The following is a 57,671-nucleotide window of genomic DNA, read 5'->3' as shown; positions in this document are numbered from 1 at the left end:
GCCAAGCACCCCGAGGTGATGGCGGAAAAACCCTTGCGCGGGCCTAACCGGCATCCGGCGCAAGCGGGCTGGGAAACCCTGATGGAACAGCATTACCTCGACATGCAGGCCCTCGCCCAAACCCTGCTACGGGCGATGACCATTGCCCTGAACATCGAGCGCGACTTCTTCGACACACGTTTCAACGACCCCGTCAGCGTGCTGCGCATGATCCATTACCCACCGCGCCACACCGCCAGTTCCGCCGAGCAGCAAGGCGCCGGCGCGCACACCGACTACGGCTGCATCACCCTGCTCTACCAGGACAACGCCGGCGGTTTGCAGGTCAAGAATGTGCGTGGCGAATGGATCGACGCGCCGCCCATCGACGGCACGTTCGTGGTCAACCTCGGCGACATGATGGCGCGCTGGAGCAACGACCGTTATCGCTCGACACCGCATCGGGTGATCAGCCCGCTGGGGGTGGATCGCTATTCGATGCCGTTCTTCGCCGAGCCACACCCGGACACCCGCATCGAGTGCCTGCCCGGATGTCAGGACGCACAGCATCCGGCGAAATATCCGACGACCACCTGCGCCGAATTCCTGCTGTCGCGCTTCGCCGATACCTACGCCTACCGGCGCGCGCAACAAGCGGTCTGATGGATCGCTTGGTCAGGTTTTGCCAATTGTTTCGGCGAGCATCTGTAGAATGCCGTCATTGCACCTGATGAGAAAAGAATATGTACGACTGGCTCAACGCCTTGCCCAAGGCTGAACTGCACCTGCATCTGGAAGGCTCGCTGGAGCCCGAGCTGCTGTTCGCCCTGGCCGAACGCAACAAGATCGCCCTGCCGTGGAACGACGTAGAAACCCTGCGCAAGGCTTACGCTTTCAACAACCTGCAGGAATTCCTCGACCTGTATTACCAGGGCGCCGACGTGCTGCGCACCTCGCAGGATTTCTACGACCTGACCTGGGCCTACCTGCTGCGCTGCAAGGCACAGAACGTGATTCACACCGAACCGTTCTTTGACCCGCAGACCCACACCGACCGGGGCATCCCGTTCGAAGTGGTGCTCAACGGCATCGCGGCGGCATTGAAGGATGGCGAGCAGCAACTGGGCATCACCAGCGGTTTGATCCTCAGCTTCCTGCGCCACCTGAGCGAAGCAGAAGCCGAGAAAACCCTTGATCAGGCGCTGCCGTTCCGTGACGCGTTTGTGGCTGTCGGCCTCGACAGTTCCGAGATGGGCCATCCGCCGAGCAAGTTCCAGCGCGTGTTTGATCGTGCCCGTCACGAAGGCTTCCTGACCGTTGCCCACGCTGGCGAAGAAGGCCCGCCGGAGTACATCTGGGAAGCCATCGACCTGCTGAAAATCCAGCGTATCGACCATGGCGTACGCGCCACTGAAGACGAGCGTTTGATGCAGCGGATCATCGACGAGCAGATCCCGCTGACCGTGTGCCCGCTGTCGAACACCAAGCTCTGCGTGTTCGATCACATGTCGCAGCACAATATTCTCGACATGCTCGAGCGCGGCGTGAAGGTCACGGTGAACTCCGATGACCCGGCGTACTTTGGCGGTTATGTCACCGAGAACTTCCATGCACTGTACGAGCACTTGGGCATGACCCAGGATCAGGCCAAGCGCCTGGCGCAAAACAGCCTCGATGCACGCCTGGTAAAACCATAAGCAACACCGAAGTACCCATGTGGGAGCGAGCCTGCTCGCGAAGAGGGAGTGTCAGTTAACATTTTCGTTTAATGACACTCCGCTTTCGCGAGCAGGCTCGCTCCCACAGTGGGTTTTTTGTTTAGCCTGGGATTTGGCGTTCAGTCAGCTCTTCCAGGGTTTTGCCCCGTGTCTCCATCCCGAACAACCACACCACTGCCGCCGCAATCGCAAAGCACAGCGCGCCCAGCGCAAACACTCCGCCCTGCCCGGTAATCGGGAACACCAGCCCGGTCACCAATGGCCCGAGTAACGAACCCACGCGGCCAATCGCCGAGGCAAACCCCGAGCCGGTCGCCCGTGCCGAAGTCGGGTACAACTCTGGCGTGTAGGTGTAGAGCACCGCCCACATGCCGAACAGGAAAAACTGCATCAACAGCCCGGTGCCGATCAGCAACGCCACGTTGCCGCCAAACACCGCGCTCTGCCCATACAGAAACGCCATCACCCCGCCGCCCAGCAACGTGACAATGCACACCGGCTTACGCCCCCAGCGCTCCACAAGCCAGGCCGCCATCAGGAATCCGGGAATCCCGCCCAGCGAAATCAATACCGTGTAATACACCGACTGCGTCACGGCAAAACCCGACTGTTGCAGCAAGGCACTCAACCACGACGTCAGCCCATAGAAGCCGAGCAACGCAAAGAACCACAGACTCCAGATCATCGTCGTGCGCTGGCGGTATTGCGGCGACCAGATCTGCTTGAGCGCCGACAGGAAGTTGCCGGGTGGCGTCACGGTGCGCGGCAAGCGAATCGGTTCCGGCAGCGCCGCGCCACCGAGCGACGCGCGCACCCGCGCTTCGATACCGTTCAACACCTTGTCCGCTGCCTCGTCTCGCCCGGCCTGCTCCAGCCAGCGCGGAGACTCGGGAATGAAAAAGCGGATCGCCAGGACAAACACCGCCGGCACCGCCAACACCAAAAAGATGTCGCGCCAGCCAATCAACGGCAACAGGAAATACGAGAGCACCCCAGCCGCAACAAAACCCAGCGGCCAGAAGCCGTCCATCAACGCGATATAGCGGCCACGGCGCTGGGCCGGAATCAGCTCGGAGAGCATCGACTGCGCAATCGGGAACTCCATGCCCATGCCGATCCCCAGCAGGATGCGAAACAACGTCAGTGTCTCGACCGTCTGCGCCGTCGAGCACAGATAACTGGCTACGCCCCAAAGCACGATGCTCCACTGAAACACCGGTTTGCGCCCGAAACGGTCGGCGAGCATGCCCGACAGTGATGCCCCCAGCACCATGCCGAAAAAACTCGAACTGGCGAGCAACCCGGCCTGGGCACTGCTCAGGCCAAACTCGGACTTAATCGAGCCAAGCAAGAAGGTCATCATCGCCAGATCCATCGAATCGAAGAAAAAGGCCAAGGCAATGATGATGAAAATGATCCGGTGATAACCACTGATCGGCAGTCGTTCCAGCCGTTCTGCTGCACTGAAGCCTTTGGTTTGCATGCCGCCCCTCCCATCCGAAAAGTCCCCGGATCGAGTGTGCGCGATAGCGAATCGAGGTTCGTGCTGGATGCGACCTGTTCGCAGTCGTGGGCGACGTGACACTGCAGGACAAGTGCTCTACAACGCCGCTTCCAACTCGGTCTCCTTGGCAAAACGATGGATTTCGCGTTGCCCTGTAGCGGTCAGTTGCAACGCACGGGAGTCATGCGGCAAGGTCAACCAGCCGGACTGCATGAACAACTGCAGCAACGCCGCGCCGAGGGTGCCGCCCATGTGCGGACGTCGTTCGCTCCAGTCCGGACAGGCGCACGCCACTTGCACGTTGCGGTGGGCCAGGGCCTGGATGAACACTCCACGCTTGGCCAGTTGCGTCGAGCCCTTGAGCGTCACCACGACTCGCTGCTCGACCTGTTCGATCCAGCCGGCATCGAGCAGTCGCTGGTACAGATCGGCCGCCAGCGTGCCGCCCAGGTGGTCATCGCAGAAACGCGCACGCAACAGCGACGAAGGGGCTGCCTGTGGCCTGGCCATCGGCGCGGTTCGTTTGAACACTTCGGGAATATCGCGCGGCGCGCTGGCGATGGTGGCGCTGGCCAACGCCTCGATGGCAGCCCCGACCTCGGGAGCCGAGAGACGGAAAAACCGTTTGCGGCCACGGACTTCGACTTTCAACAGGCCGCCAGTGGACAACCGCGCCAGGTGAGCACTGGCAGAGGACGGCGACAACCCCGCCAGCAGCGCCAACTCCTCGGTTTGCCGGGCCGAGCCATCCATCAATGCCCACATCATCGCGCTGCGCTTGGGGTCAGCCAGCAACGTGGCGATCTGGCTGATGCAAGGTGCATGTTCCATATATTCACTCCCTGTTGAATCGTATCGTCTACTGCTCGCAGACATCTTGACCAGTAATGAGTCGTCGGCCAAGACGCGAAATACGCCATGTACCGGGGCCGGACAGGCCACTGACGCAATCTGCTCCGGCACTGGATCGCAGCAGTTGCACACCCGTCAATCAAACCCTGGCGACTCGGCGCAAAGGTCTCCGGGCCCGAGTGTCAGTGCGGGCATGAGGCGGCCGCTAGTATAAGCGCGTTAGTCGCCGCGTCCTGCGCCGGTGCCTGCACAGGTGGTGATTGTTGCTGAGAGAAATTTCTCTTTTTACCTGCGACTAATGACCAACTCTGGAGAAAACGGGAAATTGACTACTCAATTCAGCGCATCGACTGGCGAGCATTTCCCTTAAAAGGTTCACCGGCTTACTCAATTGTGCGCGATGGGCGCACAACAAATTCAGCGGAGCGCGCTCACAAAGCAGCTCTGGCAGCAGCACTTTGAGGCGCCCGGCAAGCACATCGGCGCCGACGTCGAGCCACGACTTGTAGGCAATCCCGGCCCCCGCCACCGCCCACAGACGCACCACGTCGGCGTCGTCGCTGAAACGGTCGCCGCTGACGGTCAGACCGACCTCGCGCTTGCCATCGTGAAAACTCCAGTGGTCGTGAACCCGGCTCCCGAGCATGTACAGCAGGCAATTGTGCTGAGCCAGTTGTTCGAGTTGCTGCGGTTCGCCGTGCCTGGCCAGGTACGCCGGGGATGCGCACAACACGCGCCGGTTCTGTGGAGCGATGGGCAAGGCGACCAGACTGGAGTCCTCCGGCTCGCCGTAGCGCAGGGCGATGTCCACCGGTTGGCGAAACAGGTCGGCGATGCGATCACCGAGTAGCAGCCGCACGGTCAACTTTGGATGCTCGCGCTGAAACTCGTCGAGCCACGGCAGTAACAGATTGCGTCCGAAATCCGAGGGCGCGGACAGTTGCAGGATCCCGCTGACCTGATCCTGCCCGCTGGCCAGCAGGCGTCGGCCTTCATCGAGATTGCTCAGCGCCGCCCGCGCATATTCGAGGAAGCCCTCGCCCTCGGCAGTCAGGCGCAGGCTGCGTGTCGAACGGGCCAGCAAGCGCGCGCCGAGTTGCTGTTCGATGCGCTTCAACGCCGCACTGGCCACCGCCGCGGACATGTCCATCACCCGCGCCGCCGCCGACAGGCTGCCCAGATCGGCCGCGCGGACAAACAATTGCAAGTCATCGAAACGCAGCATTCCCACCCTCGATTATCAAAAAAATATTGAAAGAGACTGCTGTTTTAGCCGGTTTTATCCGGCAGAGAAATAGCCAATCATCTCTCCCATCGAATTCATGCCTTGTTCATTCAGATTCTGGAGTCACCGATGAAAGCCATTGCCTATTACGCTTCTCTGCCGATCAGCGACGAAAAATCCCTGCAAGATATCGAGCTGCCAGCACCGGTCGCCGGCCCGCGCGACCTGCTGGTGGAAGTCAAAGCCATCTCGGTCAATCCGGTCGACACCAAGGTGCGGCAGAACGTAGCGCCGGAAAATGGCGCAGCGAAAGTGCTGGGCTGGGACGTCGCCGGTGTAGTCAAGGCTGTCGGCAGCGAAGTGACGCTGTTCAAGGCGGGCGATAAAGTTTTCTACGCGGGCTCCATCGCCCGTGCCGGTGGCAACAGCGAATTGCACGTGGTCGACGAGCGCATCGTCGGCCATATGCCGAAAACCCTGGGTTTCGCCGAAGCCGCCGCGCTGCCACTGACCGCAATCACCGCGTGGGAACTGCTCTTCGAACGCCTGCAAATCCGTGAAGGCAATACAGCTGAAGGCCAGAGCCTGCTGATCGTCGGTGCTGCCGGCGGTGTCGGTTCAATTCTCACGCAATTGGCCAAGCAGTTGACCGGTCTCAAGGTGATCGGTACCGCCTCCCGCGAGCAGACCCGTGACTGGGTCAGCGAGCTGGGCGCGGATCTGGTGATCGACCATAGCCAACCGCTGAGCGAAGAACTCAAGCGCGCCGGGGTCGACCACGTCACCCACGTCGCCAGCCTGACTCAGACTGACCAGCATCTTGATCAACTGGTTGAAGCGCTGGCGCCCCAAGGCAAACTGGCGCTGATCGACGATCCGAAGTCGCTGGACGTGACCAAACTCAAGCGCAAGAGCCTGTCGCTGCACTGGGAGTTCATGTACACCCGCTCCCTCTTCGAGACGGCAGACATGATTGAGCAACACAACCTGCTTAATCGTGTCGCTGAGCTGATTGATGCGGGGACGTTGAAGACCACGGTGGGTGAGCATTTCGGTGTGATCAATGCGGCCAATCTGCGTCGGGCGCATGAGTTGCTGGAAAGTGGCAAAGCCAAGGGGAAAATTGTTTTAGAAAGTTTCTAAGATCAAACGATCGCAGCCTCCGACAGCTTCTGCAGGGGATCGCAGGGGCTGCGGGGGCTTTTTGCCGTCAGTCAGATGGCTGATCCTTGTCACAATTGCGACCGTATTCAGGACTACAATCGAAACCTCTGCGATGCGTCTTTTACACATGGGAGGTCAGCAATGAAGATCCTGATAAAAGAAGTGGCAAAGTCTCAATGGCAGGTTCGCCTCGACCAACACGCCGTGACATTCCGCAGTGAAGCCGAAGCATTGGCCTTCACCCGCACCCTTGAAGCGCGACTTTGCGCGCCCCACCAGATTCCCGAGCTCAACCAGCAGCGCGCTGCCGGCTGAGGTTTTTCAGGCCTCGGCCTGAGCTTGCGCCAGCGCTCGGGCATTTTGCAGGCGTCGAGTCAGCACAGCGACGCTCACGACCAGCACACCGCACAGGCTGATGACCATGGCCATCGGTACGGCGGTGCCATCGTGCAAGATCCCCACCAATGCCGAAGCAGCGGCGGCAACGCTGAATTGCATGCAACCGAGCAACGCTGACGCGCTGCCGGCGCGCTCGCGTTGGCCATTCATCGCACAAGCCGCCGCATTGGGACTGATGCAGCCGAGGCTGGCGACACAGATGAACAGCGGAATCAGCAAAGGCCACAGTGCCTCGGTGTGCAGGCTGCTTACCGCGAGCAGCGTCAATCCGGCGCCCAGATAGACCCAGACCGCTCGCGCCAGCAGGAAGGCCGGGCCGCGCTTGGCCAACAGCCGCGCGTTGACCTGCGCTACCAGAATGAACCCCGCCGCGTTGGTTCCGAACAACCAGCCGAAATGCTCGGCCGGCACGCCGTACAGTTTGATGAAGATGAACGGGGAGCCGGCGATATAGGCGAACATCCCGGCGATTGCGATCCCGCCCGTCAGGGCATGGCCGAGGTAGATCGGGTCTTTCAACAGACGACCATACTGACGCAGTGCCCCTGACAGCGGCTGGCGCGGCATATGCGCCGGCATACTTTCCGGCAAACCAAGTGCAACCGCGAGGCCGGCCATTGCGCTGAACCCGGTCAGCACCAAAAAGATCGACTGCCAGCCTGTGGTGTTGACCAGCAGACCGCCCAGCATCGGCGCCAGAATCGGCGCCAGGCCCATCACCAGCATCAACTGCGAAAAGACTTTCGCCGAACCCACCGCGTCGCATTTATCGCTGACCACTGCCCGGGAAATCACCATCCCTGCGCAACCGCCCAACGCCTGGACGAAACGTGCGCCAATCAGCCATTCCAGGTTCGGTGCATAAGCACAGGCCAGCGACGCCAGGGTGAACAACGCCAGGCCGATCAGCAGCGGCACCCGCCGGCCGAAACGATCCGCCACCGGGCCATAAGCCAATTGGCCAATCGACAACCCGGCGAAATACGCCGCCAGCGTCATCTGCACGTGTTTCTCGTCGGTGCCGAACGCCAGCGCCATCGACGGAAAGGCGGGTAAATAGAAATCGATCGCCAAGGGCCCGAAGGCAGTCAAGGCACCGAGAATCAGAATGGTACGGAAGTTCATCAGGCATCCAGGTAGGCAAGTCGGCAGCCCGACAGTCTAGCTGCGCCCGGACGCCTTGAACATTCCGATAGCTCGCTAACTATAAAAACAGCAAAAGATCGCAGCCTTCGGCGGCTCCTACATCTTTCCGTGTAGGCGCTGTCGCAGGCTGCGATCTCTTGCTTCGGGGGCGATCAGGCAAGTTTGACGGCGTAACCTTCTTCGCTGATGACCTCGATCACCTGCTCGGCACTCAGCGCACTTTCGACGCCGACCTCTTTCGCCGCCAGATCGATGCGCACGCTAGCCGCCGGATCTTTAGCCTGCACCGCGTTAGTGATGGCCTTGACGCAGTGACCACAAGACATGCCCTGAACATTGAACACTTGCATGGAATGACTCCTTTGAGTGAGGTTGCCGGCAGTCTCGAGCTTGCCATCATGGCAAGGTCAAGTTCTGGAATTAACTGCCGGGCTGGCAATCGGCGCCGCGCTCGGCCAAGCTGCGTGCATCAATGACCTAAATTCAGGAGATTCAGCCATGCGCTGGTCAGCTTTCAGCCTGTTTGCCTGCCTCAGCCTCTTTGCCGCCATGCCTCAGGCCAATGCGACCGGCGAGGACTACGCCGTTCTGATCATCTCGCGCGAACGCCTCGAAGTGCCGACGTCCTGCGAGATTGGCGTGTATATCCAGGATCAGTTTGCCGGGCGTCTGCTGCAGGAGCAGTCGACCTCGTTCAACCTGCAGCACGGTACGTTTTCCATACGTCTGAAGCTTGAGCCTGGTCAGGTTCCGGGGTGTCAGCCGGGCATGCTGGCACCGCCGGCGCAGGAGATCTCGCTGAAGGCCGGCGATGTGCTGAAGTACCGGATCGCAACATCGGCCAAAGGCCTGTACCTGCGACCCGCTGCCCTCGAGTATTGAGTCACCCTCACTCTTGTAGGAGCAAAGCTTGCTCGCGAAGTCAGTGTTTCAGTCAGTTTCGTATGTCTGATAGCACGCCTTCGCGAGCAAGCTTTGCTCCTACAGAAGATCAAAGACGATGTACGCCGTTCGAGTAAAGATTGGCGCTTGACCTTGCCCGCATGGCAAGGTTGATCCTTGTAGGCATCTACTACAGGGAGTACGACCGATGTCCGATTCCATCACGTTCGATCTGCCGATTGCCGGCATGACCTGCGCCAGTTGCGCCGGGCGTGTCGAGCGCGCCTTGAGCAAAGTCAGCGGCGCCAGTGCCGTCAGCGTCAACCTCGCCACCGAGCAGGCCCGAGTGGAAGCGCCCGGCGACAGTCTTCCGGCCTTGATGGAAGCCGTAGAGCGCGCCGGTTACAGCGTGCCGCAGCAAACGCTCGAACTGAGCATCGACGGCATGACCTGCGCGTCCTGTGTGGGTCGCGTCGAGCGCGCTTTGAACAAAGTCCCCGGCGTTAAAAGCGTCAGCGTCAACCTGGCCAGCGAGCGTGCGCACCTCGAACTGCTCGGTCAGGTCGATGCGCAGGCGCTGCTCGATGCGGTGAGCAAGGCCGGCTATTCGGCCAGCGTCTGGCAAGCCGAACAGCCACACGCCGATAATCAGCAACAACGCCTGAAGCATGAGCGCTGGGCATTGATCTGCGCGATCGCCCTCGCGCTGCCGCTGGTAGCGCCGATGTTGCTGCAACCGTTCGGCATCCATTGGATGCTCCCGGCCTGGGCACAATTCGTCCTCGCCACGCCGGTGCAATTCATCTTCGGCGCACGCTTCTACGTCGCCGCGTGGAAAGCCGTACGCGCCGGGGCCGGCAACATGGACTTGCTCGTCGCCCTCGGCACCAGTGCCGGTTACGGTTTGAGTCTTTATGAGTGGGCCACCGCCGCCGGGCGCATGCCACATCTGTATTTCGAAGCGTCGGCAGTGGTCATCGCCCTGGTGTTGCTCGGTAAATACCTCGAAAGCCGCGCCAAACGCCAGACCGCCAGCGCCATCCGCGCCCTCGAAGCCTTGCGGCCGGAACGGGCGATTCAAGTGCTCGACGGCCGCGAGCAGGAAGTCGCCATCAGCGCCCTGCGCCTCAACGATCTGGTGCTGGTCAAACCCGGCGAACGCTTCCCCGTCGACGGCGAAGTGCTCGAAGGCCAAAGCCACGCCGACGAAGCGCTGATCAGCGGCGAGAGCCTGCCGGTGCCGAAACAACCGGGCGACAAGGTTACCGGTGGCGCGATCAACGGCGAAGGTCGTTTGCTGGTGCGCACTCAGGCGCTGGGCGCGGAAACCGTGCTGGCGCGCATCATTCGGCTGGTCGAGGACGCACAAGCGGCGAAAGCGCCGATCCAGAAACTGGTGGATAAAGTCAGCCAGGTGTTCGTGCCGACCGTATTGGTGCTGGCCCTGGCCACCCTGATCGGCTGGTGGCTGTACGGCGCACCGCTGGAAACCGCGCTGATCAACGCTGTCGCGGTGTTGGTGATCGCCTGCCCCTGCGCCCTCGGCCTTGCCACGCCGACCGCGATCATGGCCGGTACCGGCGTGGCCGCACGTCACGGCATTCTGATCAAGGACGCCGAAGCGCTCGAGCGCGCCCATGAAGTCAGCAGCGTGGTATTCGACAAGACCGGCACGCTGACGTCCGGCACTCCTCGCATCGCCCATTTCAGTGCGGTCGATGCTGATGAAAACAACCTGCTGAGACTCGCCGGTGCCTTGCAACGTGGCAGCGAACACCCACTGGCCAAAGCGGTGCTCGATGCCGCTGCCGAGCGGGATCTGCAGGTGCCCGATATCAGTGACAGCCAATCGCTGACCGGCCGCGGCATTGCCGGCAGTCTTGATGGCCGGCGTCTGGCGCTGGGCAATCGGCGAATGCTCGAAGAAAACGGTTTGAACGCCGGCAGCCTGAGTGAATCCGCCAATGCCTGGGAGGCCGAAGGCCGCACTCTCTCATGGTTGATCGAGCAAACTCCTGAGCCGAAAGTGCTAGGTTTGTTCGCCTTCGGTGACACCTTGAAACCGGGCGCGCTGGAAGCCGTGCAGCAACTCGCCGCCCGTGGTATTCACAGCCATCTGCTGACCGGAGACAACAAAGGCAGCGCCCGCGTAGTCGCTGAGGCCTTGGGCATCAGCAATGTCCACGCTGAAGTATTGCCAGCGGACAAAGCCGCCACCGTCGCCGAGCTGAAAAAAACCGGCGTGGTCGCCATGGTCGGCGACGGCATCAACGACGCCCCGGCCCTCGCCGCTGCAGACATCGGTATCGCCATGGGCGGCGGCACCGACGTCGCGATGCACGCGGCCGGTATCACCCTGATGCGCGGCGATCCACGGCTGGTGCCGGCCGCGCTGGAGATCAGCCGCAAGACCTACGCGAAGATTCGTCAGAACCTGTTCTGGGCCTTCGTCTATAACCTGATCGGCATTCCGCTGGCGGCGTTCGGCTTCCTCAACCCGGTGCTGGCCGGGGCGGCAATGGCGCTGTCGAGCGTCAGCGTGGTGAGCAATGCGCTACTGTTGAAAACCTGGAAACCCAAGGATCTGGAGGAGCACCGATGAACATCGGCGAAGCGGCCCGGCACAGTGGCCTCAGCGCAAAAATGATCCGCTATTACGAGTCGATCGGCCTGCTCAAGGCAGCCCATCGCACTGACAGCGGTTATCGGATTTACAGCGGCGATGACTTGCACACCCTGGCGTTCATCAAGCGCTCACGCGACTTGGGTTTCTCGCTGGAGGAAGTCGGCAAGCTGTTGACGCTCTGGCAGGACCGGCAACGCGCCAGCGCCGATGTGAAAGCGCTGGCGCGTCAGCACATCGACGAGCTCAATCAAAAGATCCGCGAACTCGGCGAACTGCGCGACACCCTGCAAGATCTGGTCGAGCACTGCAACGGCGACCACCGCCCGGACTGCCCGATCCTCAAGGAACTGGCGTCGGGCTGCTGCGCGCAACCCGCTCGCGCTTGATGGCCAATATTTTTACCGTCAGCAATGTGCAAAGCGGAATGCCGTGGAATAGCAAGACCACGGCACCCGGTGTCCACCAGGCGTAAAACGGTGCGGCGACCAGCATGCCGATGCCGAACCCGGTCATTTGCAGCAGAGTCAGAAAGCTGAAGATCGGCAAGCGCAAATGCTCGGGTTCACGTTGCAGGCGTGACATCAGGCCGACTTCGGAAAAGCCGTCACCCAATCCCGCTGGCAGGGAAAACAACAGCAATCCGTACAGGCTGTGCTGCTGGAACATCAGGATGAACCCGCAGGACATCAGCGCCACGCCGAAGAAAAACCGCCGCTCCAGATGGATGTTGTCCGAGCCCTTGAGACGACTGGCGATGCGCGCGCCGAGCAGTTTGCCACTGGCCCACACGGCGAGCATCAGGCCTAGCGTGGTGCTGGCTGAATCGGGGCTCAGCAGCTTCGAGATAATCGGAAAACCAACGTTGTGCGCCGCGCTGCCCAAGGTGTCGGCCATCGTCACCGCAAGCATCGCGGCAACCACCGGAGCACTGCGCAAGCCCTGTTTGAGCGCTGACCATTCGCCGCGTTCGGGTTCTCCGTGCAGGGTCGGTTTTTCGAAACGCAACGGCACGATCAACAGCGCCGCCAGCAAGTACGTCAGTGCGTTCAGGGCGAACACCGTTTCGAAACCAAAACCGGCCACCAGCAATCCCGAGACCAGACTGCCGCCGACCATCGCGGCCGAAGAGGCCGAGGTGATCCAGGCGTTGGCCTTGAGCAACTGCTCGGCGGGTATCAGCCGCGGTAACTGGCTGTTCAAGCCAATCGCGAACATCGAATTGCCGAAGCCCAGACCGAAGGCAATCACCGGCAGCAACAGCCCTTGCAGACTGACCGGCGTGATCAGCAGCAGACCGAGCAAACCGGCGCGCAACAGATCGAACGCAATCAGCGGTACGCGGCCATTCCAGCGTCGGTAAAAGCGAGTGCCCACCAGACTGGCAAAAATCCCCCCGCCGACGCGACTGGCGAGGAAAATCCCGACGCTCATGGCGCTGTTGCTCAGCAGGTAGACGTAGGTGGCCAGCGCAACCATGTTGAGGAAGGCGCCGAAATCGGAAATCAGCCGAGCGGTGATGATCAGGTGGGTGTTGCGTAAAGTACTCACATACGATCCTTGTAGGAGCTGCCGCGGGCTGCGATCTTTTGATCTGGCCCTTTTATATCCACTGCAGGAGCAAAGCTTGCTCGCGAAGGGGGCGTGTCAGTCACCATCATATTGGCAGACGCAGCGCTTTCGCGAGCAAGCTCTGTTCCTGCAAGGGATTTCTGCTGTTCTGCACACAAAAAACCCGGCCGAAGCCGGGTTTCTGTTTAAGCGGTTACTGCATCCACGGCGGTGGAGGCGGTTCGTCGGACTTGCCTTTCGGCTCGTCGTCCGCCGCACGGATCGCCTGTTTGCGCTCCTCATCCAGCCGCGCCGCTTCGATCTCGCGCAGCACCCCGCCAACATCGGCCAGGTCTTCCGGATCATCGAACTCGCCGGTCAGCACGCTGGCCGGGTGCAAGGTGCCGGCTTCGTACAGCGCCCACATTTCCTTGGCGTACTTGGTCTGCCTCAACTCCGGGGCAAAACGCCCGAAATAAGAAGCCATGTTGCCAACGTCTCGCTCGAGCATGCTGAACGCGTGGTTGTTGCCAGCAGCGTCGACCGCTTGCGGCAGGTCGATGATGACCGGGCCGGTCGGCGTCAGCAGCACGTTGAACTCCGAGAGGTCACCGTGCACCAGGCCGGTACACAACATCAGCACGATCTGCGAAATCAGGAACGCGTGATATTCGCGCGCCTGGTCCGGTTCGAGCACCACGTCGTTCAGACGCGGCGCAGCGTCGCCGTACTCGTCGGCCACCAGTTCCATCAACAGCACGCCGTCGAGGAAGTCATAAGGCTTGGGCACCCGCACACCCGCGCCGGCCAGACGGAACAAAGCCGCTACTTCGGCATTCTGCCAGGCATCCTCGGTCTCTTTTCGACCGAATTTTGAGCCCTTGGCCATCGCCCGCGCCTGTCGGCTGTTACGAACCTTGCGGCCTTCCTGATACTCGGCTGCCTGGCGGAAACTGCGTTTATTCGCCTCCTTGTAGACTTTTGCGCAACGTAACTGATTGCCGCAGCGCACCACATAAACAGCTGCTTCTTTGCCACTCATCAGTGGGCGCAGCACCTCGTCAACCAGACCGTCTTCGATCAGCGGTTCAATGCGTTTTGGAGTCTTCATCAGCTTTTATTGTGGGTCCTTTATTACCAAACACGCGAATGTCACTCGTTATACGGCAATCCTCGCCTCTCGGGGAGGGGTTGCCGACCTGTGAATCTGTGAATGCACACACTGTGCCGAAAATCTGACCGCGGCGAATCATAGCCGAGGCGGTGGTAAATGTTGCTGATCGGTGTTGAGGGCATTTGCGACAGAATCTGACATCGGGTCAGAAAACACCCTCACCCCAGCCCTCCCCCTCCCGGAGAGGGTTAGGGTGAGGGGCTTTTCTAGCGCTCGATAATGGCGGTGACGCCTTGGCCGCCTGCTGCGCAAATCGAAATCAGGCCACGGCCCTTGCCTGCCGCATCGAGCAATTTGGCCATGTTGGCGACGATCCGTCCGCCGGTTGCGGCAAACGGATGCCCTGCCGCCAGGGAACTGCCTTTGACGTTGAGTCGGCTGCGATCAATCGAACCCAAGGGCGCATCGAGTCCCAGACGGGTTTTGCAGTATTCGGGATCTTCCCAGGCTTTTAACGTACACAGCACTTGCGCGGCGAACGCCTCGTGAATTTCGTAGTAATCAAAATCCTGCAAGGTCAGGCCATTGCGGGCCAGCAAGCGTGGCACTGCGTACGCCGGCGCCATCAGCAGCCCTTCCGCGCCGTTGACGAAATCCACCGCCGCCGCTTCGCCGTCGCGCAGGTAGGCAAGGATCGGCAGGCCACGTTCTTTCGCCCATTCCTCGCTGCCGAGCAGCACCACCGAGGCGCCATCGGTGAGCGGTGTGGAGTTGCCCGCCGTCAGCGTGCCTTTGGCGCTTTTCTCGAAGGCCGGTTTCAGCGTGGCGAGTTTTTCCAGTGTCAGATCCGGGCGCAGGTTGTTGTCGCGGGTCAGGCCGAGAAACGGCGTCATCAGGTCGTTGTGCCAGCCTTCGCTGTAGGACGCAGCGAGTTTGTGGTGGCTTTCGAGGGCCAGTTGATCCTGCTCTTCGCGAGGGATGTTCCAGGTCTGTGCCATGAGCTCGCAGTGCTGGCCCATCGACAGGCCGGTGCGTGGCTCGCCGTTGCGCGGAAACTCCGGGATGAGGTGTTTGGGGCGCAATTGCAGAAAGGTTTTCAGTTTGTCGCCGGTCGTCTTCGCGCGATTGGCTTGCAGTAGGATTTTGCGCAAGCCTTCGCTGACGCTGATCGGCGCATCGGAGGTGGTATCGACGCCGCCGGCAATGCCGCAATCGATCTGTCCGAGCGCAATCTTGTTGGCCACCAGCAGGGCCGCTTCCAGACCCGTGCCACAGGCTTGCTGAATGTCATACGCCGGGGTGGCCGGCGAGAGGCGCGAGCCGAGCACGCATTCACGGGTCAGGTTCATATCTCGTGACAATTTCAGCACCGCACCTGCCACCACCTCGCCGATGCGCAGGCCGTGCAGGTTGTAACGTTCGATCAGGCCTTCGAGGGCAGCAGTGAGCATCACCTGATTGCTGGCGGTAGCGTAAGGCCCGTTGGAGCGGGCGAAAGGAATACGGTTACCGCCGATGATCGCGACGCGGCGCAGCTGACTCATGAATAACTCCTTTTCAAATTGATCGAATTCACCTGGATTCTCTGTAGGAGCCACTGTGGCGAGGGGATTTATCCCCGCTGGGCTGCGAAGCGGCCCCCTTTCCATGCAGCGCGGTCTGTTTGAAATACCGCGTGTGCAGGTTCTACGACTGCTTCGCAGCCGAACGGGGATGAATCCCCTCGCCACGGGTCACTCCTACAAGGGTTCTGCTGTGTTGCTGAATTTGTGTTCGCCGACAAAACCTTCAGTCGCCAACTACTCTGCTGTTCTAGCGTAGGCCTTATTGCGTGGATCGAACGATTGATTGCCGTGGGTAGTCCACACTTTGAACCCCAACTTCTGGAGAGCGTTCCATGTCTGACCGCTATATCGACTTCGCCAACTCGTCCATCGGCCATCGTCTGGTCGGCGCACTGGGACTGCCGTCGCCGGTGCGACTGGAGCGCTGGCAGGCTGGACGCCTGCGACCGGTGGACGGCGCGCTGCTGATCGGTGGCGGGCCACTGGCCGAACGCGTCAGCGCCTTCGCCAATCGTTTGACCGATGGCATTTACCGCTACGGGGAGCAACCGGCGACGGCCACCGAATGGATTCCCGGCCACGGCCCGAAACTCAAAGCCGTGGTGTTCGATGCCAGCGAATTGCAGCACACCGACCAGCTCAAACAATTGCGCGAATTTTTTCAGCCGTTGATGAAAAATCTAGAGGCGTGCGCGCATCTGGTGATCCTCGGCCGCGCCCCGGAAACCCTGGCTGATCCGTTTGCGTCCAGTGCGCAGCGAGCACTGGAAGGATTTTCGCGCTCGTTGGCCAAGGAACTGCGCAGCGGCGGCACCCTGCAATTGATCTACGTCGGCGCCGGTGCCGAGGATCAACTGGAAGGCCCGCTGCGGTTTTTCCTTTCGCCGAAAAGTGCATTTGTATCCGGACAAGTCATCCGCCTGAGCGCGTGCGCAACGCCAGTGACTGACTGGACGAGACCGCTGGCCGGGCGCAAGGCACTGATCACCGGTGCGGCCCGCGGTATTGGCGCATCGATCGCCGAGACCCTCGCACGCGACGGTGCCGAAGTGATCCTGCTCGACGTACCTCCGGCAAAAACCGATCTCGACGCCCTCGCTGCACGCCTCGGCGGGCGCAGCATCACCCTCGATATCTGTGCCGAAGACGCGGGTGCACAACTGATCGAACAACTGCCCGATGGCCTCGACATTCTGGTGCATAACGCCGGGATCAACCGCGACAAAACACTGGCCAACATGACCCCGGAATTCTGGGACGCGGTACTGGCCGTCAACCTCAACGCGCCGCAAGTGCTGACCAAAGCCCTGCTTGACAGCGGTACGTTGCGTGACAACGCGCGGGTGATTTTGCTCGCCTCGATCAGCGGTATCGCCGGCAATCGCGGGCAAACCAACTACGCCGCGAGCAAGGCCGGATTGATTGGCCTGGCCCAGGCGTGGGCGCCAACCCTGCAGGAACGCGGCATCAGCATCAACGCCGTGGCGCCGGGTTTCATTGAAACCCAGATGACCGCACACATCCCGTTCGGCCTGCGTGAGGCCGGGCGACGCATGAGTTCGCTGGGCCAGGGCGGCTTGCCGCAAGACGTCGCCGAAGCCGTTGCATGGCTGGCGCAACCGGGCACCGGCGCGTTCACCGGGCAGGCGCTGCGGGTCTGTGGACAAAGTGTTCTGGGGGCTTAGGCATGAGCATCGAATGGCACACGCTGGATCGCGAACCGAGCCTGCCCGGTCTGTATGTACGGGCAGCCACGCGACGCAAAATCACTGGCACGCAACTGCCTGACAGCGGTTTGCGCTGCTGGGTCGATGTCGATGGCAAACGCCTGGCGGCCTACCGCAAGGTCTGTGGATTTGCCGACGACGGTCTGCTGCCGCCGACTTATCCGCATATCCTCGCCTTCGCCTTGCAAATGCAATTACTCACCGCCAAGGATTTTCCCTTCCCGTTACTGGGGCTGATTCATCTGAGCAACCGCATCCGTGTCTTGCGGCCGATGGGCGCAATCAGTCGGGCGCAAGTCAGCGTGCGCGTGCACAACCTGCAGCCGCATCCGAAGGGCGCGACGTTTGACGTGCTGACCACCCTGGACGATCAACTCGGGCCATTGTGGGAAGCCGAAAGCCAGATGCTCTGTCGCGGGGTCAAGCTTGAGGGTGAACCCGTCGAGCAGACGTGGGAGCCCACGCCAGCGCTGACGGAAGTGGCGCACTGGAAAGCCCCGGCGGACATTGGTCGGCAATACGCCAAGGTGTCGGGGGACTACAACCCGATCCACTTGAGCGCGGCGAGTGCCAGGTTGTTCGGCTTTCCCACGGCAATTGCCCATGGGTTGTGGAACAAGGCGCGTACTTTGGCGGCACTGGCCGATCACTTGCCCAAGGCCAACATCGAGATCGCCGTGCACTTTCGCAAACCCGTGCGGTTGCCGAGCGAGGTGACCTTGCTGGCGAGTGCGGCGGGGTCCAGTGGCGAACTGCGCCTGATCGGCGCGAATGATCTGGAACACATGGTCGGGCAGTGGCAGCCGATCGGCTGAACCATCCCAGGCCACAGGGAGCGTGGCGAGGGGATTTATCCCCGTTCGGCGGCGCAGCCGTCGTAAGACCGGTGAACTCGATCTATCTGAACGCTTGAGATCCTGGGGCTGCTGCGCAACCCAACGGGGATAAATCCCCTCACCACAGGGGGGCGAGTTGGGTCAAAAAGCCACGGCAGGCCTGTTAATTGTGTGTACATCTTAAGTTTTTTCCACCCTCTTGCCCCGCAGATGCATGCCAGGCCATAGGAAGATTCCGTGGCGAGGGGATTTATCCCCGTTCGGCGGCGCAGCCGTCGTAAGACCGGTGAACTCGATCTATCTGAACGCTTGAGATCCTTGGGGATGCTGCGCAATCCAACGGGGATAAATCCCCTCACCACAGGGGGGTTGAGTTGGGTCAAAAAGCCACGGCAGGCCTGTTAATTGTGTGTACATCACTTAAGTTTTTTCCGCCCTCTTGCCCCGCAGACGCATACCAGGCCAAAGGAAGATTCCGTGGCGAGGGGATTTATCCCCGTTCGGCGGCGCAGCCGTCGTAAAACCGGTGAACTCGATCTATCTGAAACGCCTGAGATCCTGGGGCTGCTGCGCAACCCAACGGGGATAAATCCCCTCGCCACAAGGGAGCTGAGTTGGGTCGAAAAGCCGCGGCAGGCCTGTTAATTGTGTGTATATCACTTAAGTTTTTTCCGCCCTCTTGCCCCGCAGACGCATACCAGGCCATAGGAAGATTCCGTGGCGAGGGGATTTATCCCCGTTCGGCGGCGCAGCCGTCGTAAGACCGGTGAACTCGATCTATCTGAACGCTTGAGATCCTGAGGGCTGCTGCGCAACCCAACGGGGATAAATCCCCTCACCACAGGGGGGTTGAGTTGGGTCAAAAAGCCACGGCAGGCCTGTTAATTGTGTGTATATCACTTAAGTTTTTTCCGCCCTCTTTCCACGCAGTTGAAAACGCCTAGCCTTGATTTTCAAGGCTTTTTTTTGCGCCTCTATTACCTGGGTATTAGTCCTTAGGCGCTGCTTTGCGCCTTATATATAAAGGCGTTAATACCAACTTGAGAATGGTCGGAAACGCACCCTCGACTGAGATTAGAGCCACGGACGAGGCATTGCCGGCGACAGATCGGCAAGCCATCGAAGGCAACGAACGTTGTGACAGGTGCAAGGAATCTCGATCATGAAAACTCAAGACGTGTGGTGCAAATCAGCAATCGCTTTGGCATTGATTCTCTCCCTCGGCCTCGCCGGTTGCAGCAGCGGCGGTGGCGGCCATCACAGCAGCTCCGGCAGTTCCTCGCCTACCAGTGGCACAAGCGGCACTGGTGGCACGGGCGGTAGTGGCGGCACAGGTGATACCGCGGGTACAGGCGGAACCGGCGGCACGGGTGGTACTGGTGGTACTGGCACAACCGATCCGACCAATCCGACGAACCCTACAAATCCAACCGACCCAACCAACCCGACGAATCCAACCAATCCGACCACCACACCGTTGGTGACCACTACCCTGGTGCAGGATGTCGGTAAAACCGTCGCCGGCGTCGGTGATGGCGTCGGCCAGATTGGCGACTCGCTGAGCACTGTTCCTGTGGTCGGTGGCGTGGTGCAAAGCGCGGCCAACACCGCCGGCAACGTGGTCACGACTCTTGGCGATGGTGTCGCCAATGGCATCGGCAAACTGTCAACCGATCCTAAAGGCCTGACCACCACAGTTGCCTCGGTTGGCGGCGTGGTCACGGATGTCGGCAATGGCGTGACTGACCTCAGTGGCAAACTGGTCACCGCCACCAACAGCGTTCCGGTGGTCGGCGGTGTGATTACCAAAGTGGCGCCATTGCTCGACGGTGTCGGCGCGAAAGTCACCATGCTCGGCAATACCCTCGACACCACCCTGACCAATGGCCCGACCAGCCAACTGACGGATAAAGTCGGCGCCGGTTTGGTGCCGGTGATCGCCATGGTTGAAAGCACCACCGACAAGATCGGCGATGCGACCGGGCTGGGTGATCCGCTCAAAGGAGTGATTTCGAAAGTCGGCGGTGCCGTCAACGGCCTGGGTGACAAGGTCACCGACGCTGGCAATGGTAATGCCGTGACCAACACGCTGGGCGGCGCCTTGAGCAATACCGGGACGGCGGTCGGCAAGGCTGGCGGTCTGGTGTCCAACAGCAGCGGCTCCGGCACTGGCGGTGGTCTGGGTGGTGGTCTGGGCGGCGGCCTCGGTGGGACTGGTCTGCTGCAAACCGTCGGCGGCGCGGTGGTCAATGTCGGCGCCGGTCTGAACGCCGGCAACACCAACGGCGTCGTCAGTGCTGGTGGCGTCACTGCAGTCGGACTGGGCAACACCGTCGCCTCGCTCAACACCGTGCTGGGCGGCTCGGGCTCACCGATTACCGCAACGACCTCGCCACTGGCCACCGTTGGCGCCACCTTGGGCGCAGGCTTGAACCCGGTCACCAGCGCGGTCACCAACGTCACGCAACAAGTCGGCGCAGCCACAGGTTTAGGCTCGCCAGTCGCCGGACTCACCGGCCAGATCGGCGGCGCGGTCAGCGGTATCGGCAACAGCATTGCCGCCACCAACAACCCGGTGACCACGGCAGTCGGTGGTCTGGTCAACAACGTCGGCGGCACCGTTGCAGCGGTCGGCGGTCTGGTCAACGGCGGTGCCAGCGGGGGCACCACCGGTGGCGGTCTGGGCGGCGTACTCGGTGGGTTGACCGGCGCTCTGGGAGGCAACAAACGCTAAATTGCACCTGGCCGATTCGACGGCCTCACCTACAGCGCCTACGCTTGGTTGAGGGCGGAAGATTCCCACGAGTCTTCCGCTTTTTTCTTAGGAAAAAACAGCCTTGAGCTGCGATCTGACCATGGAGTGTCCTATGCGCGTTATGGCGTCCCTGTTGTTCCTCAGTCTCAGTTCCGCTGCCCTCGCCGACACCCTGCCCAGCTTTCTCAATAGCAACGAAACCATTCGCAACCTGCCCGTGCCCAACTTGCCGGCCGATGCCTATCGCCCGAGCGCCGCGCCGGTGCAAGTGCCGGATGCCGGTGCGACCGCCGCGCAGCCATTGATGATGAGCACCAAGGTCAACCTGAAAACCGTGCAGATCGAAGGCGGCACCCTCTATCCGCTGACCGAACTCGCCGAGAATTACAAAGGCCTTATCGGCCGGCAAACCAGCCTCGCCGACCTGATCGAAGCCACGCGCAACATCACTCGTCGCTATCAGCAGGACGGTTACCTGCTGTCCTACGCGTTCCTGCCGCAACAGAGTTTTGATGACGGTGTAGCACGCGTGGTGCTGGTGGAAGGCTATGTCCGCGATATCCAGATGCAGGGCGACGTCGGCCGGGTCAAAGACCTGATCGACAAACTGGCCGCGAAAATTCAGGCCGAACGGCCGCTGACGCGCAAGACCTTCGAGCGTTACACCACGCTGATGACGCGCATTCCCGGCGTGACCATTCAGGCGCAGGTGCCGCCACCGGGCACTACCGACGGCGCGACCACGCTGGTGGCCGAAGCCAGCCGCAAGCCGTTCACCAGCTCGCTGAGCACCACTGAAGACAACCGCAACGGTACGCAGGCTCTGCTCGGAGTCAGTAGCAATTCGCAGACTTCGATGGGCGAGCAATTGTCCCTCAGCGGCCTCTTCCCACCGGGTGACGACAAAGAGCATTACTACCGTGTGGACTACAACCAGTTCCTCAACGCCGAAGGCGCGCAACTCGCCCTGTCTGCCTCACGCTACCGCGCCGATCCGGGCACCAACGTACAGCTCGACAACGGCCTGGAACTCAAACCGCATCGCGAGAATGATCGTTACTCGGTCGGTTTCACTTTCCCGCTGATCGCCGCCTCCAACGAGTTGTTGACCGCCGGTTCGCGGTTATATGCGGTCAACGACAAAACCCGCTACAACGTTGTCGGCTACCCGCTGAGCGTCGAAGAACGCACCGACATCCGCGCCCTCGCCTTCGAAAGTGACTGGCGCAAGGCTGATGCGCGGCAGCTGCGAATCCTCAGCGGCGGTGTCTATCAAGGCCTCGACAGCATGGGCGCGAAGACCAACAACAGCGCCATCGACCTGAACTTCTTCCGCGTGCGCCTTTCCGGAGTGCAGAGCGACAAGTTCTTCGACAATTGGCAAGGCGTGCTTTCGGCGGCGCTGTACTGGAGCGACGACACCTTGCCCGACAGCGAACGCGCGGTGTTCGGCGGGCAGAATTTCGGCCGTGGTTATCCCGACGATCAGGCGTCCGGCGACAAAGGCTGGGGGGTGGCGTACGAGGTCAACTACAGCTTCAACCGCGACGGCAATTGGGTGCGGATTCTGCAACCGTATGTGGTGCTCGATCGCTCGCGCAGCTGGTTCAATCAACTGCCGGTGCAAGCCAACAGTCTGTCGTCGGCGGCGATCGGTTTACGATTCGGCGATGCCAAGTACTACAACATTGCGCTGGAGGCGGCGAAGGCAATGTCCGACGAAGCACTGGACACCTTCAACCGCCGACCGCGTTACAGCATCAGCTTCAGCTACCAACTGTAATCAACTGTAGGAGCTGCCGCAGGCTGCGATCTGTTGATCTTGTTTTTACGATCAACATAAAAAGATCGCAGCCTTTGCCGGCGCCTGCAGGAGTCAGAATGCGTAGCGCACTTTCGCGGTGAAGCCGTCGGAGTCGAAACCGCTGGCGGTCACGTAATTGTACGAACCGCCGACACTCCAGGCGCCCATCCGGTAGTTGGCACCCAGCCCCAGTTCATAACTGTCACGTACCGGTGTGGTGCCACGGCTGGTGAACGAATCACCACCCAACACAAACGATGATGTGGTGCCGACCTTGTCGCCGATGAAGTCATGCCACGCCATGACCTTCGCCTCAGGTTCAAGACTGCCGGTGCCGATCGCGAACGCGGCGGCCAGACGCGCGCCCACGCCCATTTCACCCACTTCGTAACGCTGGCTGCCGACATTCAACGAGGCCGAACTGCCCTTCTCGTGATACGCGTCCATGCCCACGTTGGCGTAACGTGCGCCGACTTGCGGCTCCAACACGACATCAGGCATCAGGCGCAGGCTGTAACCGGCCAATGCACTCACACCGAACACGTCACTGTCGTAGTCACCCTTGGCGCGAGTACCGGCGATATAGCGTTTGGACTCGTTATCGTTCCAGCCGACCATCAACGACGAATCGACAAACCAGTTGTCGTGCACCCAATTGCTGTACACGGTCAGCGCGTGCCCGGTCACTTTGGTTTTGCTGCCAAGGTCGGATTTCACATCGCTGTCGAGGTAGCTGTACGCCAGACCCAACGTCGTGTCGGCGTTCAACTGGCCGTCGGCACCCACCGCGATGCCGTGGCTGTCGGCGTCGTAACCGGCAACGCCACGGCGCGCGTCCTGGTTGGCATCGCTGCTCAAGGCTTGCAGCCAGACGCCCTTTTCGCTCGAGCCGGCGGCTGCGCGGGCACGACTGGAGCGATCATTGATCACCCCCGAAACCAGCGTCTGGCTGTTGGTGGTGGCGTGAAGCACCCCACGGCTGACGTCCGGGCTGAGTGCCTCGGACAACCGCGCCAGCTCGGCATCGGTGCTGGCATTGGCGAACGCCTGAAACACCGGGTCCTGCTCATCGATACGTGACATCACACTGGCAAGACGCCCCACCGCGGTTGCCGCGTTACGACTGCCGCCCGCGGCCAGCGTGTTGACCGCCAGGGTTTCATCCGACTTGGTGGTCACCACGCTGGTGATGTCATTGCCTTCGACACCGAAGCTTTTCACGTCCAGCAGCGCCGAGCTGGAACTGACCGTCAGGTTGCTGCCACCGACCAGATTGCCCGAGCTGATCAAGGTGTAACGCGTGCCACCGGGAGTGACGCGGAAGTCGCTGGAGCGAGCCAGCAAACGCAACTGCCCGCCTGGCGCGATCTCGGTAGTCCCGGTGACTTTCAAAACCGGCAGCGCCGGATTGGTGTCATTGCCCAGGTACAGCTCCAGCACCGAATTGGCTTCTTCCATGTCGAAGTCGCCGATGATCGTGGTGTGCGGTCGTACCAGGGTCAGCGTGCCTTCTTCGATGGTGACGTAACCTGACTTGATCGTCGAACCATCGAACGTTGCGTCGCCGTCGACCCGCACGCCGGCCAGCCCGAGCAGATCACCCTTGACCGTACCGCCGAAGAAGTCGAAATACGTTTGCCCATCATCAACCTGGATCGCCGCCGAACCGCCCTCGATCGAGCCGCTCAGCTGATAAATTCTGAACAGGTTGTTGCCTGCTGTCTGGTCACTGATGTGAATGCCGATGGACTCACCGGAAATCGTGCCGCTGTTGGCCAGCAAACTGCTGGAGGTGAATTTCACCCCTTCCAGCGTCAGCGCCTCGGCATTGCTACCGCTGGCGCGAATCACACCACTGTTGTTAAGCGGATTTTTAAGCGTGGCACCGTCGAGAAACACCCCAAGCGCCTCTGCCCCGCTGGCACTGATAGTGCCCTCATTGCTGAACCCGCCCAACGTGGTATGCACCAGCATGACGCCGCTGGCGCGCTCGCCACTGACATCGATACTGCCGGTGTTGGAAAGAGTGCCACCGATCGTACTGCCAATGTCGCCAATGCCGGTGGAGTCACCCGAACCGGTCAAGCCGTGAACCGAGATCGAACCGTCGTTGATCAGACTATTGGTGATTTTGCTCGGCACTGCGCCAGAAGAGCCGAGGCTGATACCGACACCGTGATTGGCGCCATCGATGCGGATATTACCGTTGTTGCGTAACTGGTCAGCGGTCAGCCCCGCGAACTGAGCCGCGTAAGTAAAGGTCGACGGCGCCCCGGCAGCGATGGTGCCGTTGCCGTTCAAATCGACCAGCCCCCAGGTCTGCAGGTTACTGTTCAGCGGCCCGCCGCTGAGATCGTAATTCAGGTCGGCGCCCACAGCGATCGAGGCGTGCAGCGTGGCAGCAGCGATGGACAGCGCCAACAACGAGTGGCGCAAACATGAGGTATTCAAACGAGATTCCCTTCCGAAAACTTGAAAAGTTTCAGCAGGGTTCACATTTACTCAGGCATCCCTACCGACCCCACCAGAAGGCCTGGTTGGAGTGCGGGGAATGTACAATAGCCATCATTTCGACACCATCAAAATGTCAAAATGATGGCGTCAATTTGACCAGCGGCATCAATGCACAAAGCAATCGACACAAGCTCAGGTTTGCGGATCAATACGGCCCAGTGCCCGGCTCACTGCAAGTTCAGCCAGCATCACAATCTGCTGGATCGCCAGCGCGGTGTTGCGCTGCGAGCGACTGAGCTGGTCTGCAAAATCGCTCGCCATTACATTGGCCGAGGCCAGGGATTCACAGGCGTGGGCGAGCAACGTTTCGGTGTCGATGTTTGGCTGCACGAGAAACATCGTGCTGGGCTGGTAGGGTTTTGAAGGTGGCGGGCAAAGATAGAAGTCGAGGCCGCGCTTGATCGCTTCGCGGTTTTTGACTTGATCGTCGATGCGGATGGCGTCCTCGAGCGGGGAGCTGGATTCGGGGGGAGGGTCGCGAATTAGCTTGTCCATAAAAAACTCCTACTTGGCTGTGGGAGCCAGCTCTTGTCGTTTCCACACGACAAAAGGTGGCAGCTATACGCAGGGTGGAAATACCGATAAGTAGGCAACCGGCCAGACCGAAGTCTGCCCACGCACAGCCGCCGCGACACAGTTCGCACACGAAAGAAGTCGCCGACAACGATTACGGTGGTGGTGCTATGCATCTACTTAAATTTCAGGTTTCCACACCTGGTCGCTGAGTATTCAGCGACAACCCAAGCCTAGAGAGCGCACCGACGGACAACCTGAAAACCTTGTGGGAAGGTTCCGTGGATTTGAAACACGTTTAAACAAACGCAAACAATGAAACCGGCGACGGCTCCTGCATTGGGAGAGGTGCATTCAGTTAGAGAATGGTCGGCTGTCATGCCGCCATCGCTGGCAAGCCAGCTCCCACAGGGATCGCATCTGCTTCTCACCACTCAACACTATGAGCGCAAGCTCGGGTGAAGATCTTGCTCTTGCTCTTGATCCACCGGCGACGTCGGAACGAAGGAACCCTGAGCAGCCGTGACCGCAGCAACGGATATGTACTCAGCGCCCCCCCAAAAAAGACAAGATCAAAAGATCGCAGCCTGCGGCAGCTCCTACATTGGGACGGTGCATTCAGTTGGGGATTGATTGGCTGTCAGGCCGTCTTCGCGAGCAAGCTCAGCTCCTACAAGAGCAAGAGCAAGAGCAAGAGCAAGAGCAAGAGCAAGAGCAAGAGCAAGAGCAAGAGCAAGAGCAAGAGCAAGAGCAAGAGCAAGAGCAAGAGCAAGAGCGAAAGCCAAAACCAAAGCCAAAGCCAAAACCAAAACCAAAACCAAAGCCAAAGCCAAAGCCAAAGCCAAACTCGCTGTGCTCTTCACCACTCAACAGGATGAGCGTTAGCTCGGCTGCAGCTCTTGATCTTGACCCATGAGCGACGTCGGAAGGCTGAGTGGAGGGGTTGATCCGGGGGGAGGCGCGCAGCGCCGTTCGACGAAGTCGAACACATCGAGAGGAGGTGCAGCGCAGCAAACCGGAGGCGATGCCCCCGGATCAATCCCGCAGCGAAGGAACCCCGAGCCCCAGCGAGCGGGCCGCACGTAGGAGCAAGCCTTTTTGGTTACTTTTTCGGCGTCTGGAAAAAGTGACCCGCCGTAAGGGCGGAACCCTGAGCAGCCGTTACCGCAGCAACGGATATGTACTCAGTCGAACCAAAATCAAAAGATCAAAAGATCAAAAGATCGCAGCCTTCGGCAGCTCCTACAGAGGCATCAGCCGCCCCCCGAACCGCTGTCAACTTTCCCCCCCTGCTGCTGATCGAAAAACTGCGGAATCTCATGCTGATAACTTTTCAGCCACCGTTGCATGGCCAACTCGCGCTCGGTCGGAGTGACCGTCTGCAGCGTCGGCGAGGCCACCTTGTTACGCGCCTGCAACTGCAACCAGCCCTCGGTTTCCTGCTGCTGAGCCGAAGCCGGGCCCGCATCAATGGCATGACTGGTCAACGGCAAGACCAGCAGTCCAAGACAGACAAGGATGGCTTTCATCATCGCTCTCCTCATTTGAGCATCGCCGTAACCGCAACAGCAGAGCGGTTCGGCAGTTTGAGTTTTTCCGCGCGGCCCTGCGCCTCACTGAACTGCGCAGGACTCAAACCGAGGCGGCTGACCAGTTCAGCGGCACGGCTCCAGTCGTCCTGATACAACAGCAACGTCACCAGATTCAGCGCCGCCAATTGATCACTCTGCTTGAGCTCCATAGCGGTGAGAAATTCGAAGCGCGCGTCGTCGATGCGCAACTGATTGAGGTAAACCACACCAAGATCATTGCGGATTTTTTCGTCAGTGGGCGCCAGACGCGCGGCGCGTTGCAAATGCGCCTGCGCCTGACCGTAGTCGGATTTGGCCGCGGCGAGCTGCCCCAGACCGTGTTCAGCCTGCGCCGCCAGACACGTGCCGAGCAAACTGCGATACAACGGCTCGGCCTCACTGCGACCGAGCAAGCGATAAACCTTGGCCTTGCGCAGCCGCACATCGGCGAGGTTATCCGGCAGGCTTTGCAGATTGGCGAGGCTGGCGTGCAGTTTGCCGTCATTGGCCATGTCATCGGCCAGGTTCAGCGACAGTTGTTGGTCGGAGCTCAACTTGCCACAACTGGCGGAATTCGTCAGCGCATCCCAAGGCGTTTGCCCGGTGTTGGCACAACCGCCGAGCAGCAGAAAACAGGCACCTGCAATCATTGCTTTCATCACGATCCCTCTAGGCTCCCAGCGCCTTCGCCAGGGCGGTGAAGCCCGGGCCGGCCAGGACAATCAATAACGCCGGGAAGAGAAACAGCATCATCACGACGGACATTTTTGCGGACATCTTGGAGATGTATTCCTGCAGGCGCGTCAGGCGCCGGTCATCGAGCAGTTGCTTGAGTGCCAGCAGCGACTTCATCGCCCCGCCGCCCTGGTACAACAACTGCTGGAGAATCACGCAGGTGTCGGTGAACTCGTCGACGCTGAGCAACTGCGTGGCTTTGTTGAGTTCTTCGCCCAGCTCAAGGCCGGAGTCGACGCGGCTCAATATCAGGCGCAACTCGTAGGTCAGCACCGGCAACAACGCCTGACCTTCTTGACTCAGTACGCGCAGCGCCTGCTCCACCGCCATGCCGGATTCGAAGAGGATGCGCAGCAGCGGAATGAACGTGCCGATCTCGCCGGCCAGTTGTTTTTGCCGGCGCGCCACGGCAATCACCAGCAGGCGTTTGGGCAACAGATAACCGACGCCGAGGGCGAACAACGGTGCGATCCAGTGCTTTTCCACGGTGGGGAAAAACACCGATTGCAGCAGCACCGTCAGCGCCAGCAACAGCAGCGGTGAACCGATCTGGCAAGCCGCGAACAACGAACGCTGACGAGCACTGCGCCAACCAAGACGGTTGAGCAGCGACTGGGTTTCGTTGTCGAGTTTGACGCTGTGCTGGCCGACCTTGCTGTCGCCGAGTATTTGCAGCAAGTTGCCGAAGCGATTTTCGCGAAGCAGGTCACCTTCCAGTCGGCGGTTGATCTGGCGCGCGCGGCGACGCTGCTCCACTAGGCCGGCAAGCAGTAACAGTGCGGCACCGAGCAACAACAAGGCGCTGATCATCAAGGGCATGGTCATAGGCTGCGCAACATCCGCCAGAGCAACAGACTGCCGATCACCTGCATGCCGAACGCCGTGGCCAGCATTCGCTGCCCGGACGGGTCGTGCCACATGGCGACCAGATAAATCGGATTGGCCATCAGGAAATACCCGGCCATGACAATCGGCAGCAAACCCAGCACCCAGGCGGTGAGGCGAGTTTCGCCGGTCATGGCGCGCAACTGGCGCGACGCCTGATCACGCTCGCGGATCATCTTGATGAGGTTTTCCAGCAGCTCGCTGGCGTTGCCGCCGTAGCGGTGATTGACCTTGAGGCCGAGGGCGAACAGGCGAAACTCATCACGTTCGTATAACTCCGCCAAGTCCGACGCGGCGTCGGGCAGGCTCACGCCTAACTGCACGTTGCGCTGTACCCGGCCCATGGCATTTTTCAGCGGATCTTCGCTGGCCTCGATGCCGCCTAACACCGCATCGGCGAGGGTGCGCCCGGACTTCAAACTGCGCACAGTGTGGTCAAGCAGTTGCGGCAGTTGCTCGATCATCCGTCGCAAGCGCCGTTGGTAACGCCAACTGATGTACAACCGCACGGCCACGGGCGGCAACACCAGCATCACCAGTGCGCCGATCCAGCCGGCGAGCGCCAGACTAAACACGATGACGAACATCCAAAGCAAGATCCATGCACCCAGACGCTCGGTCGGACGGCCCAGGCCTGCACGCAAGAATGCACGTTCGAGACCCGCCCAGCCGGATTTCGGCGAGGGGTCCTGTGGCTGTCCCTCATTCAATCTTTCCAACACCCGAATGGCACCGTTCATACGCCATGCTTTGTAGAACAAACGCATGGATTGCCCGAGCAAAGCCAGACTGAGCAAGTACAACAGCAACGGTTTGAGCATGCCGTGGCCCTCAGTGCGCAAGCGTCGGTTCGCGGCGCAACTTGTCGCCGGCCGGATTCACCGCCTCCCGCAGGAAGCCGAAGCCTGTACGCCGATCAAGGCGAAACAGCGTGTTGGTGACGTAGACGTCATCACGCACGCCCACCACTTCCACCACTTCGCTGACGCAGCGTCGACCGTCAGGCATGCGTGTCAGCTGAATCACCACATCCAGCGCAGCGCAGATCATCTGGCGCAGCGTGCGTTCGGCGATGGTGCGGCCGGTCAGGCCAACCAGGGTTTCCAGACGCAACAAGGCGTCCTGCGCGTTGTTGGCGTGCACGGTGCTCATCGATCCGTCGTGGCCAGTGTTCATTGCGGTCAACACATCGACCACTTCAACGCCGCGAATCTCACCGAGGATGATCCGGTCGGGGCGCATGCGCAGGGCGTTGCGGATCAGGTCGCTGGCCTTCACTTCGCCGTGGCCCTCGGCATTCGGCGGGCGGGTTTCCAGGCGTACAACGTGCGGGTGGCCGAGTTGCAATTCGGCGACGTCTTCGATGGTCACCAAGCGTTCATGGGGGTTGATCAACTGGCTGAGGATGTTCAACAGCGTGGTCTTGCCGGTGCCGGTGCCGCCGCTGATGAGAATGTTGCAGCGCTTGCTCACCGCCTCTTCAATGAAGTCATAGATCGCCTGATCGATGGTTTGCATCGCCATCAGGTCGGTGCTCTTGAGCATGTCCTTGCGAAATTTTCGGATCGACAGGCACGGCCCGTCGAGGGCGATCGGCGGGATGATCGCGTTGACCCGGCTGCCATCGGGCAGACGCGCATCGACCATCGGCGAAGACTCGTCGAGGCGCCGCCCGAGGGGCGCAAGGATGCGTTGCATGACCCGTTCAACGTGGTGCGCATCGATAAAACGCAAGTCACTCAAGTGCAGCACGCCATCGCGTTCGATGAACACCCGGTGCGGGCCGTTGACCAGAATTTCGGTGACGGCGCTGTCGCGCAGCAACACCTCCAATGGGCCGAAACCGGTCAGCTCGTCGACGATTTCTTCGGCCAGCCGCTCCATTTCATAACGCGAAATCGCCAGGTGCAAGCGTGCGATGTATTCCGCGACCTTGTCGATGACAAATTGCGCGAGCACCTGCCGCGAACCTTCCAGCAGGTTTTTCCCCGACTCTTCGATGGCGTCGATGATGTAGCGGTGCAGTACCAGTTTCAGGCCATCGTGATCGGTGTTGCCGGGCGCGGAGCGCTGCGGGCCGCCGAACAGCTGCTCAATGCTCATGAAGTGCCTCGCAAGCGGTTGAACCAGTTGGCCTTGGGTTTGGCCAGACCCTCGGAGCGTTTCGCCAGGCGTTCGCCGAGGGTGCGCAGGCTTTGGCTGATGGGTTCGCGCGGGGCCAGTTCGAACAGGCTGACGCCCTGATTTTTAGCGTTGAGGCGGATCTCCGGACTGAACGCCAATACCGCGATCACTTCCAGGCCGAAGGTCTTGCCCAAGGTGTCGGAATCCGGCGCGACGTTGCGCAAATAGCGGTCGACCAGCAGCCGCCCATGATCGAGTTTCATGCCTTTTTCGCGCCACAGATTGAGCACGGCAAGGTTGCGCCGGCAGTCAAGCACGTTCTGGTCGGTGTACCACAACAGCTTGTCGCAATGGCTGACAAAGGTGCGCAGCGCTTCGCTGTCGGGCTGACCGGTGAGGTTCACGACGATGTGCTGAAAGTGTTGGCGCAGAGCACTGAGCAGCATGTACAACTCGGCGGCGCTGGTGCGCTCCAGCGGCTCGTCGGAGCCGGCGTAAGCAAGAATGCGCAACCCCGCTTCGGCGCTGGTGAAGGCGCTGTCGATCAGGGTCGTATCGAGCCGCCGCAAGTGGCGCAACGCGTCACCGAAATGGAATGAGCTCTCCAGGCCGAGCAAGGCCAGGCTATCCCCGCGTGGCAAGCCCAAGTCGAGCAACAAGGTTTGCTGGCCGCTCTTCTGTACCACCAGTGCCATGTGGTTGGCCAACAGCGCGCCGTCGGCGTTGCTTTGCACACCGTAGAGCACGGTCAACCCGCCGAGCTGAGTGTTCGGCGTCACCGCTGGCAAGCGCTTGCTCAAGCGCCGCACCAGCCCGGCGACCTCGCTGGAGCGTGAGCCGTAAGCGACGAAATCCCGCGCGCCGGCACGCATCGCATTCAGCACCAGTTGATTGTCCATGCCGTCACCGAGGGCGACGATGGCGAGCATCGGTTTGGCTTCGAGCACGCCTTCGATCAACGCGCTCTGCGCCACCAGATGATCGCGATCAAGCCCGACGAACACCAGGTTGGCGAAGGTCACGTCGACCAGCGCGAGCAACTCGTCAAGGCTGCCGCCACCGGCGCTGACCACTTGGCCGAGCGGCGCCAGCGCACCCTGCAACCACTCCAGATCAGTGTCGTTGCGGGTGATGGCAAGGAAGGTCTGACTCAGGCTCTGGCTCATTGCGATAACCCGCTGCGTTTATCGAAGTTGCCGTTTTCGAGGAAGTACAGGCGATACCAGTTAGGGTCGTAGTTGCGCAGTTTTTCACCCGGCAGCGAAGGCAATGGCGCGTTGACGGCCAGCGGCTGCACCAGGTGCGGGGTGACGATCATCAGCAATTCGCGCTCTTCGCGATTGATTGACGAGTTGCGGAAAAACGCGCCGAGCACCGGGATGTCGCCAAGCCCGGGAAACTTGTTTACCTGGGAAGCGTTTTGCGTGCTGATCAAACCGCTGATCACGAAGCTCTCGCCATCGGCCAGCGAGATGCTGGTATCGGTGCGGCGGATGGTGAACGCCGGCACGGTGGTGCCACCGATGGTCACACCGTTGTTGTAGTCCAGCTCGCTGACTTCCGGCGCGACCTTGAGGGCAATGCGGTCACGGCCGACGACGGTCGGTGTCAGGGTCAGGCGGATGCCGAATTCCTTGTATTCGATGGAGTAGCTGTTGCTGTTGGCGCTGGGCACCGGGATCGGAATCTCACCGCCGGCAAGGAAGCTTGCGCTCTGCCCGCTCAACGCCACCAGACTCGGCCGCGCCAGGGTGTAGGCGAAACCGCTGCCTTCCAGCGCGTTGACGATGCCGAGGAACTTACTGCTGCCACCACCCCAGACGATGTTGAACACGTCATTGGCCAGCGGAATGCTCGGCGCTACGCTCGGCACCAAACCGGGCCTGACACCGCTGCCTGGCACCGTGCCCGGCGCGCCGAACAGAAAGTTGTTCGAGCCCTTGCCGTAAATCGAGGTGCCGGCCTCTTTGAGTTTGGTGCGGCTGACTTCGACAAAGCGAATATCAGTCTGCACTTGCGAAGGCAGAGTCGGGTCATCAGTCGCCGGCAACGAGACCGTCATCGCCGCACTGGCTTTGCCCTGCACGAACACCATGCTTTGCCGCGGCGCGCTGGCGCACGCCGTCCAGATCATCAGCGTGGTCGCACCAGGCGCGACGCCGGTGAGTAATACGCCTTGATCGCCGGTCACGCGCACATCGGCAATTTTCGGATCGCCCACCGCCACGCGGGTGATCGCCACCGACGATTGCAGCGCTTGTTGCAGGCCTTCGCCGACTTCCAGTGTCGCCGGTAACGGGCCGAGCGCGGCACAGTTGCCGACAGCGGCGACGGCGCTGCCAATGGAGGCAACGCTCAGCAGCGAGGCCCGGAGCAAGCCGTTGAACAGGGGCGTGAAGCATTTGCGCATGTAAAGGCGTCCTTGCTCGAATCAGGGAGTGGGTTGAGCGTTTTCGGCACCACGAATGACTTCCACGGTCGCTTTGCGCGCCGTCGGCTGACCCGCCACGGCGAGTGGTCTGGGCGGTGGCGAGAGTGACAGTTGGCTGAACTCGATCAACTCGCGACGCGGCGTATCGAGTTGTCTGGCGACATCGTTTTCACCGGCCCAGTATTTCGCCAGTTGCTGCTCATCGGCGCTGCGTACCGCCAAGCGCAATACGCCGCTACCGGACGCCAGCATCAAACGGCTGAGCAACGGTTCCGGCACCGCCAGCACCACGCTGCGCGCAGCCATGCGTTGTTGTTCCTGCTTGAGTCGCTCATCGTCGCTGCGCGCCGGGCTGGTGGGTTGACCGTCGTTGGTCAGGCCCATCTGGCTGCCGACACCGAGTACGCGCACCGCCGGCACGACCAACTGCGCCGACGGCTGTGGATTGTTTTCGTCCTTGCGCAAAAACAGCAGCACATCGACGTAATCGCCCGGCGCCAGCTGCCCACCGGCATTGATCACTTCATCCACGGCCACCGCCAGCGCGCGCTCACCGGGGCGAATCATTCGCGCCAGTTGGCTGCCCGGTGCAAAGCTTTCCTCACTCAGCCAACTGCCGGCGCTCAACGGCCGCCATGGCGAGCGACCGATGACTTGATCGACAGTGCTGAGGCTACCGGCGGGCGCGGTGCGCAGTTTTTCCACGGCGACATCGGCCGCGGTGATTTTGCCGAACGGCGCGATGTCGCGTAGCAACACCACCACCGGTTGGCGGGTCGGATCTTCAACGGGTGGCGCCGGAGCAGCGGCGGGTGCGACAGGCGTGACTGCAACCGGCGCGGCGACAGGCTCCACGGGCGGTTGCCGACTCAAGGTCAGCCCCCAATATCCGGCAATGATGGCACCCAGCAAAAACAAGCCTGCCAGGCCCAGAGTGACGCGACTGTTCATGACGGCTCTCCCTTTCCCGCTGCGCGTTCTGTCTTATGCAATGACCCGTTACTTGCAACGAGATAAATTCGCAATCAGGCAGCTATGAACAAGTAACTATTTCGCTATTTGACGGTAGTCCAGCGCGAACAAAACGCCATTAACAGCGATGAAATATCCAACGAAAGTAGGAGGCTAAAGCGCCAAACATGGTTTTTTAGTGTAATTACGCCAACTAATACTTTCGGGTTAATGCGTTCTTACAGTTGTAGGCCCGAGGAATGCCGACAATGCTGATGCTGGCACAGGGAGATCATGTTGCGAACGCGCAACACCTGGCGTGCTCAAGGAGAATCCTCATGTCGTATTCCCACATTGCGCAAAAAATCAAATCGCAGATCGCCTTCTTCAAAGACCTGGCCAAAGACACCGAAGGCGCCTCCGCCATCGAATATGCGCTGGTGGTCGGCCTCGTGGCGCTGGTGATCGCAGCCTTCGGTAACGGCATCGGCACTCAGGTCACCGCGATCCTGACCCGGATCCAGACTGCACTCACCTGATCGGACCGATAACTTGTCAATGCGGTCATTGGGTTCTAACGTCAGCACTCAGTCCATTGCAGGTGTTGCCTATGAACTCTCCACACACTTCTCGCCAGCAGTTGCTCCTCGTCGACGATGAAGAGGACGCACTGCTGGAGTTGGCGGAGTTGCTGGAGGGCGAAGGCTTCACTTGCCATACCGCGACGTCGGTAAAACTTGCCCTGCACCATCTCACTCGCCATCCCGATATCGCCCTGGTGATTACTGATCTGCGCATGCCGGAAGAAAGCGGCATGTCGCTGATCAAGCGCCTGCGCGAACACACTTCGCGCCAGCATCTGCCGGTGATCGTGACGTCCGGGCATGCCGACATGGAAGATGTCAGCGACATGCTGCGTCTACAGGTGCTCGACCTCTTCCGTAAACCGATCTATCACGTGCGCCTGCTGGAAACCCTGGACAACCTGTTTCCCAAGTCCAAGGCAAATAGCGGTTGAGGTGATTGACCCCGCGAATGGGCGGGGTCAGCAGAAGTCAGTGCGCGGTGACCCGCTGGCGCATGCCCGAATTGCTCGGCGACAACGCCAGGGCCAATTGGGTGCGGTTATGCATATGGGTCAGGCGCAGCACCTGCGAGACATACAGTTTGACGGTGTTCTCGGTAATCCCCAGTTCACAGGCAATCTGATAGTTGGTCTGGCCTTTGCCCACCAGCCGAGCGACATCGAGCTGGCGCGGCGACAACTGATTGAAGATCGCCGGGATCTCCACCCCTTCGCCCTCACCTTGCGCTTCTTCACTGGCTGGCGCGGGGCCACGGCGAACCTTGTCGAGGTCGTTGTACAGGTCGTCGATCGACTCGGAGAGGTATTGCAGCTTCTGATTCAGATGACCCAAGTGCAGGGTTTTCTGCCGTTCCGCCAGCACGGCCTCCTGACGGCGCAAACCATCGAGGAGTTCGTTCAGATCAACCGGTTTCTGGTAATAGTCGGCAATCCCCGCACGCAACGCCTTGATCACGTCCTGCTTGTCGGCGCGCCCGGTGAGCATGATGGCTTCGAAAATCCGCTGTTTGCCCGCCAGCCGCTGGAGCTCCTGCACCAGTTGAATGCCGTCCATGTCCGGCATGTGCAGATCGCACAGCACCAAGCCGATGGCCGGGTCTTCACTGAATTGTTCGATCGCCTGTTTGCTCGATTCGCACGGCACGCAGCGATAGCCGCTGCTCTCGATGAACTCGCAGAGTTCTTCAACAATCAGTGGCTGATCGTCGACCACCAGCACCTTCACAGCAGACGTAAGCTTGTTCACTTGCCACTCCATGCCCAGGTCAAAGGCTGACCGTTCCTGTAATAACGCTGATTTGAAAGTAGACCCACTTTCCGACTATGTACATAGGACTAGTGGCGTGGGGCGACTAATGGATCCAAGCTAAAGTCAGGATTGTTCCGATCAGCACGAACGGTGCAAATGGCAGCTTTTTTGACTTTTCCACAGCCATAAACCGAAGATGTTCCCTAAGCCGTTGACTCATATGCAGCCAGAGTTTTGGCGCAATCACTAACCAGAAGACACTGGCGAGTGCCGCGCCAATAAACACGCCGAGCAGGTGAGTACCGTCCGTCGCAAGGCCTAAAGCTGTCATTAATTTCACATCGCCGGCGCCGAAACGGTTCAGCAGGTAACCGGGTAACGTCAGCAACAGCGCGAGCAAAAATGCCCAGCCGCCCTGCACCGCGTCGGCACCCAGCCAGGTGTGGCCGGTGACCAGCAGATAGACCAGCGCCAAGCCGCCAACACCCAGGGTCAGTGAGTTGCCGATCTGTCGCTGCCGGGCATCCTGTGCCGCGCACAGCGTCAGCCAGATCAGTAGAACAAAGCTCTGCATGCGGTAAAAAACGTCCGTTTTGGCCGAATGATTCTATGCTGATATTACGTAGTGAATGTCAGGGTAGACGCACTCATGAAATCCGGCCTCCCCCGCAAACAGAAAGGCGCTGTCGCCATCGAATTCGCCTTGGTGTTCATCATCTTCTTTGCCGTGTTTTACGGTTTGGTGAGCTACAGCCTGCCGCTGATGTTGATGCAGTCATTCAATGAATCCACCGCTGAGGCCGTACGCCGCAGCGTGGCACTGGATCCGGCGACCGCCAATTACTCGACCGCCGTCACCGCCACTGCCAGAACCGAGCTGACCCGGCAATTGGCCTGGCTACCGGGGGCCCTGAACTTCAACGCCTCCACTGACAGTTCGATCACGTATGTCGGCGGCGTGTTGACGGTGACCATCAACTATCCCACGAGCAAACTGAACCAGGCGTTGCCGTTCCTCGTGCTCCCTGGCGTCGGCACTGTGCCGCGCCTGCCCGCGACCCTGCGCGCCTCGTCGAGCCTGCAATTTTGAGTTCCGGTGACACGCTGTTCAGTCGCCTGCTCAACCGCCAACCCGGCACGCCCCAGACCCGGCAAAGTCCGGTGATACCCAGCGTCGGCTTGCAGCTGTATATGGATGACGACGGGCAGGTCAATCACCTGAGCGGGCCGATACGGCACTTGCTCGCGCAACGCCTGCCCAGCCTGCAACCCGCGCATCTGCTGGATTATCTGTTGCCACACAGCAGCCTTGCCGTGGAGGGCACGCCGGCCGACTGGCAAGGACAAGTGCTTGATCTGGATTTCTTCAGCCTCGCCGGCCCGCCGCTGCATTTGCGCGGTTGGTTGCAAGCGCAGGGCGATGGCTGGCTGTTACAGATGCTCGATATCGGCGACTTGCTCGGAGAGCGGCGCCAGGCACGCAGCCGCGAGCAATCGCAGTTACTGGCCACGCAGATTCGTGATCAGTTGCGTTTGTGCAGCCTCGCGCGCCTGCCCGAGGTGCTGGGCGAACAACTGCAACGTTGCAGTCAGCAGTTACACATCCCTTGTCTGGCGGTGGCACTGCTCGATGAGCAAGGCCAGGGTTGGCAGGTTCATCAGCATTACGCGGCGTTGAACGCCCCTCGGCTCTGGCGGGATCAAGAGCATTTGGGTACAGGGCTCGACAACCTCAACGGTGCATCGCCGCAACGCTTGCTGGCCAGCGAACAGCCGCGCCTGAGCGCGCTGTTCGGCCTGCATGAAGGTTTCGCCGTACCCTACCGCGACGCGCAAGGCGTAGCGGCGTGGTTGTTGTGTGCCGGCTATAACGCGCAGCAACAAGCGCCGGACCTCAGCGATCACGACTGGCTGCTGCTGGCCGCCGCCGTGGCGGCACCGTTATTGGAACGGCTGCGCGAGCACCGCCATCATCAACAGCTCGAACGCATGGAAACGCTGCAAGCACTGCTCGGCACCGGTTGGTGGGAAGTATTCAGCGACGAAAATCACGTGCAGCTGGCCCCGACACTGGCGCAGGGCCTGGGTTTGACGGCCACGCGGCTGCCGATTCAGGACTGGTTCAATCAGGTACACCCAGCCGACCGTGATGAATTGCGCAGCCGCCTGCAAGCCTTGCAGGATGAAGGCACGCCGCTGGAACTGTGCGTGCGCTGGCAACCCGGCGAGCAAGCGATGCCGCTGTGGTATCGGCTGCAAGGTCGCTCTTTGGGCATCGGTGCCGAGCGACGGCTGGTGGGCTTCATGCTCGACATCAGCGACATCAAGAATCAGCAGCAACAGGCCGCCGCCGCCCATGCGCGATTGGACAACCTGATCGCCAGTTCACCCGCAGTCATCTACGTGCAGCGCTACGTCGAAGGGGCGCTGCAACCGACGTTTTTCAGCGCCAGCCTGCAGACCCTTTTAGGCTGGAGTCTCGCCGACTGCGATAACGGCAGACTGATCGAACACGTGCATCCCGAAGATCGCCCACGCTATTTCGAACGCACTCGGCAATTGTTGCGCGAAGGTTCGGTGAGTGCGCGTTATCGCGTGCTCGACCGTCAGGGCCAGGTGCACTGGTTGCTCGACGAAGCCAAATTGCTGCGCGACGATCTCGGCTTGCCCGTCGAGGCCGTCGGCTTGTGGCTGGACGTCACTGACGCCACCCTCGCCGCCGAACGAGTCAAGGCCAGCGAAGAGCGCTACCGGATTCTGGTGGAAGATTCCCCTGCGATGATCTGCCGTTATCGCCCGGACTTGACCCTGACTTTCGGCAACCGGCCACTGGCGATGTATCTGGAGTGCGCGCCGGAGCAATTGCCGGGGGTGAATCTGGGCAGCTGGATGTCGGACGAACAGCGTGCAGCGTTCACTCAACGCTTGGCGCAACTGACCCCGGAACTGCCGGTAAGCACGGCGGAAATCAATCTGTGCCTGCCCGGCCGTGAACATGCGTGGTGGGTCTGGTCGGATCGCGGGGTGTTCGATGAACACGGCACGCTGCTCGAAGTGCAAGCGGTGGGCCGCGACAACACCGAAGTCCGGCGCACTCAACAGCAACTGACGCAAAGCGCAAAAATGGCCACCCTCGGCGAAATGGCCACCGGTCTTGCCCATGAAATCAATCAGCCGCTGAACGTGATGCGCATGGCCATCGTCAATGTGCTCAAACGCTTGAGCAATGGCGATGTGCAGATCGACTATCTGACCGACAAGCTCAACCGCATCGACGCGCAGGTGCAACGGGCCGCGCGCGTGGTCGATCACATGCGCGTGTTCGGCCGTCGCTCGGAAATCGAACAGCAACCGTTCAATCCCCTGGACGCGATTGAAGGCACGCTGTCGCTGCTGTCTGAGGGCTTGCGCGGCAAAGGCGTGGAAGTGCGAATCAAGGACGCCGGTTTCCAGGTTCAGGTGCGCGGCTACGTCGATCAACTGGAACAGGTGCTGATCAACCTGATGGTTAACGCGCGCGATGCCCTGCTCGGCAAGCGCGAAGCCAATCGCGACTTCCAGCCATGGATCGCCGTGCATGCCGAGTGCGACGAACATGTGGTGCGGCTGTGGGTCGAGGACAACGGTGGCGGCATCGATCCGCGTTTGCTGGAGCGTATCTTCGAGCCGTTCTTCACCACCAAACCGGTCGGTGTCGGCACCGGTCTGGGGCTGTCGGTGAGCTACGGCATCGTCGAAAACATGGGCGGACGCCTGAGTGTGCGCAATGGCGAGGATGGCGCGCGATTCTGCATCGAGCTGCCGATTGCGCTGATCGATTAGATCGCCAGCATCGGTTGTCCCGGTGGCCGGCAACTGAGGTTGGCGCCGACATCGACCTTGTTCAGGGTGATGCCGAGGTTGGCCAGCAAGCCGTCGAGAATCGGGTCGAGCACCGGGCTGAGCAAGTTATCGATGACCACACCCAACGTGCTGTTGACGCTGGCCAGCACGTCCGCCGTGGTGGTGAGCAAACCGCCCAGCAAACTCGAACCGGTAGGTTTGTAGGCCTGCACCTGAACCCCGCTCAATGTACTTTTCAGGCTATTGACCACGCCTTGCGTGCCGAAACTGTAGTTCAGCGGGGGTTGCTTGATTTCCGGCGGCTGGTTGTAGGTATGGAGGTTCTGCATGCTCGCCACCGAGGTATCGACCATCACCCCGAGGCCGCCACCGTAAAACGGTTTGCGCGTGCTTTGATCGCAGGTTGCCGAGCCCAGCCCCAGCAGAGGAATGGTGCAGGTGATGACGCCGACATCGATCAACGCGAGTGGCTGCACGGTGACATCCGCCGAAGAGGAAAAGGCATTGGTGGCGTCGATCTTGCCGATCTTGAGTTTGACCAGGGAGGAGTTGGTCTGGGTGGTCAGGCTTTTTGTGGCGTCGCTGACGCAGTTGAAATCGGTGACATGGCTGTCGGCGGCAGCGGCTTCGAGCAGGATATCGATGTTCGATGTCGGCAGAATCTGCAGATTGGTGCGCTGACAGGTGCCGCCCAAAGTACAGAACAACGAGTTCAGCGTACCGGCGATGTTCAGGTGTAGCAGATTATTCAGGGTATCGGTCAGACCGCCCACCAGCGGCGTGCTGACGATCGCGTTAGCCAGGCCCGCCACACCGGACAGCAGCGGCAGATTCAGTGAGATCAGCGTGCGCACCTGTGCGGTTTTCACGTAGATCCGGTTGGCGCCCATGGGATCGGCCTTGGCCAGCGCCGGGTTGCCCACTGCCGATAACTGCGGCGGCTGGATGACTTTGACTTTGACCGAACCGTTGACCAGCCCCGGAATACTCAGCGGCACCGAGGCCGTCAGGGCGTTTTGACTGTTGGCCAGTTGCACCATGGCTTCCAGCAACTGGAAGACTTGCAGGTTGGCATTGAGCGCTGCCGAAGTAGCGCCGGTTTGCAGTTGCAGCAACTGACCGAGCACCACCGACGTGTTGCCGACGATGGCCTTCAACCCGAGCAAGCCACTGACCGCGACGCTGGTGGTGGTGCCCCCTTTGGTCAACACGGTAATGGCGGTGTCGATCAGTTGGTTGATCTGGATGCTTTGGCTCAGCACCTGAGTGTAGTTACCGGCGTCCACGTGCACATCGAGCGCCAGTTGGTTCAGGTAACTGAGCAGACTGATATTGGTGTCGACCAAACCCTGCCAACCGGCGACGCTGAGGTTAAGCGTGCCGCCCAGCAGTCCGCCCCATAGCGCATTCAATGCGGCCGACTTGCTGGCATCGATAGTCAACGCGGTGGTGCCGATGGTCAGTTGTGCCTGCGGCGGCAAAATCGCCGAAGTGCCGACCGCCGTGGCGTGCAGGCGTGTGGTCGGCGACACGCCACCCGGTCTGAACAGCGCGTACAGCGCGGCGCCAACGCTGGTGGTGACGACGCGCGTGGCAACAACGCTGATCGCTTCTTTCTTGCTGGCATCCAGGGTGAAGGCGCGCAGATTGTTTGCGCCGGTTTGCACGGTGCCGCAGGTCACGGCAAGGGTTGTGTCCGGCGCCACGGCAAAGCCATTGCGCGCGGCACTGGCGGTGGCATATGCCGCAGCACTGAGGCCCGTCAGGCAATCACCGCTGCGCGAGATCGCCTCCAGCGCGGCGACATCGACCACCCGCTGCAAGCGGCGTTGCTCCATGTACAGACGACCGCTGTCGATCACCAGCACCATGCACACCAGCGCCAGGCCGAGGGTTAGTGCGGCCATCAGACCGATCGCCCCGCGTTGCCGGGCCGGGCCGTTGAAATGCGAACGAGGCGACATGGCGCACTCCTTTGCCGTGACCTCCATTGATGCAACTGAGTGTAGACGCGCCCGGGGCTAACTGCTGGCAACACGCCAGCCATCAACACAAATCTTCTGAACAACGCCAAACCTGTGGGAGCGGGCTTGCCCGCGATGGCGGAGTGCCGCCGTCATCGCGAGCAAGCTCGGCTCCTGCAAGGGAACGGCGTTTTTGGACCTGTAGGCGCTGCCGCAGGCTGCGATCTTTTGCTGTTGTCTTTAAAACAACATCAACAGATCGCAGCCTGCGGCAGCGCCTACGGGGGTTAGCGTGGCGGGTAGTTGGAGAGAATGCGGGTGACGGTTTCGCGGATGGCGTTGCTGCGATCCGCAGGATTCGGCGTGCTGCTCAGCATTTGCTCATCGCTGCCGCGCCACACCAGTTTGCCGTCCTTGCCGTCGAGCAGGTCGATCTGAATGGTCGCGACCTTGTAGGTGATGTTGCGCGTTTCGTTGTACATCGGCGCGCCCCAATAGCCGTTCCACGGGCCACCCCAACCGCCGCCATAGTTGGTCGTCACTTGCTGCTGACGATCTTCGACGATCAAGTAGGTCTGCACACTCAAATCACCCTTGGCACCGGCAGCAGCCGCGCGCAAGCCACGCTGATCGAGCTGATCGGTGACCGCCTGGCGGATGCGTTGCTCGGTCAGGTCGCTCTTGATCCTTGGATCATCCGGGCGATATTGCAGGGCGGGGTCTTTCCAGCTCCAGCTGCGATAGGCGGCAAAGTCGCGGCTGGCATCGAAGTCATGATTGACCTGGTTGGCGGCGCAGGCACTGAGCAGCACGGCCATGGCCATTAAAGCGAGACGGCGGAACATGGTTTTTCTCCGGTGGAAGACATGAACCTGCTAGAGCTTCTCATTTGCAGGAAGCTAACTGGGAGGATACGCCGACATGGCCTTTTCCACAGCCTCGCGAATCGAATCCGTGCGGTCGATATCGCTGCCCTTGTTCGCGGTTTCGGCACTGGCACTCCACACCGGCTGACCGCTACCGGCGTCGAACAGATCGACCTGCACCACCACAACCTGCTCCGAATACGTGCGCACGATCGGCACGCTGTTGTACATGCCGTAACCGCGTCCATATCGATCATAGCCGCCGTATCCGCCGTAGTAGCCGGAATCGTCCTGCACCTGGCGCAACCGGGTTTGCAGACTCAGGTGGGCACTGACCAGAAGGTCGGCCGGACGATTGTCGTGCAATGGGCGCAGACCGCGTTGGTCGAGGGCGTTGCTCACTGCTTCGGCCACTTGCGCCGAATCCGCCCACGCCGTACCCGGTGGCAATTGCCCGTTGAGCCAGGCCCAGCTGCGGTAGCGCCCGTAATCGCGGGGCGGCGCCGGGTAAGCGCTGCGGTCAAAGGTGTTGGCCGCCTGTGCCGGCGCAGGCGGCAAGGGCAGCGACTGCGCGACGTAGGGGTTGCTGCCCTGACACGCAGCCAAGCCCAGACAGATCAGCAATAACCCGGATTGAGCTTTCATTTCACGCTCCGATCAGATCGGCCGGCAGATCCAGTGCAAGTAACGCCCAAGCCCGGCGAAGCTTGGGTGGCGACGGTGAGCGAGCTCCATCTCAAGCAAATCCACGAGCTCGGCGCGGGCCTGGAATTCCACCGGCATGTAATCGTGGAAAACCCGTATCCCGCTCTGGGTTTCGACCTGCCACAAGCCTTCGAGTTGCGTTGCCAGTTCCCGTGGGTCAAGAGGCTGCTGCGGCGTCAGGCTCTGCTTTTCGCCGGCCATGACGTTCTTGCGCATTTTCTTGAAATGGCCCTTGAGCAGGTTGCGGTAGATCAGCGCGTCGCGGTTGTAGAACGCCAGCGATAGCCAGCCGCCGGGCTTGGTCAGTTGATGCAGCACCGGCAGGATTGCGTGAGGTTCGCCCAGCCATTCCAGCACGGCGTGGCAGATCACCAGATCATAAGGTTCGGTGAGTTGCCCGAGCAGTTCCTGCCACGGCGCCTGAATGAAGGTCGCGGTTTGCCCTGCCTCGGCGAAGCGCTGACGAGCGCCTTCGAGCATCGGTTCGGCCGGTTCGGTGAAGGTTACCTCATGCCCGCGCTCGGCCAGCCACAGCGACATGTGGCCGAGACCGCCGCCGATGTCGAGCACGCGCAATGGGCGATCCGGCATCGCTTCGGCCAGATCGGCCTGCAGCACCGCGAGACGGATCGCGCCTTTGGCGCCACCGTAGATTTTTTCCGCGAAACGGGTCGCCAACTGATCGAAATGACGGTCGCTCATCAGCTGAACCGCCGTTCGCTGTCGGCGAGTTTGCTGCGCACCACTTCGTTCATGTCCAACCCCAACTCGCTGCACAGCAGTAAAAGGTACAGCACGATGTCGCCGACTTCCTGCCCGGCATGGGCGAGTTTGTCAGCGGGCAACTGGCGCGACTGGTCTTCGCTCAGCCACTGGAAGATCTCCACCAGTTCAGACATCTCGACACTGGCGGCCATGGCCAGATTTTTCGGGCTGTGAAATTGCCGCCAGTCATTGCGGTCGCGAATGGCGTGCAGGCGTTCGGTCAGTTCAACAAGGTTCATCGGGCTCTCCTGAAGGCGTATAGCTTCGGGGGGATAACGCCTGAAGGCAAGGCCCCTGTAGGAGCTGCCGCAGGCTGCGATCCTTTGATGTCGTATTTACAAGATCAAGGTCAAAAGATCGCAGCCTGCGGCAGCTCCTACGGGTTTTCCGTTCGGCGCAGCATGGGCCATACTCGTGACAGGGAACTCGGCCACCTGCGTTGTGGCCCAAGGCTCAGCTCTTTCATCAGGATGAACACATGCAGGTAGAAAGCTTTTTCGAATGGCTCGGCCAGGCGCTCGGTTCGGTCATCCGCTTTATCGTCGACGGCCTCAGTGGTCTGTTCAACATTCTGAGCCACGCCGGCGGCAACTTTGTCGACGGGCTGGCGAAGACGCTGGGCATGGACACGTCGATCATCAGCATCATCGCGCTGATCGTCGGGCTGATGCTGCTGTGGTCGGCGATTCGGGCGTTCATGAATGCATCGATCATTGCCGGGATCATCTGGTTGCTGCTGGGATTGTGGTTGCTGAGCTGGATCATTCATTAACACCACAAAACCTGTAGGAGTGAACCTGCTCGCGATAGCGGTGGTTCAGTTGAAACATCTTTAGCTGACACACCGCTATCGCGAGCAGGCTCGCTCCTACATTGGATCGCATGAATCGCTACAATCCCCGCTCCCCCAAGGAGCCCGCATGTCCAACCTGATTGCCGACTGGCGCGACCGCCCGACTCACCGCAAGGTCTGGGCGCTGGCCGCGCCAATGATCCTTTCCAATATTTCCGTGCCACTGGTGGCGCTGGTCGACAGCACCGTCATCGGCCATTTACCGCACGCCCATCAACTGGGCGCCGTGGCGGTCGGCGCCAGCCTGTACACCTTCCTGGCCTGGGCCATGGGCTTTCTGCGCATGGGCACCACCGGGTTTGCCGCGCAAGCTGCCGGGCGCAGCGATGGGGCGGCGTTGCGGCAGATTCTGTTGCAAGGCTTGCTGCTGGCGATGGGACTGGCGCTGGTGCTCGGCACTTTGGGCGTACCGCTGAGCGGTGTCGCGCTGCACTTCATGCAGCCGTCGGCGGAGCTTGATCAGCTCACGCGGGATTTTTTTCATACGCGGCTATTTGGCCTGCCGGCAGCGCTGGCCAGTTATGCCCTGGTCGGCTGGTTCCTCGGCACGCAAAACGCCCGAGCACCGCTGGCCATTCTGTTGACCACCAACCTGATCAACATCGCGCTCAACCTATGGTTCGTCATTGGCCTGGACTGGGGCGTGGTCGGTTCGGCCCGCGCCTCGGTGATCGCCGAATGGAGTGGCGCCCTGCTTGGCCTCTATATGACCCGCAAGGCTTTGCGTGCGTATCCGGGGCACATCGTCTGGGCCGCGCTGAAAGTGTGGCAGAGCTGGCGCCCGTTGCTGGCGGTCAACCGCGACATTTTCATCCGCAGCCTCGCCCTGCAATCCGTGTTTTTCATGATCACCGTACAGGGTGCGCGGCTCGGTGACGCGACCGTCGCCGCCAATGCCTTGCTGCTCAACGGCCTGTTGCTGACTGCCCATGCGCTGGACGGTCTGGCCCACGCGGTCGAAGCCTTGTGCGGGCATGCCATCGGCGCCCGTGACCGCCTCGCTCTGCGTCGTTCTCTGGTCGTGGCCGGTGGCTGGTCACTGATCGCCAGCCTTGGTTTTGCCGCACTGTTTCTATTCGCAGGGCACTTGTTCATCGAGATGCAGACCAACATCCAGAGCGTGCGCGACACCGCGTTCGTTTACCTGCCCTATCTCGCCGTGCTGCCGCTGATTGCGGTCTGGAGTTACTTGCTCGACGGTTTGTTCATCGGCGCCACCCGCGCGCGCGAAATGCGCAACGGTATGTTGATGACCGTGGTTCTGCTGCTGCCGTTTGCCTGGGCGCTGCAAGGGCTGGGCAATCACGGCCTGTGGCTATCTTTTCTGTTGTTCATGGTTCTGCGCAGCCTCACCCTCGGCGCACAAGCGTGGTGGCTCAAGCGCAACGACGGCTGGTTCAACGGCGCGGCTCACTGAGTCGGCGTGTGTTCGATGAAGCCGACGACTTGATCGAGCACCGGTGCCAGCCGCCGCAGCGGTCGCGACAGGCTCGCCACCAGCGTCACATGACTGGGGCGCGCGTAATACAAATCCTGCACCGGCACTCCCGACTCGCGCAGTTTGCTCGCCAGCCCGCCAGTGTTGCGCGTCGGATTGACCAGATCATCCTTGCTCGCCGCAATCAGCAAGGCCGGCGGCGCGCCTCGGCTGACGTGGTTGATCGGCTGCGATTGCGGCGGTGAGTCCGGCCAGAAGAACACCGGACGCACATCGGGATTCTTGATCGGCAGAAAGTCATAAGGTCCGGCCAACCCGATCCAGCCACTCAGATCGTGCGGTGACATCCCGACCGCACCGAGGAGGTGCCCATCCAGCGCCAGCATCGCCGCGTTGTAGGCGCCGGAGCTATGGCCCATCAGATACACACGTTGCGGGTTGCCGGCGTATTCGCCGATGTGCGTTTTGGTCCACGCCACGGCTCGCGCACTGTCTTCGAGAAACAGCGGATAACGCACTTGCGGATACAGCCGATAATCCGCCAGCACCGCGACAATCCCCCGCGATGCCAGCGCCTCACCGACAAAGGCGTAATCTTCGCGGTCGCCGCTGTTCCAACTGCCGCCGTAGAAGAACACCACCACCGGCGCGTCCTTGAGCGCATGACGCGGCACGTAGACATCGAGTTTCTGCCGCGGCTCTTCGCCATAGGCAATGCCGACTGTCCGCTCGAACGTGTCGTCGGGGGTCATCGCATTGAGGATTTTCACCGGAGAACAACCACCAAGCCCCAATAGCAGAACGGCACCGATCAGTGCGCCAATGCATTGCCCAAGCGTACGAGCCATAGATACCGCACCTCTGTTTCAGGGTTGATCGTTCTGCCATTGGCGCCGTACATGCTCAAGACCGGCCTGCTGGGGCAGCCCCACAGGCGGCGGCACCAGCACCGCCCACGGGTGCAGCAAGCGTAGCCACAACCAGTCATCGAGCACGTGGCGATCGCTGAAACCCAGCGCCAGCCCTTGCTGAACATGGGAGGACAGCGCTGCATACTCGGTTCCAAACGATTGGCACCAACGCCAGATATGCTGCTCCAGCAAACAGGTTTGCAGGCGCTCGCGTTGCCGCCCCGTGAGGTTTTCTTCAACCGCCAGCGGTGCGACGGCCAAACCGGGATTACGCAGTTGCTGCCAGCCCTGACTGCCGATCGCCCGATCCGCCCAGGTGCCACCGTACCAGCGCAACTGGCTGATCGGTCCGAGCCAGCGGCTCAACTCCCGGGCATCACAGGCGTCGAAGAAATAGCTCGCCGTCTGCCGGTTGTAGTAGCCGAGCATGGCTCGGTGGTGCAGGCCGAACGAGACGGTGAGCATGCGCCGCAAATGCGCCAGCAGCGTCGGCGTCGAGGCCGTACTGTCCAGCAACAAGCCGCGCCAGACCTGCGGGTCGCGTTGACACAACGCTTGCAGCGCCTCGCTTTCGTGCAGTTCGATCAATAACGGCCCCTGCTCTCGTACCCCTTGAAATTCGGTGCTATCGAACAGCCAGAAATGCCGAAGCCCGGCGAACGTCTGTCTTAACACCTTCAGCGCCTGCGGCGCGTCCTGGACATCCAGCAGCAGCCATGGCGATATCGGGTCAAACATTACGTCACTCATCCGCGGCCGCTCTGTTCAAGCGCACCGACCAACCGACAACTGCAAATCGCCTGCCGACAATGGCTGAAGCTGCCGCCGCCGGGCATCAGGCAGAGCAGCACCAGCGGCGGAGCGGATTTCAGCAGTTGCGGCAAGCCTTCACTGAGCAACTGCTCCGGCAGCGCGATCGGCTCCTGCGCAGGGTCCTGAGGGCCATCAGGCGCTTGCAACACACCACTGATCACTGGCTGATCGGGATCGCCCTCAAGAAAACTCACCACCACTTCGTCCCCTTCGCGCAGCATCGCTTTGCCTGCCAATGCCGGCGCCAGTGGCAGCCAACAATGACTGGCGGCGGCACCTTCGCCCTGATAAAGCCAATCGAATTGCACCGCCACCGGCCGTGAGCAATCCGGGCGCGGCTCGTCAACGGCGACCACCCAGGCGCGTTGCAAACTGTGCATCCGTGGCCGGACAGGGCTACTGCCTGCCAGAGCCGGGCCATTTTGCAGGACTGCAAAAATCCGATTGCGGTACGGTTGATCGAGGGACAGGTCGGCATGATGTTCAACCCGCGACAACAACCACTCACGATTGCATTCGGCGAAAGGATGCCCGGCCAACGGCAGCCATCGTCCACTGCGCAGGCTCGGCACAGCGGATTCGCCCTCGGCCCTGCGTGCCTGTTGCGCGCCATGGGCACCGGGCAGCAACGCGTCCTGCAACCGCCATCGACGCACCGCCGGTGTGCCGTGATCGGCCTCGTCATCAAAGCGCGCGGCCCCGGCGCGAGGCAGATGCGCGAGGTCGTCACCGAACACCAGGCAATGGCCATCGCTGCGGTGCTCGAAGTGATAATGAATGCCGGCGCGCGCACACAAGCGCTGCAGCAGTTGCAGATCGGACTCTCGGTACTGGGTGCAAAAGGTCAGCTCTGGATAGTCGGCAACCAGTTCGAAGCGGCGCTGAGCCCCGGCGATGCCGTGCTCCTTGAGTACTTGAGCGAGGATTTGCGGCACGCTGCAGGCACTGAACACGCGCTGACTGAAACGCAGGTCGAGGCAGTTCAGTTTAGGTCCGAGTCGAGCCCGGCAGAGCCTCGAACCCTGGCCATGCTCCTGCTGGACAACGCTGTGCAGTTGCCCGTGAATACCGTTGCGCGAGGCGCCGAAATGCAAAAACACCGAGCGGTGCAACAGACCGGCCAGATCCAGCTGCGCATCCTCGATCAACACATCAATGTCGAAGGCGAAGGGCTCGCTGAGGGCCTCGCTACCGGAAAACGCCAGCACTTCAAAGGCGTCGGACAGGCCCGCTACATCGAGACGAAACGTCGGCTCGTTGACTGGATCAAACATAGGCGGATCTCTACTGGAGGGGCGACCGAGGATTCTCGCCGAGAGCCATGGCCGAGTAGAGTGCTGAAGTACAACTTAGGAAATGACCTACGAGAAAAGCAGACCATATGAGTTTGCTGACTGTGATAGCCAAGGATTTTGCGGGGAATTTAAGAGATGTCCCACCGAGTTATCCGAATTTCCCACAGCTTGCGGAGAAATTTCAGACAACCCGGCGAGATCACACCTGTTCTCAGGAAGACAGGTAAGAGGAACGGGTCAGGCCCAGACGCAAGGCATCGAGGAACTGCGTGCGCTCGCTGGCACTGATGCGGGCACTGGCGCACTTGTCGCGGTAGTGAGTCATCAGCTCTTCCGGCGACAAGTGCACATAACGCAGCATGTCTTCGATGGTGTCGTGGGTCTCGATGCCGGCGTGGTACACGCTGCCATCGGCGTTCTGGTAGATGTTCACCGAGTCGGTGTCACCGAACAGGTTGTGCATGTCGCCGAGGATCTCCTGATAGGCGCCGACCAGGAACACACCCAGCAGGTAATCTTCGCCTTCATTCAAACCGTGCACCGGCAGGCTGGTTTCGATGCTCTGCTCGTCGACGTACTGATTGATCTTGCCGTCGGAGTCGCAGGTCAGATCCTGCAGTACCGCGCGACGCAGCGGCTCTTCGTCGAGACGGTGCAGCGGGATGATCGGCAGCACCTGATCGATTGCCCAAGTGTCCGGCAGGCTCTGGAATACCGAGAAGTTGCAGATGTACTTGTCGGCCAGCTTGTCGTTGAGCTCGTCGAGCACTTGACGGTGCGAACGCTGACGCGCTTTCAGGGAGTTGTGCAGGCGACGGCACACGGCAAAGTAGCACTGCTCGGCCAACGCTTTTTCAGCCAGGGTCAGTTTGCCGTCGGCGTACTGCGCGGCCACGTCGCTCATGTAGTGAGTGGCGCGCCAGTAGGTTTCGGTGACCATTTCGATGTCGGTCGGGCCGAGCAGATCAACCAGCCACTGCACGGTTTCCGGCAGCGATTCCTTGTTTTCGATCTGCGGGATTTCGTCGTTGTGCTTCTCGACGTCGGTCACCTGCACCACCAGCATGGCGTGGTGTGCAGTCAGCGAGCGGCCGCTTTCCGAGAAGATGTGCGGATGCGGCAGGGCCTGCGCGTCGCAGAATTCCTTGAGCATGCCGACCACGACACCGGCGTAATCGTCCATGTCGTAGTTGATCGAACTGGCGTTGCGCGAGTGCGTGCCGTCGTAGTCGACACCGAGACCACCACCGACGTCGATGTGATCGACCGGCAGGCCCAGATTGCGCAGCTCGCCGTAGTAACGGATCGCTTCCTTGAAGCCGTGCTGATAGTCAGCCAGGTTGGCGATCTGCGAGCCCATGTGAAAGTGCAGCAGGCGAATGCCCTGATCCAGACCGGCCGCGCGGAAGCGCTCGACCACCGACAGCAGTTGCGCCGCCGACAGACCGAATTTGGATTTCTCGCCACCGGTGTCCGCCCACTTCGACGACGCCAGCGACGACAGACGCACGCGCAGGCCGACCTGTGGCTTGACCTTCAGCGAGGCGGCTTCTTCGATTACCAGACCGACTTCGGATTCTTTCTCGATGACGATGAAGACGTTATGGCCAAGCTTCTGGCCCATCAGCGCCAGACGGATGAACTCGCGGTCCTTGTAACCGTTGCAGACGATGGTGCCGCCCTTCGGCGCCAGCGCCAGCACGGCCAGCAGTTCAGGCTTGGAGCCGGCTTCCAGACCGATGGAAACGTCCTGGGTGGCGATGATGTTCTCGATCACAGCTTCTTGCTGATTGACCTTGATCGGGTACAACGCGGTGTATTTGCTCTGGTATTCCAGACGCTCGATGTTCGCATCGAAAGCGCCGGTCAACTGGCGTACACGGTCTTGCAGGATGTCAGGGAAACGAACCAGCAACGGCAAGGACAAACCGCTTTTGCGCAGTTGGTCGACTTGCTCGAACAGGTCGATAGGCGAGCTGCTCGGACCGTTCGGACGAACTTCGACGCGACCGGCGTCATTGATCGCGAAATACCCGGCCCCCCAATGGCGAATCCCGTAAACACTGCGGCTGTCCGCAACTGTCCATTGGCTGCCATCGTCTTTGCGTGTGCGTCGTACGGACATCGAAGTCCCCTATAAAGAAGTCATAGTGCGTCGCCTGATCTCAGGCCGGCGCAGTCTAAAGTATGAAAATGACGGTTCGTCAGCGCGGCGGTAGACCGCGCTGACCGCGTGGAGTTTAGAAACCGGTCATGAACAGGCTCTGTGAAAACCATGGAGACGACGCCGGATCTGAAGTATTTCAGCGCCGGATCAAGCCGCAGATGGATTTCACAGAGGCTGCTAGCCGCCGGACTTCTTCGCTTTGAAACCGTGCTTGATCAGCTCAGCCAAGAGTAGCTCGACATGATCGCCCTGGATTTCGATGATCCCGTCCTTCAACGCGCCGCCGGTGCCGCAACGTTTCTTCAACGTTGTCGCCAACTCTTTGAGAGCGTCTTCAGCCAGCGGCACGCCGGTGATGGTGGTCACCGTCTTGCCGCCGCGGCCCTTGCTCTCGCGACGCACGCGGGCAATGCCGTCCCCTGCCGGGATCACGGTTTGTTTGCAGATACAGGCGTCCACCGGCTTACTGCATTCCGGGCAATGACGACCTGCGTCGGTGGAAAATACCAGGCCACCAAGGGCGGCGAAGGATGCGGCTTTTTTGGCCACCGGCAATCCTCTTGGGAGGACAAAGACTGATCGCGACCTTGGGCAAGGTCATCGACCGCGAAGCCCCACTCAGGCAGGGGCAGCGCTACTGCACCGGATTTTCGCTACGAGACTGCTGACCCACTGTAGGAGCTGCCGAAGGCAGCTCCTACAGTGGGTCAGCAGGCCAATACCAAAACCATTCGGTACAGCTTTAAAAGGTCGCGCAGTGTAACGGCAAAAAACCCAATTGCTAAGTGCCAATCGGCGCCAATTTATGTGTTCTTTGCGACGTCGCTTTGCTGCGCCTTGAGATAGCGCTTCAAGGCTGCCAGAGAGTCCGGGCAATAAGGCTTTTGCTCGATTTCGCGCATCACCTGTTCGACCGGAATAAAGCGTGCTTCCAGCACCTCTTCCGGTTGCAGGATCAGCGGCCCGTCCCAAATGGCGGAAAACGCCGAGCACCAGAGCCGATTGCCGGTGTCTTCGAAAAAGAAATGGTCGTGCGCAGTCAGTTCCACGCCACTCACGCCCAGCTCTTCTGCCAGTTCACGGGCCGCCGACTCGGCGTAGGTTTCGTCGGCCTGCACCATGCCGCCTGCCGCGACGTCCCAGTAGCCGGGGTAAATCGCCTTGCTCAAGGTGCGCCGATGCACGCAAAGGTCACCGGCGGAATTGAACAACATGATGTAGGTGCCCCGCCCGATCAGCCCGCGTTCGCGCAGATCGGCACGCACCAGAGCGCCGAGCAGGTTGTCCTGCTCGTCGACCCAGGCAATCTGTTCGGCATCGGAGGCGGCGCGATGGGCCGCCTCTTTCACGCTATCGGACATGACTCATCCCTGATTGAGCAGTTGACGCAGATCGATCACGGCGGCGTTGGCACGGGAAATATAGTTGGCCATGACCAGCGAGTGGTTGGCCAATACGCCGAAGCCGCTACCGTTAAGAATCATAGGACTCCACACCGGTTCCTGCGAGGCTTCCAGTTCACGAATGATCTGACGCACGCTGACCGTAGCGTTCTTCTTCGCCAACACATCGGCGAAGTCGACTTCAATGGCGCGCAGCAGGTGCGACAGCGCCCAGGCCTGACCGCGTGCTTCGTAGAACACGTTGTCGATCTGCATCCACGGGGTTTCGACGATTTCTTCATCGACCTGCGGTACTTCGCCCACGGCCGGGGTTTCGGTTTTCAGCGCTGTGTTGAGTTTGACCCGGCCAACACTGGCCGACAGTCGTTGCGACAGCGAACCCAGGCGGGTCCCGACATCACCCAGCCAGTTGTTGAGGTTGTCGGCGCGTGCGTAGAACAACGCGTTTTTCTGCGATGGATCAGACAAGCGTGCCTGATAACGGCTCAGCGAGTTGATGCCTTCCTGATACTCAGACTCGCTGGACGGCAGGATCCAGCTCTTGTTGTCGAAGTTGAAACGCGGTTCGGCCTTGGCCAGATCGGAGTCTTCCGCCGACTGCGATTGCGAACGGGCGAAATCTTTGCGCAAGGCGCGGGTCAGGTCACGAACCTGCACCAGCACGCCGTATTCCCAGCTTGGCGTGTTGTCCATCCACAGGCCTGGCGGGAAACGATCGTTGGAAATATAACCACCCGGCTTATCGAGCAAGGTGCCAGCGACAGTCTTCAGGGTTTCGACCGTGGTATAGCCGACGACCATCTGCTTGCCTTCTTTTTCGGCTGCCGCCTGGGCATTTTGCGCCACCGGAAACAGCGCGGGCTCCTGGCTCCAGTACCAACCGAGGCCAATGGTCACCAGCAGGTAGATGCCGATCAACGTGGCCAGCGCGCGGCTGAACAACAGCCCGCCAACATAGCTGCGGGTGGCCGACTTGGGTTCAGCGGCACGTTCAGGCGCGCTGCCCGCGCGGTTTTTCCAGTCCAGCATGGCGATATCCTTTCAATAACTTGGGTTCAACGGTTCGACCACAACCATACAACAACGTGCCAAGGCCGGGCACCTGCGAATCGAGATAAGCCGCAATGGGTGCAGGCAAAGGACGTATCGATCAGAACTAGGGGAATCCCTGATCCCGCTTCTCATCCGCGCACTGACGCGAGGCCTCGAAAACCTGCGCAATGCGCATTCAGTACGCTGAGGCGAAGCGCACAGAAAATTCACTCTGAGTTAAGCAGCTTGCACGCAGCGCGCCCGGCTCACGGGGACTTCGCCGACGAACAGGTCAAAAACAAGACCACTCGGTCAGAAACTGAATTGTGTCGCACTGCAGATTATTGATGTACGACACTCGTCTAAGGGAAAAGAGGTGCTAGCATAGAGCCACCAGTCGATCTCAGCATGCACCCTAACTAGTAGTCAGGATATGACCGAGCCAGAAGACCCCAGCCGTGAGCGTCTCAAGCACCATTTTGCCCAGCGGGTAATTCATCAGGCACGTCAGATTCTTGAGATATGGCAGCGCCTGCAACGCAGTGAATGGTCCACCGTCGACCTCGCCGAACTGAGCGAGGCCAACTTGCGCCTGCTGCGTTTTGCCGAGCGTTTCGAACAGCCCGAGCACACTCAGCTCGCGCGCCATATCAGTCAGTCGCTGGAAGCGGTGGACGCCAATCGCGGTCGCCTGAGCAGCGGCCTGATCACCGACCTCAATCGCTTGATGCAGCGCTTGTCGCGTACTGGCCTGCGTCATGGCGATCAACTCGACCAGACTTTCCTGCCGCCGTTGCGCAAACCGATCTACGTGATGCTGCAGGATCACGACCGCGCCGAGCGGCTGGCCAAACAACTGGAGTTCTTTGGCTTGAGCGCCCAGGCGCTGGACAGCGTCGCGGCGTATCGCTCGTCGATGATCGAGCGCTTGCCAGCGGCGATTGTCATGGACGTCGACTTCAGCGGCCCCGGCATCGGCCTGAAACTGGCCGCCGAAGCCCAGGTCGGCCTGGACGAACCGCTGCCGCTACTGTTCTTCAGCCTGCACGAAACCGACACGCCGACGCGCCTCGCCGCCGTGCGCGCCGGCGGCCAGGAATTCCTCACCGGCACCCTCGAAGCGTCGAGCCTGCTGGAGAAGATCGAAGTCCTCACCTGCGTCGCCCAGTACGAACCCTATAAAGTGTTGATCATCGACGACTCGCGTGCGCAGGCCTTGCACACCGAGCGCCTGCTCAACAGTGCCGGGATTGTCACCCGCACGCTGATCGAACCGATTCAAGCGATGGCGGAGCTGGCGGATTTCCAGCCAGACCTGATCATCCTCGACATGTACATGCCCGCCTGCACCGGCACCGAACTGGCCAAGGTCATCCGCCACAACGACCGTTACGTCAGCGTGCCGATCATTTACCTGTCGGCCGAGGACGATCTGGATAAGCAGCTCGACGCCATGAGTGAAGGCGGCGACGACTTCCTGACCAAACCGATCAAGCCACGCCACCTGATCACCACGGTGCGCAACCGCGCCGCCCGCGCGCGCAACCTCAAGGCGCGAATGGTCCGCGACAGCCTCACCGGGTTGTACAACCACACACACATCCTGCAATTGCTTGAAGACTGCTCGTTCCGCGCCCGCCGCGAGAACAAGCCGCTGAGCTTTGCCATGCTCGACATCGACCACTTCAAACGGGTCAATGACAGCCACGGCCACCCGATGGGCGACCGCGTGATCAAGAGCCTGGCGCTGTTCCTCAAGCAACGTTTGCGCAAGACCGATTTCATCGGTCGTTACGGCGGCGAGGAGTTCGCCATCGTCATGCCCGACACCGATATCGAGGCGGCGCACAAAGTGCTCGACGAGATCCGCCAGCGCTTCGCCGAAATCCATTACCCGGCACAGCCGCAGGACTTGTGGTGCACCTTCAGCGCCGGTGTGGTGGAAATGCGTGACGACTCCGACAGCCTGATGATGGCCAGTCAGGCCGACGAGGCGCTGTACCGCGCCAAGGGTGAAGGGCGCAATCGGGTACAGACCGCGCGGGACTCAAAGCAAAGTGCCACTTTTTCATCGGAATCCACCGATTCGGTCATAACCCTGTAACAGAACCGCAATAAATTCAGGCGCTTACCATTTCTGCCGTTGGTAGCCGTCATGCGCCTGAAGTTGCTCACCAATCTCAACACGCTGCTGCTGGTCGCCGTGTGCCTCGCACTTGGCGCCACGCTGTGGTGGTCACAAAAAGCCCTCGAACGCCCATATCTGCTGATGGAGCGTTATCTGGGGCTGTCGCAGCGGTTTCAGAACGAGGTGGCGCGCAATGTCGAGGACTACCTCGCCAATGGCGACGCCCTACGCCTGAGCAGCGCCACCCAGGCCATCGACGGCTTGCAGAAAGAACTCGCTGAACTGCCGCCAGCGCTCGCCGACAGCCTGCGCCCGAGCCTGACCAGCCTTGAAGAATTCAGCAAAACCGACTTGCTCGCTGCCGGCAAACTGGCCGGTGATCCGCAGGGCTTGCTGTTGCAGGCCGAGCGCGAATTGAGTGCCAGCCTCGAGCAGCTCAGCACCTATGCCAACGGCAACGCGACGTACCTGACGCCACTGCTGGCTGCGTCTCAGCATCTGGGCAAACTGTCGCTGGCGCGGGACAAACTGGTCAGCAGCGGCCGCAGTGAACTCGCCGCCGATGTTGAGCGCGAAGTGAGCAATATCCGCGCTCAGGCGCAAGTGATCGATGCCCTGCCCTTGCTCGGAGTGGTTACCAGCACTGAATCGAGCAGCGATGATTTCGCCGCCATGATGGGAATCGAAAGCACCGAAAAAGCCGTTGCCGAAGATGCCGGCGTGGGCCTCAAACGTGAACTCAACAGCCTGCTTGGCCGTTACCCCGGCGAACTCGCACGCACCCGCGAGCAGATCGAGAAACGCACCGAACTAAGTACCGCCACCCATTTGAAAATCGCTGCCGTCCAGCAATCCATCGCCGCACTGGAGCCCGTGGTGCGTGCCCAGCACGGACAAATCCAGGGCGAAGTACGGTTGATGCAGGGCGTGATGATTGGTCTGATCCTGTTGATCGCGCTGCTGATCGATACCTTGCAGCGACGCCTGGCCCGCACCCTGACCAATCTGGCGCCAGCACTGTCGACCTGGGCCGAAGGTGATTTCAGTCGCGACATACATCTGGGCAAGACCAATCGCGAACTGCA

The 57,671-nt window shown here is 60.7% G+C and carries 52 protein-coding genes (2 of these 52 cut by a window edge); 19 read left to right on the top strand and 33 right to left on the bottom strand.

Going from position 1 to position 57,671, the window contains the following annotated elements:
• Together JFT81_RS27470 and JFT81_RS27465 are read left to right on the top strand one after the other, a co-directional pair.
• Positions 1-642, top strand: the 3' portion of a protein-coding gene (locus JFT81_RS27470; RefSeq protein WP_201230542.1) for a 2-oxoglutarate and iron-dependent oxygenase domain-containing protein. 324 nt of this gene lie to the left of the window's left edge; only the last 642 of its 966 coding nucleotides appear in the window; its start codon lies off the left edge, out of view; its stop codon occupies positions 640-642.
• A gap of 80 nt (positions 643-722) precedes the next feature.
• On the top strand, positions 723-1,676 hold the full coding sequence (locus JFT81_RS27465) for an adenosine deaminase (RefSeq protein ID WP_201230540.1): 954 nt from the start codon (positions 723-725) through the stop codon (positions 1,674-1,676).
• Between the two features lie 121 nt (positions 1,677-1,797).
• On the opposite strand, the gene JFT81_RS27460 is transcribed toward JFT81_RS27465, so the two are convergent.
• From JFT81_RS27460 to JFT81_RS27450, 3 genes are all read right to left on the bottom strand, one after another.
• Positions 1,798-3,180 (bottom strand): MFS transporter, encoded by a 1,383-nt coding sequence (locus tag JFT81_RS27460; protein WP_201230538.1) that lies wholly within the window; start codon positions 3,178-3,180, stop codon positions 1,798-1,800.
• Between the two features lie 117 nt (positions 3,181-3,297).
• Positions 3,298-4,032: a helix-turn-helix transcriptional regulator gene (locus tag JFT81_RS27455; protein WP_201230536.1), complete on the bottom strand. Its 735-nt coding sequence runs from the start codon at positions 4,030-4,032 to the stop codon at positions 3,298-3,300.
• Positions 4,033-4,348: 316 nt separating this feature from the next.
• Entirely contained in the window at positions 4,349-5,278 is a 930-nt protein-coding gene (locus JFT81_RS27450; protein ID WP_201230534.1) for a LysR family transcriptional regulator, read from the bottom strand.
• A 129-nt stretch (positions 5,279-5,407) separates the two neighbouring features.
• On the opposite strand from JFT81_RS27450, the gene JFT81_RS27445 reads away from it, so the two are divergent.
• Both JFT81_RS27445 and JFT81_RS27440 read left to right on the top strand, forming a co-directional pair.
• Complete coding sequence (locus JFT81_RS27445; protein WP_201230532.1) at positions 5,408-6,421, top strand: zinc-binding alcohol dehydrogenase family protein; 1,014 nt, start codon at positions 5,408-5,410, stop codon at positions 6,419-6,421.
• 162 nt (positions 6,422-6,583) lie between these two features.
• The gene (locus JFT81_RS27440) at positions 6,584-6,757 is read left to right on the top strand and encodes a hypothetical protein (protein ID WP_201146633.1); all 174 of its coding nucleotides are present in this window, start codon (positions 6,584-6,586) and stop codon (positions 6,755-6,757) included.
• Between the two features lie 6 nt (positions 6,758-6,763).
• Here JFT81_RS27440 and JFT81_RS27435 read toward each other — a convergent pair whose 3' ends face one another.
• Together JFT81_RS27435 and JFT81_RS27430 are read right to left on the bottom strand one after the other, a co-directional pair.
• Positions 6,764-7,966: a multidrug effflux MFS transporter gene (locus tag JFT81_RS27435; RefSeq protein WP_201230530.1), complete on the bottom strand. Its 1,203-nt coding sequence runs from the start codon at positions 7,964-7,966 to the stop codon at positions 6,764-6,766.
• Between the two features lie 173 nt (positions 7,967-8,139).
• A complete protein-coding gene (locus JFT81_RS27430) occupies positions 8,140-8,337 on the bottom strand; it encodes a cation transporter (RefSeq protein WP_201230528.1) in 198 nt (65 codons plus the stop codon).
• 148 nt (positions 8,338-8,485) lie between these two features.
• Between JFT81_RS27430 and JFT81_RS27425 the strand changes: the two genes are divergently transcribed.
• From JFT81_RS27425 to cueR, 3 genes are all read left to right on the top strand, one after another.
• Entirely contained in the window at positions 8,486-8,869 is a 384-nt protein-coding gene (locus JFT81_RS27425) for a hypothetical protein (protein WP_201230526.1), read from the top strand.
• Positions 8,870-9,077: 208 nt separating this feature from the next.
• Positions 9,078-11,471, top strand: a complete 2,394-nt coding sequence (locus JFT81_RS27420; protein ID WP_201230524.1) for a heavy metal translocating P-type ATPase — start codon at positions 9,078-9,080, stop codon at positions 11,469-11,471.
• Entirely contained in the window at positions 11,468-11,881 is a 414-nt protein-coding gene (gene cueR, locus JFT81_RS27415) for a Cu(I)-responsive transcriptional regulator (protein ID WP_201230522.1), read from the top strand. Before JFT81_RS27420 ends, cueR begins: the two co-directional genes overlap by 4 nt.
• On the opposite strand, the gene JFT81_RS27410 is transcribed toward cueR, so the two are convergent.
• The 3 genes from JFT81_RS27410 to JFT81_RS27400 all read right to left on the bottom strand — a co-directional run bounded on the left by JFT81_RS27410 (position 11,835) and on the right by JFT81_RS27400 (position 15,701).
• The gene (locus tag JFT81_RS27410) at positions 11,835-13,043 is read right to left on the bottom strand and encodes an MFS transporter (protein ID WP_201230518.1); all 1,209 of its coding nucleotides are present in this window, start codon (positions 13,041-13,043) and stop codon (positions 11,835-11,837) included. The genes cueR and JFT81_RS27410 overlap by 47 nt on opposite strands.
• A gap of 214 nt (positions 13,044-13,257) precedes the next feature.
• A complete protein-coding gene (locus JFT81_RS27405; protein WP_201146637.1) occupies positions 13,258-14,154 on the bottom strand; it encodes a PA4780 family RIO1-like protein kinase in 897 nt (298 codons plus the stop codon).
• Between the two features lie 269 nt (positions 14,155-14,423).
• Positions 14,424-15,701, bottom strand: coding sequence for an acetyl-CoA C-acetyltransferase (locus JFT81_RS27400; protein WP_201230517.1), 1,278 nt, complete (start codon positions 15,699-15,701; stop codon positions 14,424-14,426).
• Positions 15,702-16,054: 353 nt separating this feature from the next.
• On the opposite strand from JFT81_RS27400, the gene JFT81_RS27395 reads away from it, so the two are divergent.
• The 4 genes from JFT81_RS27395 to JFT81_RS27380 all read left to right on the top strand — a co-directional run bounded on the left by JFT81_RS27395 (position 16,055) and on the right by JFT81_RS27380 (position 22,823).
• Entirely contained in the window at positions 16,055-17,407 is a 1,353-nt protein-coding gene (locus JFT81_RS27395) for a 3-oxoacyl-ACP reductase (protein ID WP_201230516.1), read from the top strand.
• A gap of 2 nt (positions 17,408-17,409) precedes the next feature.
• A complete protein-coding gene (locus JFT81_RS27390; protein WP_201230515.1) occupies positions 17,410-18,264 on the top strand; it encodes a MaoC/PaaZ C-terminal domain-containing protein in 855 nt (284 codons plus the stop codon).
• A gap of 1,183 nt (positions 18,265-19,447) precedes the next feature.
• Positions 19,448-21,019, top strand: coding sequence for a collagen-like triple helix repeat-containing protein (locus JFT81_RS27385; protein ID WP_201230513.1), 1,572 nt, complete (start codon positions 19,448-19,450; stop codon positions 21,017-21,019).
• Between the two features lie 133 nt (positions 21,020-21,152).
• Positions 21,153-22,823, top strand: coding sequence for a ShlB/FhaC/HecB family hemolysin secretion/activation protein (locus JFT81_RS27380; protein ID WP_201230510.1), 1,671 nt, complete (start codon positions 21,153-21,155; stop codon positions 22,821-22,823).
• A 93-nt stretch (positions 22,824-22,916) separates the two neighbouring features.
• Here the strand turns inward: JFT81_RS27380 and JFT81_RS27375 are convergent, their stop codons facing one another.
• From JFT81_RS27375 to cpaB, 11 genes are all read right to left on the bottom strand, one after another.
• Complete coding sequence (locus JFT81_RS27375; RefSeq protein ID WP_201230508.1) at positions 22,917-25,295, bottom strand: autotransporter outer membrane beta-barrel domain-containing protein; 2,379 nt, start codon at positions 25,293-25,295, stop codon at positions 22,917-22,919.
• Positions 25,296-25,490: 195 nt separating this feature from the next.
• Positions 25,491-25,853 (bottom strand): DUF6124 family protein, encoded by a 363-nt coding sequence (locus tag JFT81_RS27370; protein WP_201230506.1) that lies wholly within the window; start codon positions 25,851-25,853, stop codon positions 25,491-25,493.
• 617 nt (positions 25,854-26,470) lie between these two features.
• Entirely contained in the window at positions 26,471-26,716 is a 246-nt protein-coding gene (locus tag JFT81_RS27365; RefSeq protein WP_201230504.1) for a hypothetical protein, read from the bottom strand.
• Positions 26,717-27,124: 408 nt separating this feature from the next.
• Positions 27,125-27,400, bottom strand: coding sequence for a DUF3613 domain-containing protein (locus JFT81_RS27360; RefSeq protein WP_201230654.1), 276 nt, complete (start codon positions 27,398-27,400; stop codon positions 27,125-27,127).
• A gap of 11 nt (positions 27,401-27,411) precedes the next feature.
• Positions 27,412-28,101: a tetratricopeptide repeat protein gene (locus tag JFT81_RS27355; protein ID WP_201230502.1), complete on the bottom strand. Its 690-nt coding sequence runs from the start codon at positions 28,099-28,101 to the stop codon at positions 27,412-27,414.
• Positions 28,102-28,111: 10 nt separating this feature from the next.
• Positions 28,112-29,002: a type II secretion system F family protein gene (locus JFT81_RS27350; protein WP_201200292.1), complete on the bottom strand. Its 891-nt coding sequence runs from the start codon at positions 29,000-29,002 to the stop codon at positions 28,112-28,114.
• Complete coding sequence (locus JFT81_RS27345) at positions 28,999-29,883, bottom strand: type II secretion system F family protein (protein ID WP_201230500.1); 885 nt, start codon at positions 29,881-29,883, stop codon at positions 28,999-29,001. The genes JFT81_RS27350 and JFT81_RS27345 overlap by 4 nt, the downstream gene beginning before the upstream one ends.
• A 10-nt stretch (positions 29,884-29,893) precedes the next feature.
• Positions 29,894-31,165 (bottom strand): CpaF family protein, encoded by a 1,272-nt coding sequence (locus JFT81_RS27340; protein WP_201230498.1) that lies wholly within the window; start codon positions 31,163-31,165, stop codon positions 29,894-29,896.
• On the bottom strand, positions 31,162-32,352 hold the full coding sequence (locus JFT81_RS27335) for a pilus assembly protein (protein ID WP_201230496.1): 1,191 nt from the start codon (positions 32,350-32,352) through the stop codon (positions 31,162-31,164). The genes JFT81_RS27340 and JFT81_RS27335 overlap by 4 nt, the downstream gene beginning before the upstream one ends.
• Positions 32,349-33,596 carry a type II and III secretion system protein family protein gene (locus JFT81_RS27330; protein ID WP_201230494.1) on the bottom strand — a complete coding sequence of 416 codons (1,248 nt, stop codon included), beginning with the start codon at positions 33,594-33,596 and terminating at the stop codon, positions 32,349-32,351. Before JFT81_RS27330 ends, JFT81_RS27335 begins: the two co-directional genes overlap by 4 nt.
• A gap of 21 nt (positions 33,597-33,617) precedes the next feature.
• Positions 33,618-34,568, bottom strand: coding sequence for a Flp pilus assembly protein CpaB (cpaB, locus tag JFT81_RS27325; protein WP_201230492.1), 951 nt, complete (start codon positions 34,566-34,568; stop codon positions 33,618-33,620).
• 338 nt (positions 34,569-34,906) lie between these two features.
• On the opposite strand from cpaB, the gene JFT81_RS27320 reads away from it, so the two are divergent.
• Positions 34,907-35,107, top strand: a complete 201-nt coding sequence (locus tag JFT81_RS27320) for a Flp family type IVb pilin (RefSeq protein WP_201230490.1) — start codon at positions 34,907-34,909, stop codon at positions 35,105-35,107.
• A 71-nt stretch (positions 35,108-35,178) separates the two neighbouring features.
• Entirely contained in the window at positions 35,179-35,586 is a 408-nt protein-coding gene (locus JFT81_RS27315) for a response regulator (RefSeq protein WP_201230488.1), read from the top strand.
• Positions 35,587-35,623: 37 nt separating this feature from the next.
• On the opposite strand, the gene JFT81_RS27310 is transcribed toward JFT81_RS27315, so the two are convergent.
• Together JFT81_RS27310 and JFT81_RS27305 are read right to left on the bottom strand one after the other, a co-directional pair.
• Positions 35,624-36,400, bottom strand: coding sequence for a response regulator transcription factor (locus JFT81_RS27310; protein ID WP_347340489.1), 777 nt, complete (start codon positions 36,398-36,400; stop codon positions 35,624-35,626).
• Positions 36,401-36,506: 106 nt separating this feature from the next.
• A complete protein-coding gene (locus JFT81_RS27305) occupies positions 36,507-36,977 on the bottom strand; it encodes an A24 family peptidase (RefSeq protein WP_201230484.1) in 471 nt (156 codons plus the stop codon).
• Positions 36,978-37,052: 75 nt separating this feature from the next.
• On the opposite strand from JFT81_RS27305, the gene JFT81_RS27300 reads away from it, so the two are divergent.
• Both JFT81_RS27300 and JFT81_RS27295 read left to right on the top strand, forming a co-directional pair.
• Positions 37,053-37,493, top strand: a complete 441-nt coding sequence (locus tag JFT81_RS27300) for a TadE/TadG family type IV pilus assembly protein (RefSeq protein WP_201230482.1) — start codon at positions 37,053-37,055, stop codon at positions 37,491-37,493.
• Entirely contained in the window at positions 37,490-40,225 is a 2,736-nt protein-coding gene (locus tag JFT81_RS27295) for an ATP-binding protein (protein WP_201230480.1), read from the top strand. The genes JFT81_RS27300 and JFT81_RS27295 overlap by 4 nt, the downstream gene beginning before the upstream one ends.
• Here JFT81_RS27295 and JFT81_RS27290 read toward each other — a convergent pair.
• The 5 genes from JFT81_RS27290 to JFT81_RS27270 form a co-directional block, all read right to left on the bottom strand.
• Positions 40,222-42,210: a hypothetical protein gene (locus tag JFT81_RS27290; RefSeq protein WP_201230475.1), complete on the bottom strand. Its 1,989-nt coding sequence runs from the start codon at positions 42,208-42,210 to the stop codon at positions 40,222-40,224. The genes JFT81_RS27295 and JFT81_RS27290 overlap by 4 nt on opposite strands.
• Before the next feature lie 287 nt (positions 42,211-42,497).
• The gene (locus tag JFT81_RS27285) at positions 42,498-43,055 is read right to left on the bottom strand and encodes a DUF4136 domain-containing protein (protein ID WP_201230474.1); all 558 of its coding nucleotides are present in this window, start codon (positions 43,053-43,055) and stop codon (positions 42,498-42,500) included.
• A 54-nt stretch (positions 43,056-43,109) separates the two neighbouring features.
• On the bottom strand, positions 43,110-43,721 hold the full coding sequence (locus JFT81_RS27280) for a DUF4136 domain-containing protein (RefSeq protein WP_201230473.1): 612 nt from the start codon (positions 43,719-43,721) through the stop codon (positions 43,110-43,112).
• A 12-nt stretch (positions 43,722-43,733) separates the two neighbouring features.
• Entirely contained in the window at positions 43,734-44,483 is a 750-nt protein-coding gene (locus JFT81_RS27275; protein WP_201230466.1) for a methyltransferase, read from the bottom strand.
• Positions 44,483-44,785 (bottom strand): MazG-like family protein, encoded by a 303-nt coding sequence (locus JFT81_RS27270; protein ID WP_017336358.1) that lies wholly within the window; start codon positions 44,783-44,785, stop codon positions 44,483-44,485. Before JFT81_RS27270 ends, JFT81_RS27275 begins: the two co-directional genes overlap by 1 nt.
• Positions 44,786-45,024: 239 nt before the next feature.
• Between JFT81_RS27270 and JFT81_RS27265 the strand changes: the two genes are divergently transcribed.
• Together JFT81_RS27265 and JFT81_RS27260 are read left to right on the top strand one after the other, a co-directional pair.
• On the top strand, positions 45,025-45,318 hold the full coding sequence (locus JFT81_RS27265; protein ID WP_201230464.1) for a hypothetical protein: 294 nt from the start codon (positions 45,025-45,027) through the stop codon (positions 45,316-45,318).
• Between the two features lie 148 nt (positions 45,319-45,466).
• Entirely contained in the window at positions 45,467-46,816 is a 1,350-nt protein-coding gene (locus JFT81_RS27260; protein WP_201230462.1) for an MATE family efflux transporter, read from the top strand.
• Here the strand turns inward: JFT81_RS27260 and JFT81_RS27255 are convergent.
• From JFT81_RS27255 to JFT81_RS27225, 7 genes are all read right to left on the bottom strand, one after another.
• On the bottom strand, positions 46,810-47,685 hold the full coding sequence (locus JFT81_RS27255) for an alpha/beta hydrolase (protein WP_201230460.1): 876 nt from the start codon (positions 47,683-47,685) through the stop codon (positions 46,810-46,812). The genes JFT81_RS27260 and JFT81_RS27255 overlap by 7 nt on opposite strands.
• Before the next feature lie 18 nt (positions 47,686-47,703).
• Complete coding sequence (locus JFT81_RS27250) at positions 47,704-48,498, bottom strand: DUF4123 domain-containing protein (RefSeq protein ID WP_201230458.1); 795 nt, start codon at positions 48,496-48,498, stop codon at positions 47,704-47,706.
• Positions 48,495-49,835, bottom strand: a complete 1,341-nt coding sequence (locus tag JFT81_RS27245; protein WP_201230456.1) for a contractile injection system protein, VgrG/Pvc8 family — start codon at positions 49,833-49,835, stop codon at positions 48,495-48,497. Before JFT81_RS27245 ends, JFT81_RS27250 begins: the two co-directional genes overlap by 4 nt.
• A gap of 232 nt (positions 49,836-50,067) precedes the next feature.
• The gene (gene speA / locus JFT81_RS27240) at positions 50,068-51,981 is read right to left on the bottom strand and encodes an arginine decarboxylase (RefSeq protein WP_034151560.1); all 1,914 of its coding nucleotides are present in this window, start codon (positions 51,979-51,981) and stop codon (positions 50,068-50,070) included.
• A 219-nt stretch (positions 51,982-52,200) separates the two neighbouring features.
• A complete protein-coding gene (locus JFT81_RS27235) occupies positions 52,201-52,572 on the bottom strand; it encodes a translation initiation factor Sui1 (RefSeq protein WP_007914613.1) in 372 nt (123 codons plus the stop codon).
• 254 nt (positions 52,573-52,826) lie between these two features.
• On the bottom strand, positions 52,827-53,384 hold the full coding sequence (locus JFT81_RS27230; protein WP_201230454.1) for an NUDIX hydrolase: 558 nt from the start codon (positions 53,382-53,384) through the stop codon (positions 52,827-52,829).
• Positions 53,385-53,387: 3 nt separating this feature from the next.
• Positions 53,388-54,455: a DUF2333 family protein gene (locus JFT81_RS27225; RefSeq protein WP_201230452.1), complete on the bottom strand. Its 1,068-nt coding sequence runs from the start codon at positions 54,453-54,455 to the stop codon at positions 53,388-53,390.
• Between the two features lie 436 nt (positions 54,456-54,891).
• On the opposite strand from JFT81_RS27225, the gene gcbA reads away from it, so the two are divergent.
• A complete protein-coding gene (gene gcbA, locus JFT81_RS27220; protein WP_201230450.1) occupies positions 54,892-56,562 on the top strand; it encodes a diguanylate cyclase GcbA in 1,671 nt (556 codons plus the stop codon).
• A gap of 51 nt (positions 56,563-56,613) precedes the next feature.
• On the top strand, positions 56,614-57,671 hold the 5' portion of the coding sequence (locus JFT81_RS27215; protein WP_201230448.1) for a methyl-accepting chemotaxis protein. 889 nt of this gene lie beyond the right edge of the window; the window shows 1,058 of its 1,947 coding nt (coding positions 1-1,058); it begins with the start codon at positions 56,614-56,616; its stop codon lies beyond the right edge, outside the window.

It is taken from the genome of Pseudomonas sp. TH43 (assembly GCF_016650635.1).
Classification (GTDB): Bacteria; Pseudomonadota; Gammaproteobacteria; order Pseudomonadales; family Pseudomonadaceae; genus Aquipseudomonas.
The sequence above is the reverse complement of the archived record's forward strand: the minus strand, read 5'-3'. Positions and strand labels throughout refer to the sequence as shown.

Excerpts from the sequence above, each read along its gene's own strand:
- JFT81_RS27465 (WP_201230540.1), top strand. The coding sequence starts at position 723 with ATGTACGACTGGCTCAACGCCTTGCCCAAGGCTGAACTGCACCTGCAT.
- JFT81_RS27460 (WP_201230538.1), bottom strand. The coding sequence starts at position 3,180 with ATGCAAACCAAAGGCTTCAGTGCAGCAGAACGGCTGGAACGACTGCCG.
- JFT81_RS27455 (WP_201230536.1), bottom strand. The coding sequence starts at position 4,032 with ATGGAACATGCACCTTGCATCAGCCAGATCGCCACGTTGCTGGCTGAC.
- JFT81_RS27450 (WP_201230534.1), bottom strand. The coding sequence starts at position 5,278 with ATGCTGCGTTTCGATGACTTGCAATTGTTTGTCCGCGCGGCCGATCTG.
- JFT81_RS27445 (WP_201230532.1), top strand. The coding sequence starts at position 5,408 with ATGAAAGCCATTGCCTATTACGCTTCTCTGCCGATCAGCGACGAAAAA.
- JFT81_RS27440 (WP_201146633.1), top strand. The coding sequence starts at position 6,584 with ATGAAGATCCTGATAAAAGAAGTGGCAAAGTCTCAATGGCAGGTTCGC.
- JFT81_RS27435 (WP_201230530.1), bottom strand. The coding sequence starts at position 7,966 with ATGAACTTCCGTACCATTCTGATTCTCGGTGCCTTGACTGCCTTCGGG.
- JFT81_RS27430 (WP_201230528.1), bottom strand. The coding sequence starts at position 8,337 with ATGCAAGTGTTCAATGTTCAGGGCATGTCTTGTGGTCACTGCGTCAAG.
- JFT81_RS27425 (WP_201230526.1), top strand. The coding sequence starts at position 8,486 with ATGCGCTGGTCAGCTTTCAGCCTGTTTGCCTGCCTCAGCCTCTTTGCC.
- JFT81_RS27420 (WP_201230524.1), top strand. The coding sequence starts at position 9,078 with ATGTCCGATTCCATCACGTTCGATCTGCCGATTGCCGGCATGACCTGC.
- cueR (WP_201230522.1), top strand. The coding sequence starts at position 11,468 with ATGAACATCGGCGAAGCGGCCCGGCACAGTGGCCTCAGCGCAAAAATG.
- JFT81_RS27405 (WP_201146637.1), bottom strand. The coding sequence starts at position 14,154 with ATGAAGACTCCAAAACGCATTGAACCGCTGATCGAAGACGGTCTGGTT.
- JFT81_RS27400 (WP_201230517.1), bottom strand. The coding sequence starts at position 15,701 with ATGAGTCAGCTGCGCCGCGTCGCGATCATCGGCGGTAACCGTATTCCT.
- JFT81_RS27395 (WP_201230516.1), top strand. The coding sequence starts at position 16,055 with ATGTCTGACCGCTATATCGACTTCGCCAACTCGTCCATCGGCCATCGT.
- JFT81_RS27390 (WP_201230515.1), top strand. The coding sequence starts at position 17,410 with ATGAGCATCGAATGGCACACGCTGGATCGCGAACCGAGCCTGCCCGGT.
- JFT81_RS27385 (WP_201230513.1), top strand. The coding sequence starts at position 19,448 with ATGAAAACTCAAGACGTGTGGTGCAAATCAGCAATCGCTTTGGCATTG.
- JFT81_RS27380 (WP_201230510.1), top strand. The coding sequence starts at position 21,153 with ATGCGCGTTATGGCGTCCCTGTTGTTCCTCAGTCTCAGTTCCGCTGCC.
- JFT81_RS27370 (WP_201230506.1), bottom strand. The coding sequence starts at position 25,853 with ATGGACAAGCTAATTCGCGACCCTCCCCCCGAATCCAGCTCCCCGCTC.
- JFT81_RS27360 (WP_201230654.1), bottom strand. The coding sequence starts at position 27,400 with ATGAAAGCCATCCTTGTCTGTCTTGGACTGCTGGTCTTGCCGTTGACC.
- JFT81_RS27355 (WP_201230502.1), bottom strand. The coding sequence starts at position 28,101 with ATGAAAGCAATGATTGCAGGTGCCTGTTTTCTGCTGCTCGGCGGTTGT.
- JFT81_RS27350 (WP_201200292.1), bottom strand. The coding sequence starts at position 29,002 with ATGACCATGCCCTTGATGATCAGCGCCTTGTTGTTGCTCGGTGCCGCA.
- JFT81_RS27345 (WP_201230500.1), bottom strand. The coding sequence starts at position 29,883 with ATGCTCAAACCGTTGCTGTTGTACTTGCTCAGTCTGGCTTTGCTCGGG.
- JFT81_RS27340 (WP_201230498.1), bottom strand. The coding sequence starts at position 31,165 with ATGAGCATTGAGCAGCTGTTCGGCGGCCCGCAGCGCTCCGCGCCCGGC.
- JFT81_RS27335 (WP_201230496.1), bottom strand. The coding sequence starts at position 32,352 with ATGAGCCAGAGCCTGAGTCAGACCTTCCTTGCCATCACCCGCAACGAC.
- JFT81_RS27330 (WP_201230494.1), bottom strand. The coding sequence starts at position 33,596 with ATGCGCAAATGCTTCACGCCCCTGTTCAACGGCTTGCTCCGGGCCTCG.
- cpaB (WP_201230492.1), bottom strand. The coding sequence starts at position 34,568 with ATGAACAGTCGCGTCACTCTGGGCCTGGCAGGCTTGTTTTTGCTGGGT.
- JFT81_RS27320 (WP_201230490.1), top strand. The coding sequence starts at position 34,907 with ATGTCGTATTCCCACATTGCGCAAAAAATCAAATCGCAGATCGCCTTC.
- JFT81_RS27315 (WP_201230488.1), top strand. The coding sequence starts at position 35,179 with ATGAACTCTCCACACACTTCTCGCCAGCAGTTGCTCCTCGTCGACGAT.
- JFT81_RS27305 (WP_201230484.1), bottom strand. The coding sequence starts at position 36,977 with ATGCAGAGCTTTGTTCTACTGATCTGGCTGACGCTGTGCGCGGCACAG.
- JFT81_RS27300 (WP_201230482.1), top strand. The coding sequence starts at position 37,053 with ATGAAATCCGGCCTCCCCCGCAAACAGAAAGGCGCTGTCGCCATCGAA.
- JFT81_RS27290 (WP_201230475.1), bottom strand. The coding sequence starts at position 42,210 with ATGTCGCCTCGTTCGCATTTCAACGGCCCGGCCCGGCAACGCGGGGCG.
- JFT81_RS27285 (WP_201230474.1), bottom strand. The coding sequence starts at position 43,055 with ATGTTCCGCCGTCTCGCTTTAATGGCCATGGCCGTGCTGCTCAGTGCC.
- JFT81_RS27280 (WP_201230473.1), bottom strand. The coding sequence starts at position 43,721 with ATGAAAGCTCAATCCGGGTTATTGCTGATCTGTCTGGGCTTGGCTGCG.
- JFT81_RS27275 (WP_201230466.1), bottom strand. The coding sequence starts at position 44,483 with ATGAGCGACCGTCATTTCGATCAGTTGGCGACCCGTTTCGCGGAAAAA.
- JFT81_RS27270 (WP_017336358.1), bottom strand. The coding sequence starts at position 44,785 with ATGAACCTTGTTGAACTGACCGAACGCCTGCACGCCATTCGCGACCGC.
- JFT81_RS27265 (WP_201230464.1), top strand. The coding sequence starts at position 45,025 with ATGCAGGTAGAAAGCTTTTTCGAATGGCTCGGCCAGGCGCTCGGTTCG.
- JFT81_RS27260 (WP_201230462.1), top strand. The coding sequence starts at position 45,467 with ATGTCCAACCTGATTGCCGACTGGCGCGACCGCCCGACTCACCGCAAG.
- JFT81_RS27255 (WP_201230460.1), bottom strand. The coding sequence starts at position 47,685 with ATGGCTCGTACGCTTGGGCAATGCATTGGCGCACTGATCGGTGCCGTT.
- JFT81_RS27250 (WP_201230458.1), bottom strand. The coding sequence starts at position 48,498 with ATGAGTGACGTAATGTTTGACCCGATATCGCCATGGCTGCTGCTGGAT.
- JFT81_RS27245 (WP_201230456.1), bottom strand. The coding sequence starts at position 49,835 with ATGTTTGATCCAGTCAACGAGCCGACGTTTCGTCTCGATGTAGCGGGC.
- speA (WP_034151560.1), bottom strand. The coding sequence starts at position 51,981 with ATGTCCGTACGACGCACACGCAAAGACGATGGCAGCCAATGGACAGTT.
- JFT81_RS27230 (WP_201230454.1), bottom strand. The coding sequence starts at position 53,384 with ATGTCCGATAGCGTGAAAGAGGCGGCCCATCGCGCCGCCTCCGATGCC.
- JFT81_RS27225 (WP_201230452.1), bottom strand. The coding sequence starts at position 54,455 with ATGCTGGACTGGAAAAACCGCGCGGGCAGCGCGCCTGAACGTGCCGCT.
- gcbA (WP_201230450.1), top strand. The coding sequence starts at position 54,892 with ATGACCGAGCCAGAAGACCCCAGCCGTGAGCGTCTCAAGCACCATTTT.